Source organism: Allorhizobium sp. NPDC080224 (genome assembly GCF_050281005.1).
Taxonomy (GTDB): domain Bacteria; phylum Pseudomonadota; class Alphaproteobacteria; order Rhizobiales; family Rhizobiaceae; genus Allorhizobium.
In genome coordinates this window covers 846,286-901,807 of the sequence record NZ_JBNNWJ010000001.1, presented here as the reverse complement: position 1 = coordinate 901,807, position 55,522 = coordinate 846,286, and the positions used below count along the sequence as shown (strand labels likewise).

General features: G+C 62.5%; 58 protein-coding genes (2 of these 58 running past the window's edge). 26 read left to right on the top strand and 32 right to left on the bottom strand.

The window, feature by feature from the left end; all coding sequences use genetic code 11:
- Positions 1-591: the beginning of a response regulator gene (locus tag ACQKP1_RS04335; RefSeq protein ID WP_427274328.1), read on the bottom strand. 1,155 nt of this gene lie to the left of the window's left edge; the window shows 591 of its 1,746 coding nt (coding positions 1-591); the start codon lies at positions 589-591; the stop codon falls past the left edge of the window.
- A 279-nt stretch (positions 592-870) separates the two neighbouring features.
- On the opposite strand from ACQKP1_RS04335, the gene mutL reads away from it, so the two are divergent.
- Together mutL and ACQKP1_RS04325 are read left to right on the top strand one after the other, a co-directional pair.
- Complete coding sequence (gene mutL, locus ACQKP1_RS04330; RefSeq protein ID WP_427274327.1) at positions 871-2,721, top strand: DNA mismatch repair endonuclease MutL; 1,851 nt, start codon at positions 871-873, stop codon at positions 2,719-2,721.
- Positions 2,722-2,815: 94 nt separating this feature from the next.
- Positions 2,816-3,046 (top strand): DUF2093 domain-containing protein, encoded by a 231-nt coding sequence (locus ACQKP1_RS04325; protein ID WP_006726618.1) that lies wholly within the window; start codon positions 2,816-2,818, stop codon positions 3,044-3,046.
- 3 nt (positions 3,047-3,049) lie between these two features.
- Here ACQKP1_RS04325 and lpxK read toward each other — a convergent pair whose 3' ends face one another.
- The 6 genes from lpxK to ACQKP1_RS04295 all read right to left on the bottom strand — a co-directional run bounded on the left by lpxK (position 3,050) and on the right by ACQKP1_RS04295 (position 8,863).
- Positions 3,050-4,084, bottom strand: a complete 1,035-nt coding sequence (gene lpxK, locus ACQKP1_RS04320; RefSeq protein ID WP_427274326.1) for a tetraacyldisaccharide 4'-kinase — start codon at positions 4,082-4,084, stop codon at positions 3,050-3,052.
- A gap of 113 nt (positions 4,085-4,197) precedes the next feature.
- On the bottom strand, positions 4,198-4,905 hold the full coding sequence (locus tag ACQKP1_RS04315) for an HAD family hydrolase (RefSeq protein ID WP_427274325.1): 708 nt from the start codon (positions 4,903-4,905) through the stop codon (positions 4,198-4,200).
- Positions 4,906-4,927: 22 nt separating this feature from the next.
- Positions 4,928-6,247, bottom strand: a complete 1,320-nt coding sequence (gene waaA, locus ACQKP1_RS04310) for a lipid IV(A) 3-deoxy-D-manno-octulosonic acid transferase (protein WP_427276396.1) — start codon at positions 6,245-6,247, stop codon at positions 4,928-4,930.
- Positions 6,248-6,399: 152 nt separating this feature from the next.
- Entirely contained in the window at positions 6,400-6,636 is a 237-nt protein-coding gene (locus ACQKP1_RS04305) for a DUF4170 domain-containing protein (protein WP_006726614.1), read from the bottom strand.
- A gap of 63 nt (positions 6,637-6,699) precedes the next feature.
- Positions 6,700-7,530 carry a 3'(2'),5'-bisphosphate nucleotidase CysQ gene (locus ACQKP1_RS04300; protein ID WP_427274324.1) on the bottom strand — a complete coding sequence of 277 codons (831 nt, stop codon included), beginning with the start codon at positions 7,528-7,530 and terminating at the stop codon, positions 6,700-6,702.
- Positions 7,517-8,863, bottom strand: coding sequence for a TldD/PmbA family protein (locus tag ACQKP1_RS04295; protein WP_427274323.1), 1,347 nt, complete (start codon positions 8,861-8,863; stop codon positions 7,517-7,519). The genes ACQKP1_RS04300 and ACQKP1_RS04295 overlap by 14 nt, the downstream gene beginning before the upstream one ends.
- A 136-nt stretch (positions 8,864-8,999) precedes the next feature.
- On the opposite strand from ACQKP1_RS04295, the gene ACQKP1_RS04290 reads away from it, so the two are divergent.
- Complete coding sequence (locus ACQKP1_RS04290; RefSeq protein ID WP_427274322.1) at positions 9,000-10,808, top strand: monovalent cation:proton antiporter-2 (CPA2) family protein; 1,809 nt, start codon at positions 9,000-9,002, stop codon at positions 10,806-10,808.
- Positions 10,809-10,811: 3 nt separating this feature from the next.
- Here ACQKP1_RS04290 and ACQKP1_RS04285 read toward each other — a convergent pair whose 3' ends face one another.
- The 3 genes from ACQKP1_RS04285 to ACQKP1_RS04275 are packed head-to-tail and all read right to left on the bottom strand — an operon-like array spanning position 10,812 to position 14,210.
- Positions 10,812-11,687 carry a patatin-like phospholipase family protein gene (locus tag ACQKP1_RS04285; RefSeq protein WP_427274321.1) on the bottom strand — a complete coding sequence of 292 codons (876 nt, stop codon included), beginning with the start codon at positions 11,685-11,687 and terminating at the stop codon, positions 10,812-10,814.
- A gap of 27 nt (positions 11,688-11,714) precedes the next feature.
- A complete protein-coding gene (gene rsmD, locus ACQKP1_RS04280; RefSeq protein WP_006726609.1) occupies positions 11,715-12,275 on the bottom strand; it encodes a 16S rRNA (guanine(966)-N(2))-methyltransferase RsmD in 561 nt (186 codons plus the stop codon).
- 6 nt (positions 12,276-12,281) lie between these two features.
- Entirely contained in the window at positions 12,282-14,210 is a 1,929-nt protein-coding gene (locus ACQKP1_RS04275) for a pseudouridine synthase (RefSeq protein ID WP_427274320.1), read from the bottom strand.
- A gap of 69 nt (positions 14,211-14,279) precedes the next feature.
- On the opposite strand from ACQKP1_RS04275, the gene ACQKP1_RS04270 reads away from it, so the two are divergent.
- Together ACQKP1_RS04270 and ACQKP1_RS04265 are read left to right on the top strand one after the other, a co-directional pair.
- Positions 14,280-14,732 carry a nucleoside deaminase gene (locus ACQKP1_RS04270; protein ID WP_427274319.1) on the top strand — a complete coding sequence of 151 codons (453 nt, stop codon included), beginning with the start codon at positions 14,280-14,282 and terminating at the stop codon, positions 14,730-14,732.
- On the top strand, positions 14,732-15,052 hold the full coding sequence (locus ACQKP1_RS04265) for a hypothetical protein (RefSeq protein WP_427274318.1): 321 nt from the start codon (positions 14,732-14,734) through the stop codon (positions 15,050-15,052). The genes ACQKP1_RS04270 and ACQKP1_RS04265 overlap by 1 nt, the downstream gene beginning before the upstream one ends.
- Positions 15,053-15,059: 7 nt before the next feature.
- On the opposite strand, the gene ACQKP1_RS04260 is transcribed toward ACQKP1_RS04265, so the two are convergent.
- The 9 genes from ACQKP1_RS04260 to chrA all read right to left on the bottom strand — a co-directional run bounded on the left by ACQKP1_RS04260 (position 15,060) and on the right by chrA (position 24,178).
- Positions 15,060-15,542: an N-acetyltransferase family protein gene (locus tag ACQKP1_RS04260; protein ID WP_427274317.1), complete on the bottom strand. Its 483-nt coding sequence runs from the start codon at positions 15,540-15,542 to the stop codon at positions 15,060-15,062.
- Positions 15,543-15,610: 68 nt separating this feature from the next.
- Positions 15,611-16,243 (bottom strand): hypothetical protein, encoded by a 633-nt coding sequence (locus tag ACQKP1_RS04255; RefSeq protein ID WP_427274316.1) that lies wholly within the window; start codon positions 16,241-16,243, stop codon positions 15,611-15,613.
- 147 nt (positions 16,244-16,390) lie between these two features.
- Complete coding sequence (ileS, locus tag ACQKP1_RS04250; protein WP_427274315.1) at positions 16,391-19,297, bottom strand: isoleucine--tRNA ligase; 2,907 nt, start codon at positions 19,295-19,297, stop codon at positions 16,391-16,393.
- A 250-nt stretch (positions 19,298-19,547) separates the two neighbouring features.
- Positions 19,548-19,787, bottom strand: a complete 240-nt coding sequence (locus ACQKP1_RS04245) for a BrnA antitoxin family protein (protein ID WP_427274314.1) — start codon at positions 19,785-19,787, stop codon at positions 19,548-19,550.
- Between the two features lie 102 nt (positions 19,788-19,889).
- Positions 19,890-20,336 (bottom strand): DUF6691 family protein, encoded by a 447-nt coding sequence (locus ACQKP1_RS04240; RefSeq protein WP_203013174.1) that lies wholly within the window; start codon positions 20,334-20,336, stop codon positions 19,890-19,892.
- Entirely contained in the window at positions 20,336-20,779 is a 444-nt protein-coding gene (locus ACQKP1_RS04235; RefSeq protein WP_427274313.1) for a YeeE/YedE family protein, read from the bottom strand. The genes ACQKP1_RS04240 and ACQKP1_RS04235 overlap by 1 nt, the downstream gene beginning before the upstream one ends.
- A gap of 91 nt (positions 20,780-20,870) precedes the next feature.
- A complete protein-coding gene (locus ACQKP1_RS04230) occupies positions 20,871-21,851 on the bottom strand; it encodes a bifunctional riboflavin kinase/FAD synthetase (protein ID WP_427274312.1) in 981 nt (326 codons plus the stop codon).
- Positions 21,852-21,864: 13 nt separating this feature from the next.
- A complete protein-coding gene (locus ACQKP1_RS04225; protein WP_427274311.1) occupies positions 21,865-22,713 on the bottom strand; it encodes a TIGR01459 family HAD-type hydrolase in 849 nt (282 codons plus the stop codon).
- A gap of 109 nt (positions 22,714-22,822) precedes the next feature.
- Complete coding sequence (gene chrA, locus ACQKP1_RS04220) at positions 22,823-24,178, bottom strand: chromate efflux transporter (protein ID WP_427274310.1); 1,356 nt, start codon at positions 24,176-24,178, stop codon at positions 22,823-22,825.
- Positions 24,179-24,328: 150 nt separating this feature from the next.
- On the opposite strand from chrA, the gene groES reads away from it, so the two are divergent.
- Positions 24,329-24,625: a co-chaperone GroES gene (groES, locus tag ACQKP1_RS04215; RefSeq protein WP_006726594.1), complete on the top strand. Its 297-nt coding sequence runs from the start codon at positions 24,329-24,331 to the stop codon at positions 24,623-24,625.
- A gap of 69 nt (positions 24,626-24,694) precedes the next feature.
- On the top strand, positions 24,695-26,335 hold the full coding sequence (gene groL, locus ACQKP1_RS04210) for a chaperonin GroEL (RefSeq protein WP_427274309.1): 1,641 nt from the start codon (positions 24,695-24,697) through the stop codon (positions 26,333-26,335).
- Positions 26,336-26,558: 223 nt separating this feature from the next.
- On the opposite strand, the gene ACQKP1_RS04205 is transcribed toward groL, so the two are convergent.
- Complete coding sequence (locus ACQKP1_RS04205) at positions 26,559-27,482, bottom strand: lytic transglycosylase domain-containing protein (protein ID WP_427274308.1); 924 nt, start codon at positions 27,480-27,482, stop codon at positions 26,559-26,561.
- A gap of 696 nt (positions 27,483-28,178) precedes the next feature.
- Between ACQKP1_RS04205 and ACQKP1_RS04200 the strand changes: the two genes are divergently transcribed.
- Positions 28,179-28,619: a hypothetical protein gene (locus tag ACQKP1_RS04200; RefSeq protein ID WP_427274307.1), complete on the top strand. Its 441-nt coding sequence runs from the start codon at positions 28,179-28,181 to the stop codon at positions 28,617-28,619.
- Between the two features lie 56 nt (positions 28,620-28,675).
- On the opposite strand, the gene ACQKP1_RS04195 is transcribed toward ACQKP1_RS04200, so the two are convergent.
- Positions 28,676-29,383, bottom strand: coding sequence for a glutathione binding-like protein (locus tag ACQKP1_RS04195; protein ID WP_427274306.1), 708 nt, complete (start codon positions 29,381-29,383; stop codon positions 28,676-28,678).
- A 223-nt stretch (positions 29,384-29,606) separates the two neighbouring features.
- Between ACQKP1_RS04195 and ACQKP1_RS04190 the strand changes: the two genes are divergently transcribed.
- Positions 29,607-30,056: a DoxX family protein gene (locus tag ACQKP1_RS04190; RefSeq protein WP_203013153.1), complete on the top strand. Its 450-nt coding sequence runs from the start codon at positions 29,607-29,609 to the stop codon at positions 30,054-30,056.
- Positions 30,057-30,299: 243 nt separating this feature from the next.
- Here ACQKP1_RS04190 and hisG read toward each other — a convergent pair whose 3' ends face one another.
- From hisG to hisS, 3 genes are all read right to left on the bottom strand, one after another.
- A complete protein-coding gene (gene hisG / locus ACQKP1_RS04185; RefSeq protein WP_427274305.1) occupies positions 30,300-30,995 on the bottom strand; it encodes an ATP phosphoribosyltransferase in 696 nt (231 codons plus the stop codon).
- Positions 30,992-32,113, bottom strand: a complete 1,122-nt coding sequence (locus ACQKP1_RS04180; RefSeq protein ID WP_427274304.1) for an ATP phosphoribosyltransferase regulatory subunit — start codon at positions 32,111-32,113, stop codon at positions 30,992-30,994. The genes hisG and ACQKP1_RS04180 overlap by 4 nt, the downstream gene beginning before the upstream one ends.
- Positions 32,114-32,278: 165 nt before the next feature.
- Positions 32,279-33,892, bottom strand: coding sequence for a histidine--tRNA ligase (hisS, locus tag ACQKP1_RS04175; RefSeq protein WP_427274303.1), 1,614 nt, complete (start codon positions 33,890-33,892; stop codon positions 32,279-32,281).
- Between the two features lie 153 nt (positions 33,893-34,045).
- Between hisS and relB the strand changes: the two genes are divergently transcribed.
- From relB to ACQKP1_RS04145, 6 genes are all read left to right on the top strand, one after another.
- Positions 34,046-34,273, top strand: coding sequence for a type II toxin-antitoxin system RelB family antitoxin (relB, locus tag ACQKP1_RS04170; RefSeq protein ID WP_427274302.1), 228 nt, complete (start codon positions 34,046-34,048; stop codon positions 34,271-34,273).
- Complete coding sequence (locus tag ACQKP1_RS04165; RefSeq protein WP_427274301.1) at positions 34,257-34,526, top strand: type II toxin-antitoxin system RelE family toxin; 270 nt, start codon at positions 34,257-34,259, stop codon at positions 34,524-34,526. Before relB ends, ACQKP1_RS04165 begins: the two co-directional genes overlap by 17 nt.
- Before the next feature lie 3 nt (positions 34,527-34,529).
- Complete coding sequence (locus tag ACQKP1_RS04160) at positions 34,530-35,276, top strand: hypothetical protein (protein ID WP_427274300.1); 747 nt, start codon at positions 34,530-34,532, stop codon at positions 35,274-35,276.
- Complete coding sequence (locus tag ACQKP1_RS04155; RefSeq protein WP_427274299.1) at positions 35,273-35,725, top strand: hypothetical protein; 453 nt, start codon at positions 35,273-35,275, stop codon at positions 35,723-35,725. Before ACQKP1_RS04160 ends, ACQKP1_RS04155 begins: the two co-directional genes overlap by 4 nt.
- A 42-nt stretch (positions 35,726-35,767) precedes the next feature.
- Positions 35,768-36,175, top strand: a complete 408-nt coding sequence (gene copM / locus ACQKP1_RS04150; protein ID WP_427276395.1) for a CopM family metallochaperone — start codon at positions 35,768-35,770, stop codon at positions 36,173-36,175.
- Between the two features lie 101 nt (positions 36,176-36,276).
- Complete coding sequence (locus tag ACQKP1_RS04145) at positions 36,277-36,981, top strand: HAD family hydrolase (RefSeq protein ID WP_427274298.1); 705 nt, start codon at positions 36,277-36,279, stop codon at positions 36,979-36,981.
- Here the strand turns inward: ACQKP1_RS04145 and ACQKP1_RS04140 are convergent, their stop codons facing one another.
- Complete coding sequence (locus tag ACQKP1_RS04140; RefSeq protein WP_427274297.1) at positions 36,982-37,617, bottom strand: DNA-3-methyladenine glycosylase I; 636 nt, start codon at positions 37,615-37,617, stop codon at positions 36,982-36,984.
- 206 nt (positions 37,618-37,823) lie between these two features.
- On the opposite strand from ACQKP1_RS04140, the gene ACQKP1_RS04135 reads away from it, so the two are divergent.
- Together ACQKP1_RS04135 and ACQKP1_RS04130 are read left to right on the top strand one after the other, a co-directional pair.
- Positions 37,824-38,645, top strand: a complete 822-nt coding sequence (locus tag ACQKP1_RS04135; RefSeq protein WP_427274296.1) for a L,D-transpeptidase — start codon at positions 37,824-37,826, stop codon at positions 38,643-38,645.
- A 91-nt stretch (positions 38,646-38,736) separates the two neighbouring features.
- A complete protein-coding gene (locus ACQKP1_RS04130; RefSeq protein ID WP_203013125.1) occupies positions 38,737-39,423 on the top strand; it encodes a L,D-transpeptidase in 687 nt (228 codons plus the stop codon).
- A gap of 78 nt (positions 39,424-39,501) precedes the next feature.
- On the opposite strand, the gene ACQKP1_RS04125 is transcribed toward ACQKP1_RS04130, so the two are convergent.
- From ACQKP1_RS04125 to ACQKP1_RS04105, 5 genes are all read right to left on the bottom strand, one after another.
- A complete protein-coding gene (locus tag ACQKP1_RS04125) occupies positions 39,502-39,975 on the bottom strand; it encodes a hypothetical protein (RefSeq protein ID WP_427274295.1) in 474 nt (157 codons plus the stop codon).
- Positions 39,976-40,038: 63 nt separating this feature from the next.
- The gene (gene glcF / locus ACQKP1_RS04120) at positions 40,039-41,352 is read right to left on the bottom strand and encodes a glycolate oxidase subunit GlcF (protein ID WP_427274294.1); all 1,314 of its coding nucleotides are present in this window, start codon (positions 41,350-41,352) and stop codon (positions 40,039-40,041) included.
- A gap of 49 nt (positions 41,353-41,401) precedes the next feature.
- Complete coding sequence (locus ACQKP1_RS04115; RefSeq protein ID WP_427274293.1) at positions 41,402-41,791, bottom strand: DUF4870 family protein; 390 nt, start codon at positions 41,789-41,791, stop codon at positions 41,402-41,404.
- A complete protein-coding gene (locus ACQKP1_RS04110) occupies positions 41,788-42,996 on the bottom strand; it encodes an FAD-binding protein (protein WP_427276394.1) in 1,209 nt (402 codons plus the stop codon). Before ACQKP1_RS04110 ends, ACQKP1_RS04115 begins: the two co-directional genes overlap by 4 nt.
- Before the next feature lie 8 nt (positions 42,997-43,004).
- The gene (locus ACQKP1_RS04105) at positions 43,005-44,438 is read right to left on the bottom strand and encodes an FAD-linked oxidase C-terminal domain-containing protein (RefSeq protein WP_427274292.1); all 1,434 of its coding nucleotides are present in this window, start codon (positions 44,436-44,438) and stop codon (positions 43,005-43,007) included.
- Between the two features lie 139 nt (positions 44,439-44,577).
- Between ACQKP1_RS04105 and ACQKP1_RS04100 the strand changes: the two genes are divergently transcribed.
- Positions 44,578-45,474 (top strand): LysR family transcriptional regulator, encoded by an 897-nt coding sequence (locus tag ACQKP1_RS04100; RefSeq protein WP_427274291.1) that lies wholly within the window; start codon positions 44,578-44,580, stop codon positions 45,472-45,474.
- On the opposite strand, the gene ACQKP1_RS04095 is transcribed toward ACQKP1_RS04100, so the two are convergent.
- Complete coding sequence (locus tag ACQKP1_RS04095; RefSeq protein ID WP_427274290.1) at positions 45,471-46,889, bottom strand: DUF6880 family protein; 1,419 nt, start codon at positions 46,887-46,889, stop codon at positions 45,471-45,473. The genes ACQKP1_RS04100 and ACQKP1_RS04095 overlap by 4 nt on opposite strands.
- A 66-nt stretch (positions 46,890-46,955) precedes the next feature.
- Positions 46,956-48,227 (bottom strand): DUF3422 family protein, encoded by a 1,272-nt coding sequence (locus ACQKP1_RS04090; protein WP_427274289.1) that lies wholly within the window; start codon positions 48,225-48,227, stop codon positions 46,956-46,958.
- A gap of 165 nt (positions 48,228-48,392) precedes the next feature.
- Here ACQKP1_RS04090 and ACQKP1_RS04085 point away from each other — a divergent pair, with 165 nt between their 5' ends.
- The 8 genes from ACQKP1_RS04085 to ACQKP1_RS04050 form a co-directional block, all read left to right on the top strand.
- Positions 48,393-49,223 carry a FadR/GntR family transcriptional regulator gene (locus ACQKP1_RS04085; RefSeq protein WP_427274288.1) on the top strand — a complete coding sequence of 277 codons (831 nt, stop codon included), beginning with the start codon at positions 48,393-48,395 and terminating at the stop codon, positions 49,221-49,223.
- Entirely contained in the window at positions 49,220-49,993 is a 774-nt protein-coding gene (locus ACQKP1_RS04080) for a (Fe-S)-binding protein (protein WP_427274287.1), read from the top strand. The genes ACQKP1_RS04085 and ACQKP1_RS04080 overlap by 4 nt, the downstream gene beginning before the upstream one ends.
- A gap of 23 nt (positions 49,994-50,016) precedes the next feature.
- On the top strand, positions 50,017-51,441 hold the full coding sequence (locus ACQKP1_RS04075) for a LutB/LldF family L-lactate oxidation iron-sulfur protein (RefSeq protein WP_427274286.1): 1,425 nt from the start codon (positions 50,017-50,019) through the stop codon (positions 51,439-51,441).
- Between the two features lie 3 nt (positions 51,442-51,444).
- Positions 51,445-52,122 carry a LutC/YkgG family protein gene (locus ACQKP1_RS04070; RefSeq protein ID WP_427274285.1) on the top strand — a complete coding sequence of 226 codons (678 nt, stop codon included), beginning with the start codon at positions 51,445-51,447 and terminating at the stop codon, positions 52,120-52,122.
- 133 nt (positions 52,123-52,255) lie between these two features.
- Positions 52,256-53,593 carry a glycosyltransferase family 4 protein gene (locus ACQKP1_RS04065; protein ID WP_427274284.1) on the top strand — a complete coding sequence of 446 codons (1,338 nt, stop codon included), beginning with the start codon at positions 52,256-52,258 and terminating at the stop codon, positions 53,591-53,593.
- On the top strand, positions 53,590-54,348 hold the full coding sequence (locus ACQKP1_RS04060) for an HAD-IIB family hydrolase (protein ID WP_427274283.1): 759 nt from the start codon (positions 53,590-53,592) through the stop codon (positions 54,346-54,348). Before ACQKP1_RS04065 ends, ACQKP1_RS04060 begins: the two co-directional genes overlap by 4 nt.
- Positions 54,349-54,522: 174 nt before the next feature.
- Positions 54,523-55,032: an NUDIX hydrolase gene (locus ACQKP1_RS04055; protein WP_427274282.1), complete on the top strand. Its 510-nt coding sequence runs from the start codon at positions 54,523-54,525 to the stop codon at positions 55,030-55,032.
- A gap of 177 nt (positions 55,033-55,209) precedes the next feature.
- On the top strand, positions 55,210-55,522 hold the beginning of the coding sequence (locus ACQKP1_RS04050) for an inorganic phosphate transporter (protein WP_427274281.1). Its footprint extends 1,193 nt past the window's final position; only the first 313 of its 1,506 coding nucleotides appear in the window; it begins with the start codon at positions 55,210-55,212; its stop codon lies beyond the right edge, outside the window.

Genomic DNA, 55,522 nt, shown 5'->3' with positions numbered 1-55,522 from the left:
CGAACAGAAGACCTTGTTGACCGCCACGAGCTGGAGGTTGCGGTCCTGCACGAAAACAGGGTGGGCCAGATTGTCGAGGATTTCCTCCGTCAGCTGGACGCGCTCGATATCGGCACGCCACTGCTCTTCCCGGCGCTTCTGCTCGGTAATGTCGCTCATGACGCAGAAGCCGAAACCGGACGGCAGGCGACGCTTGGAAAAGCGGGTCCAGCGCTTGCCGTCGTCGCAGGACTGGATTTCGTAGCGTTCCTTCCAGTGGGCGGCGATCTGGCGGGTCAGCCATTCCTCGCGGCTGAGCGCCGCTTCCACCTGGCCGCTTGCTGCATGGCGCAGACCAAGGTCATAGGCGGCGCCGAGAACGTCTCTCAGGCGCGTGCCGGGCGCGAAGAAGGAGGCCGGCAGCGGCAGGAACTGGCGGGCGCTGCGGCTGGCAAAGATCAAATGATCGTTGCGATCATAGACGATGAAGGCAGAGGAGAAGGCTTCGGACACCGCATCCAGCAGGGCAGCGTCGAGCGCAGCTTCGGCCGACGGATTGTCGTGCCCCTGCCGTCTCTTATCCTGGCCGGGGGCCGGTGGAAACTCGCTCACACTGCTGCCTCTTGGAACCTCGTTGCTGAACGCAACGAGACTTTTGTGGGGCTGATGCCATGACGGAGACATGCCGAACCATGCTTCTGGCGGGAACCCACACGAGAGACACCGCGGCTGTGTCCTCATTCCGCTGCCAGCGGACCTGCGCTCAGAGACATTGCAAGTCATTGTTCAGATTAGAGACATTCCGTTAAGGCCCACTTAATGCTGGGCATCGTCCGCACGCAGTTACGATTTCGTCTTTCGTCGCCGCGCAGAATCCGCGAAAATAGCTGGATGATCATCAAGCAGCTCTCCGAGACACTCATCAACCAGATCGCCGCCGGCGAGGTCATCGAGCGACCAGCCAGTGCGGCGAAGGAATTGATCGAGAATGCGATCGACGCAGGCGCCACCCGGATCGAGGTGGCAACGGCTGGCGGCGGCAAGACGCTTTTGCGCGTCATCGACAATGGCTGCGGCATGGGGCCTGAGGATCTAGCACTTGCGATCCGACGGCACTGCACCTCGAAGCTCAACGAAACCTTGTTCGACATCCGCTCGCTCGGCTTTCGCGGCGAGGCCCTGCCCTCGATCGGCTCGGTCGCCAAGCTCACGATCACCAGCCGTCCGGTCGGCGCCGACAGCGGTGCGGAAATTGCCGTGGTCGGCGGCAAGGTCGGGGATGTTCGTCCGGCGGCTGCCAATCCCGGCACGACGGTCGAGGTGCGTGATCTGTTCTTTGCGACACCGGCGCGGCTCAAATTCATGAAGACGGAAAAGGCGGAAGCGGGTGCGATCACCGAGATCGTCAAACGCATGGCGATCGCCTTTCCGGCGATCCGCTTCGTGCTGTCAGGGACGGATCGCTCGACGCTCGAATTCCCCGGCACCGGCGACGATCATCTGGCGCGCATCGCCCAGATCCTGGGTGCCGATTTCAAGGACAATGCGATCGAGCTCGACGCCGAGCGGGAGGATGTGCGGCTCACAGGCTTTGCCGGTGTGCCGACCTTCAACCGGGGCAATTCCGCTCATCAATATGCCTTCGTCAACGGTCGCCCCGTGCAGGACAAGCAGATCCTGTCGGCCATTCGCGGCGCCTATGCCGAGACCATCCCGCAGGGACGCTATCCGGTGGCGGTGCTCTCGCTGACGCTCGATCCGGCGCTGGTCGACGTGAACGTGCATCCGGCGAAATCGGATGTGCGCTTCCGCGACCCGGCTCTGGTGCGCGGACTGATCGTCGGGGCCATCCGGCAATCGCTGCAGCGCGAGGGTGACCGGGCAGCAACGACCGGGGCCGGCGGCATGCTGCGCGCCTTTCGGCCAGGGTTCTCGCCGCAACCGGCACAGGCGTGGTCGCCAGCCAGTTCCCCGTCGCGGCCTCTCTACGGCGCGACGCCAGGCTTTGGCGGTGGGTTTGCGGCAGCTGCCGCACCGGCTGCGCGCGGTTTTGGCGAGGCGGCGCAGGCGGCCTTCGACAGCCTCTCCGTGCCGACCGCCCGCAGCGAACCGGTCGTGACCGTCCCTGCCCCTACAAACGCTTCTGTCGAGGCGATCTCGAACTATCCACTGGGAGCCGCCAGGGCGCAGGTGCATGCCAACTATATCGTCGCTCAGACGGATGACGGGCTTGTTATCGTCGACCAGCATGCCGCTCACGAGCGGCTGGTCTTCGAGCAGATGCGCAAGGCACTGACGGGGCGCCGGCTTCCCTCGCAGGGGCTTCTCATCCCCGAGATCGTCGACCTGCCGGAAGAGGACTGCGACCGGCTGATGCTACACGCGGAAAGCCTGGAACAGCTGGGACTTGCAATCGAACGCTTCGGTCCAGGCGCGATTGCCGTTCGCGAGACACCGGCGATGCTCGGCGAAATGGATGCGACGCAGCTGGTGCGCGATCTCGCCGACGAGATCGCCGAATGGGATACGGCCGACCGGCTGTCGGCGAAACTCGAATATGTCGCCGCAACCATGGCCTGCCATGGCTCGGTGCGCTCAGGCCGGCGGCTTCGGGTCGAGGAGATGAACGCGCTGCTGCGTCAGATGGAGCAGACGCCGGGCTCCGGGCAATGCAATCATGGGCGGCCGACCTATGTGGAGCTCAAGCTCTCCGATATCGAACGGCTGTTCGGACGCAGCTGAGCCGCCAGATGGTGGGTTTTAGGGTGCGCCATCTTTCAATCGCCCGGAGGGCGCTGTATTGCAGTTCCGTGACACGCGGCGCAGGAGAAAAGTGATGAACCGTTTCGAAGGCGGCGGAAACCGCGAAGCCAAGATCCGCTATCTCGATGCCGATTTCCAAATCCTGACACCGGGGACCTTCGTCACCTGCGCGATCACCGGTCGTCCGGTGCTGGTCGACGAGCTGAAATACTGGAGCGTGGCACGACAAGAGGCCTATGTGGATGCGGCAGCCTCGCTCGAAGCCGAAAAGCGTGCAGGCGCCCTGCCGAACCAGCGGCGCTGAGCCTCAGGCCTTCTTGCCGAGGCGCCTGCGTCGGCAGGCCTCGATAGCTCGGTCGATGATCAGGTCCGGCGCCTTCGGGTCGTCGAAGAGCATGTCGACATCGACGACCCTCGACTTTTCCCGAAGCTCCTCCGAACGGCCGTGACCGCCGGAAAGGCGCACGCTGTCCTTGGCCGTCGTGACGAGTTGCAGGCCCTGCTTTTCGGCCCGGGTGATCAGATCGGAAATCTCGTCCTCGGCCAGATGATGGTGATCGGGGAAATCCTGACGGTCAGCGATGACGGCGCCGAGTTCGTTTAAGGTCCGGTAAAACTTGTTGGGGTCGGCGATCCCTGCGTAAGCCAACACTGACCGACTAGAGAGCTCTGAGCCGGTGCTTGGCACGACATTGGCGACCAGCACCGGCTTGCCGCTGCGGGATGCCTTGCGAACGAACTGATCGGCGGCATCGCCCTTGCCGACCTTGAGGATTGCATCGAGGTGGCGCATCTGGATGCCGATCGGGGCACGCACAGGACCTGACGGGACGACCCAGCCATTGCCGATGCCGCGCTGGCTGTCGATGACAATCAGGGCGTAGTCGACCATGAGGCGCGCACTCTGGAAACCATCATCCATGATGATGAGATCGGCACCCTCTGCCACCAGCTTCTCTGCCCCGGAAACCCGCCGACGGGAGATGACCGTCAGCGCTTCGCGGGCAAGCAGCAAAGGCTCGTCACCGACAGCCGTCGAACGATGATGATGCGGATCGACGACGGTGGTGACATCGAGAGAGCCACCGTAACCACGGCTGAGAAAACCGGGCTTCAGGCCGCGCGCCTTCGCGGCCCGGGCGATCGCGATCGCGGTCGGCGTCTTGCCGGCACCGCCGACGGTAAAGTTGCCCACGCAGATGACCGGGACGGATAAGGCATGCCTGCGGCGGTGGCGCATGACGGCACCGGAAATGCGGCCATAGGCGAAGGAGAGCGGATAGAGGCAGATCGCCTGCCAGCCGGTCTTTGTCCACCAGAAGGGCGGTGCCTCGGATACCATTCTTGTCCCTGTCGTGACCTCAGCGCCCCGCGGACGCCTTCTCATCGGCGGAACAAGAACCATTGCAGCGCCTGATGGTCAAGCGCGAGCGTACCGAAATGGCACGGCGTGCCTCAGGCGAAAAGCGCTTCGAGCCCCGTGATGTCGCCCAAGATCATGTCGGAATGCAGGGTCAGCGTTTCTCTCGAGCCGGTTCCGGAGAGGACACCGATCTTCAGCCCGGCACCGGCATTCAGCCCCATATGTAGATCATGATTGTTGTCGCCGACGACGGCGACTTCCGACGGGGCAAGACCCGTTGTCGCGCAAAAGCCGAGCACCATGCCGGCTTCCGGCTTCTTGCCGTGGCCGCTGTCGTAGCCGGCGATGTAGTCCACGAAGGGCAGGATGCCGAACCGTTCGGCAGCAACCCGGATCGAGCGTTCGTTGTCGCTGGAGGCGATGCCGAGGCGAAGGCCCTTGCCATGCAGGCTGGCGAAAAGCGGTTGCAGCTCTGTAACCGGCACGGAAAACTCTGCGGCCTTGGCGAAGCACGCGTCGATCTTCGGCACCAGAATATCCAGAGCGAAGGGCGAGCCAGCCACGATCATGCCTTCGGCGATCTCGACCGTATTGCCGGCCGCAAACAGGCTGTCAGGCACGATGTCACCGGACACCGGATCCATGCCGCAGGCCTGAAGCAGCGCATCGGCCAGTGCCTGATCACCATCCGCCGCCATTAGCGCCACTTCCCGGTTGACCGGACCCCAGCTGGCGTCAAAATCGAGCAGCGTCCCGTCCTTGTCGAACAGGATGCCGGCAATCCGGGGTTTGTCGTTCATGGAAGAGGTCCTGAGGTGCGTGTCAGCTCTGGCCCGCGGCGCGCGGCTCGAGCTTGGCCTTGACGGAGAGAGGGCTGATATAGGGTTCGAGCCCCTTGAGGGTCGCGGTCAGAGCACCGCGCATTTCCTGCATGCTCTCGAGGCCGGCGTCGATCATCTTGGAGCGGGCGACTTCGTTGTTGAGCAGGAAATGCACGGCCTTGGCCAGCATTTCGGCATCGCGAACGATCCGGGCCGAGCCCTTGCGCACGAGGCGCTGGTAACTTTCGCGGAAATTGCTCACCTGCGGGCCCGACAGAACGGCGCAGCCGAGCATGGCAGGCTCCAGCGGGTTCTGACCGCCTTCGGCCGAAAGAGAACGGCCGACGAATGCGACCTCCGTCAGGCGCAGATAAAGCCCCATCTCGCCGATGGTATCGCCGAGGAAAACATCGGTCTCGGGCGTGATGACATCGCCGCGCGTGCGGCGCGCGACCACCAGGCCCTTTTCGACCAGCATGGCCTCGATTTCGTCGCAGCGGTCGGGATGGCGTGGCACCAGCACGGTCAGCATGCCGGTATGGGCCTTGAGCGCCCGGTGGACCATAGACGCGATCTTCTCTTCGCCCTCAAAGGTCGAGATCGCCGCCCAGGTCTTGCGGTTGCCGATCTGCTGGCGATAGCGCTCCAGCACCTGCTCATCACAGGGCGGTGCGTCGCTATCGACCTTGATATTGCCCGACACGCTGACCGGCCAGGCGGCCAGATCGCGGAAGCGTTCCGCATCGAGGTCGGACTGGGCAATCACCAGCGCGAGCTTGCCGAACAAGGTTTCGGCGATCGAGGGATGGCGCTTCCAGCGATCGAAGGACCGATCGGACATGCGGGCATTGACCAGGATCTGCGGGATATGCCGCCGATGCAGTTCGGCAAGCGTCGTCGGCCAGATCTCGGATTCGACACCGATCGCAACGTCCGGCTGCCAGTAGTCGAGGAAGCGACGAATGCAGGGGAGAAGGTCGAGCGGCACATACTGGTATAGCACCATGTCGCCGAGGCGGTTCTTTGCAACTTCCGCAGAGGTGACCGTGCCGGTGGTCAAGAGCACATGAATGTCGCGGCGGCGCAGTTCGCGCATCAGGGCGACGACGGCCGTCGTTTCGCCAACGCTCGCGGCATGGATCCAGACGAGCGGACCGGCGGGTCTAGCAAGGCTCGCATGGCCGAAGCGTTCACTGCGGCGAGCACGATCTTCCTTGCCCTTGGCGGCCCGATAGGCAAGCAGGGGACGCGACAGCGGATAGGCCGCGAGGCCCAACCAGCCGTAGGACGTCAGAGCGAGGGATGCGAGACCGTCGCTCAGTGCCATCGATCAAACCTGCTCATCTTCATCGACAATGCCGTTCTTCCCGTTCAGGAGGCGTCGCTACGCAACAAGAGAGATGCAAGAAGACTGAGTTGAAACCGTGACCATTGGAGGTCGGCAGCGACGGCGCGGTGGCCGCCGACCAGTCCTTACTTCTCGGAAGGATTGAGCAGCCGGTGCATGTGGACGATGAAGTAACGCATGTGGGCATTGTCGACCGTCTCCTGCGCCTTTGCCTTCCAGGCGACAAGCGCGCTGGCATAGTCCGGGAAAATGCCGACGATATCGAGCTTGGTCAGATCACGGAACTGCACCTGTTCAAGGTTTGACAATTCACCGCCAAAAACGAGATGGAGAAGCTGCTTGTTTTCGTTGGATTCCGTCATGTTTGCGGCCTTTTTCTCATTCCTAGTCTGTTGGGAACCATCTGCGCGATTTCGCCCCAAAGGTCAACTCCGGGGAATTCGGGAGATGTTCTTGAGCAAGGCTGGAAGTAGCTCTCTCGATGCTGCGCAGAGCACCGGATGCGTCACCTCTTGCCTGTTGTATACGAGCGCTTCGCCGTCGAGATCGGTGATCGCCCCGCCGGCACGCGCAAGGATCAGGTCGGCAGCGGCCAGGTCCCAGTCGTGGGAGCTCTTCTTCACCAGAGTAGCATCGATACGCCCGTCGGCCACCAGCGCCAGCCGGTAGGCGAGCGAGGGTATGTGATCGACACGCTCGATCCGGGGCCTGATCGCCGAACTGAAACTTGCTACCATATCCTGCGCCGAGGCGAATTTCAGGGTTCCCTCGATGCCGGCCGTCGAGACCGAAATGTCCTGCCCGTTGCGGCGCGCGGGGCCATCGATCGTTGCGGTAAACTCCTCGCCCAGGGACGGCGCGACCAGGACGCCGGCCACGGGTGTCCTCTTGTGGACGACAGCCACCGAGACGCACCAGGTATCCTTGCCTGCAAGGAAGGCCCGGGTGCCGTCGATCGGGTCGATGACGAAAAGCGTGTCGCAGGAAAGCCTTGCCGGATCGTCGTCCGTCTCCTCCGACAACCAGCCGTAATTCGGCCGAGCGTCACGGAGGATCTCTTCGAGGACGCGGTTGGCGGCATAGTCGGCTGCACTGACCGGCGAGCGACCCTCGTTCTTCCACCAGACCTCCGGCGACTGGCCGAAATGGGCCATTGCCACCCTGCCAGCCTCGCGGGCAGCTTCCGTGATCAACACAAGGTCCGCCTGCCAGTCGAATTGCGGCACGGCCTCGGGCTTTCGATCAGGTTCCTGCAAGGGTCATGCCCTCAATGGCAAGGGTCGGAGCGGCGACACCGAACTTGCGGTCGATGTCATTGGCGACCGTGACCCGCATGAACATGTCCTTCAGATTGGACGCGATCGTGATCTCGGAGACTGGATAGGTCAACTGGCCATTCTCGATCCAGAAGCCGCTTGCGCCACGGCTGTATTCGCCGGTGATCATGTCGACGCCACTGCCGATCATGTCGGTCACGTAGAGCCCCGTGCCGACGCTGCGGATCAGCTCTTCTGGCGAAATGTCTCCCGGCTCCAGGGCGAGATTGGTGGAGGACGGCGAGACCGATGTGCCGCCGCGTACGCCGCGGCCATTGGTCTTGAGGCCAAGCTCCCGGGCGGTGGACGAGGACAGGAACCAGTGCTTCAGCACACCGTCCTCGATCATCGTCAGCGGCTTGCCGGAGATCCCTTCACCATCGAAGGGGCGCGACGAGGAGCCACGGACCTTCAGCGGATCATCGGTGATGTTGAGGCCGGCCTTCAGGACCTGTTGGCCCATCTTGTCACGCAGGAAGGAGGTCTTGCGGGCAACCGAGGCACCATTGATGGCACCGGCGATCGTGCCCGCGAAGCCGCGCGCGACGCGAGGATCGAAGACGACCGTGAGGTTGGAGGCGGTCGGCACCTGACGCGGGTTCAGCCGCCGGATTGCGCGCTCGGCGGCGCGGCGGCCGATCTCCTCGGGACTGTCGAGTTCGGCGAAATAGAGGCGGCTGTCGAAATCATGGTCGCGCTCCATCTTGGTCCCCTCGCCGGCGATCACGCCAACCGAACGGGAGAAGCGTGACGCGGCATAGCTGCCGGAAAAGCCATGTGAGGTGACGAGCACGAGGCCACCCATGCCGGCCGAGGCTCCGGCGCCCAGAGAATTGCTGACGCCGCTGACCGAACGGGCCGCTTCTTCCATGGCGAGTGCGCTTTCGCGCAACTGGTCGCCAGAGACTTCCGTCTCATCAAAGAGCTGCAGGTCGGGAATATCCCGGGCGAGATCGCTCTCGTCGGCGAGACCGGCAAAGGGATCTTCGGGCGAGACTTTGGCCATCGCGACGGCGCGTTCTGCGAGCGCCTTGAGGTCGAAGCCCGGATTGGCCGACACGCTCGCCACCTGACGGCCGATGAAGACGCGCAGCGAAAAGTCGTCGCTCTCGGATGCCTCGGTCGACTCGACCTTGCCGAGCCGGACGCTGACCCCCTTGGAACGGGAGCGCACGACGACCGCATCTGCCTTGTCGGCGCCTGCCTTGACGGCGAGGTCGACGAGCTGCTCGGCGCGTTCGAGGAGGTTGGCGGAATCGATTTGATTGGGCATAGGTTGGCCTTTCCTTCCCGCTCCATTTATTGTGCCTGTGATGGGGCATCAAGGGCGGTTCGGGCTTTTCCGTTCACGAGCCCGGCATAGGTCCATTTCAGGTCAGCCCGATCGGGTAAACGAGGAGACAGAACCCTTGGCCAGCGCAACCGAAGCCCTGTTCGCCCAACCCCTGCTTCTCCTCGGAGGAGCGGTCATCGCAGCACCGCTTTTCCGCAAGCTCGGGCTTGGAACCGTGCTCGGCTATCTCGCCGCCGGCGTGGTGATCGGCCCCGTTCTGCACCTCATCGGAGGCTCCGGCGAGATCCTCGCGGTCGCCGAACTCGGCGTCGTGCTGCTGCTCTTCATCATCGGACTGGAACTGAAGCCCAGCCGCCTCTGGCACATGCGGCGCGACATTTTCGGGCTGGGTACGAGCCAGGTCGTGTTCACAGGTCTCGTGTTGACCGGCATCGTGATCGCGTCGGACCTGCTCGACTGGCGGGCCGCGTTGGTTGCCGGCTTCGGCCTCGCGCTGTCATCGACGGCCTTCGCCCTGCAATTGCTCGAAGACTATGGCGACATGAACAGCCGCTATGGCCAGCGCTCCTTCTCGATCCTCCTGTTCCAGGATCTCGCCATCGTGCCGCTTCTCGCCATGGTTTCGGTACTCGGATCGCAGGGCGGCGACGTGCAGCAGTCCCCCTTGATCGAAGTGGGGATCGCGATCGGCGCGGTGATCGGCATGATCCTCGCCGGCCGTTACCTGCTGACGCCGATGTTCCAGATCATCGCGCGGACGGGTGCGCGCGAGGTGATGATCGCGGCCGCCCTCTTCGTCGTTCTCGGATCGGCCTATCTCATGCAAGTCGCCGGCCTCTCGATGGCCATGGGCGCCTTCCTTGCCGGCGTCATGCTGGCCGAGTCGTCTTACCGCCACGAACTGGAGGCCGATATCGAGCCTTTCCGAGGATTGTTGCTCGCGCTGTTCTTCATCGCCGTCGGATTGTCGATGGAGCTGCAGGTCATCGTCGACAACCTGGCGCTGATCGCGATTGCCGTTCCCGTACTGATGGCCGTCAAGGCCCTGGTCATCTACGGGATCACCCGCATCGCCGGCTCGTCACACAATGATGCCCTCCGCATCGGCATGCTCCTGCCGCAAGGTGGCGAATTCGGCTTCGTTCTCTTTACCACCGCTGCGGCGGCAGGGCTTTTCAGCAACGCGCAATCTTCACTGCTGATTTCCATCGTCACCTTGTCCATGGCGCTCACGCCGTTGACGGCGCTGATCGGCCAACGGCTCCTGGCCCGACAGGCAGTCGATAAAGAACACATGGACGAGGACTTCGAGGGCGCCGGCTCGGACGTGCTGATGGTCGGCTTTTCCCGCTTCGGCCAGATCGCAGCGCAAATCCTGCTGGCCAGCGGGCGGGACGTCACCATTCTCGATGACAGCCCCGATCGCGTGCGACAGGCGGCAACCTTCGGCTTCCGCATCTATTTCGGTGACGGCACACGGCTCGACATGCTGAGGGCTGCCGGCATCGAGAAGGCGAAGATTGTCGCGGTCTGCACCCACAAGAAGGAGATCACCGACAAGATCGTCGATCTCATCCGCTCCGAATATCCGGACGTGCGCCTTTTTGTGCGGTCCTATGACCGAATCCACAGCCTGGAACTGCGGGCCCGAGACGTCGAATACGAGTTGCGTGAGACCTTCGAGTCCGGTCTGCTCTTCGGCCGCCGGGCACTGCAAGGTCTCGGCGCCACGGAAGACGAGGCCTATGAGATCGGCGAAGACATCCGTCGCCGCGACGAGGAACGCCTGAGGTTGCAGGCCCAGGAAGGCATTCTGGCGGGCCGGGAACTCATGCATCAGCGCCCGGTCAAGCCGGAACCGCTGATCAAGCCGAAGAAGCCGATCCAGGCCGTCGAAGACGAAGAACAGGCGCCGGCCGCCTGATCCTCACCGACGTACGAAATCCTCGATGCGGGCCGATAGGTCCCGCTTCAGGGGCTCCTTGAGACGATCGCAGAGGTCAAGGATCTGCCGCGCCTTGAAGAAATCGAGGACCTTGTAACTGTTGACCTCAGGCCGCAGATAGATGTCCGGCTGGCAGATCTTCATCTTCAGCGCAATGTGGGACTGCATCATCAGCTGCGAGGCTCCGAACAGGCTGTCGATGCGGTTCGGCACCAGGGAGCCATCACCTTCCGGGGCGCCGATTACATCAACGGCAATCATGATGTCGACCTTGCCTACCAGATGGTCATAGGGCACGGGGTTGAAGATGCCTCCATCGATCATCAGGCGGCCATCGATGGTGACGGGTGCAAAGAGCGCGGGAATGGCGGCAGAAGCCGAGAGCGCCTCATAGAGATCGCCTTCACTGCGGACCAGTTCGCACTGGCCGTAGTAGTCGGTGGCGATCACCGTAAGCGGCAGCCGGAGATCGGCAAAGCTCTCGGGGATCTCAGGCGGGAGGAAGGCCCGCAAGAGGCGCGGCAGATTGAACTGTCCCAGACGGACGCCACCAAGGGCGCGAATGCTGGCAGGCCGCAAGCCCCAGAAGCGGTTGAGCACGAGGCCCCGGTTGTCGGCAAGCTGCAGCGTATAGTCCCTGATGTCACGGCCGGACATGCCGGCGGCGTAGCCGGCGCCGAGGATTGCGCCCATGGAGGAGCCGGCGATCAATGCAGGCTTAATGCCGAGTTCGTCGAAGACTTCGAGCACCGGGATATGCGCAAAGCCGCGCGCGCCCCCTGCCCCGAGTGCCAGACCGATGGTCGGATCGGCCTTTACGGCTTCAGAGGGAATGGGCGTTTCGGCGACGAGATCCATGGGCTGAGCCTTTCTCCGCTGAGGGGATCAGGACGGCCTATAGGAAAAGAAGTACATTTTCGTGTCACCGAAGGTCCGCTCCTCGACGAAGGCGAAAACCGGATCGACAGAAACCTGAACATCGGCGCGCTCTTCGAGGATGACGAGGGCGTCCTTCGCCAGCCAGCCGCCTCGATGGGCCGAGAGCAGCGCCTTCTCACCCAGACCCTTGCCATAGGGTGGATCGGCAAAAACCAGTTCGAAGGGCTCGATGTTGTTAGCTGGGCCGAGATCGGTGGCGTCGCGCCTCAACATGCGGGCGCGGCCATGTAGACCGAACGCATCAATGTTTTCCCAGAGTAGACCGCGACCCTCGACGCTATTTTCGACGAAGAGTGCCGACTTGCATCCCCTCGACAACGCCTCGATGCCGACAGCACCTGTGCCTGCAAAGAGATCGAGGATGCGGGTGCCGTCGAGCACGCCCGGATGGGCATGCGCCAGGATGTTGAACAGGCTCTCGCGCGTCCGGTCGACGGTCGGCCTGATGTCATTCGACTTCGGCGTGGCCAGGCTGCGGCCACGAAACTCACCGCCGACGATGCGCATGACGGCTTACCTCTTGCCCTTCGGCGCACCGCCGCGGCTGCCCGAGGGCTTAGCCCCGGGACCACCGGAGCGCGGGCCGCCCGCGGGGCGTCCGCCCGGCTTGCCGCCGAAGCTCTTGCCGCCACCCGGCTTGCCACCAAATGACTTGCCAGCAGGTTTGCCAGACGGCTTGCCGCCGAAGGACTTGCCCGCCGGTCTGTCGCCAAAGGGCTTTGCACCACGCGGCTTGTCGCCGAATGGACGCTCACCACGGGGCCGGTCATCGCGGGGTCTGTCGTCGCGGGGGCGATCATCACGGGGGCGGTCGCCGCGCGAGGGCCGATCACCGAAATCGCGTTTCGGGCCACGGTCGGAAAACTCGCGGCGCGGGCCACGCTCGTCGCCGTCACGGCGCGGCGCACGCTCGGCGCGATCACCAAAATCACGCTTGGGGCCACGTTCTGCTCCCTCGCGGCGCGGGCCGCGATCCGATCCCTCACGACGCGGTGCACGATCATCACCGTCGCGGCGGGGTGGACGGGCGCCGAAGCCACCAGGCTTTGCACCACGGTCACCACCGCGGCCGCCGGGCTTCTGATCCGGGCCGTCGGCGCGGATCCAATCGCCCTCTTCGTCCCGGGCGCGGGTAATCTGAACGGTGGAGGTCGGACGATCGTCGAAGCGCTCTGCGGGCTTAGGCCCACGCGGATCGGGCTTGCGGCGGGCAGCAGCTGCTGCCGCCTTTTCGCCAAGCGGACGCGCACCAGGCGCCATCCAGACGTTGGCGGTGCGGCCCTTGGTGTTGCCGGCCGGGCGCTTCGGCTTGTCAGAGAACTTGTCGCCGGATTTGGCACCCTCGTCGCGGCGGGTGTCGAGGCGTCCGAGGACCTTCTCGCGACGGTCACCCTTGTCGGACCAATCCTTCGGCGCGCGCTTCTTTTCAGCTGAGCGTTCGTCGCGACCCCATTCGGGCTTCGCTTCGCGAGCAGGCTTCTTCCCCGATACTGCTGGGGCGTCCTCGTCGTCGACCTCGGCCCCATGGGCGTAGATCGGAGCATCGAAATTGGCCTTGGATTCCTCGATCAGGCGTGGGCCGAGCTGATCGCGCAGCATGCGGCCGCGGACCTCAAGCACCTTGCCTTCCGGCAGATCGCCGAGCTGGAACGGGCCATAGGAGATGCGGATCAGGCGGTTGACCTCGAGACCGAGCGCGCCGAGCACGTTCTTGATCTCGCGGTTCTTGCCTTCGCGCAGACCCATGGTGATCCAGACATTGTGGCCCTGCTTGCGGTCGAGCGTCGCATCGATCGCGCCGTAGAGCACGCCATCGACGGCGATGCCTTCCTTCAGCGCGTCGAGCGCCGGCTGGTCAACCTCGCCATAGGCGCGCACGCGGTAGCGGCGCAGCCAGCCGGTGGTCGGAAGTTCCAGCACGCGAGCGAGACCACCGTCATTGGTCAGAAGCAGCAGGCCCTCGGTGTTGATGTCGAGGCGGCCGATCGACATGACACGCGGCAGTTCTTCCGGCAGGTTCTCGAACACTGTCGGGCGGCCTTCCGGATCGGCATTGGTGGTCACCAGGCCGGCCGGCTTGTGATAGAGCCAGAGGCGCGTGCGCTCGATGCCGCGGATCGGCTGGCCATCGACCTCAATCGTGTCGGCAAGCGTGGCGTTGTGGACCGGGGTCTCGAGCACCTTGCCATTCACGGAAACGCGGCCTTCCATGATCATGCGCTCGATATCACGGCGCGACGCGACGCCGGCGCGGGCGAGCAGCTTGGAAATGCGTTCGGGCTTCACGGTCTCGTCGCCAGCGGGCGCAGCGGCGCGCGGCGCGCGGGCGGGCTTGTCTGCGGCGGCTACGGACGGCTTGGCGGACGGTTTTCTGGTTTGCGGCTTGCCGCTGCGGTCGGAGGACTTTGCCCCCGGACGCCTGGACTTGTCTTTGAATGTCATTTGTTGTTTGCCTGTGGTTTGGGCTGTCGTATCAGGTCGCGCGGCTCTGGTTAAGTGGAAAGTTCGTGCATGGGGAAGACAAACGGCTTCATGGAGGCGGCCTTCGAGGAGGCACATGCCGCCGGGGCGCGCGGCGAAGTTCCGATCGGCGCGGTGGTGGTGCGCGACGGCGAGATCATCGGGCGTGCCGGCAACGAGTCCCGGGCGTGCAACGACGTGACCGCTCACGCCGAAATCCTCGCCATTCGCCGCGCCGCGGCCGCCGTCGGCGACGAGCGTCTCGTCGATGCCGATCTCTATGTAACGCTCGAGCCATGCACGATGTGCGCGGCCGCGATCTCCTTCGCTCGAATTCGCCGACTTTATTATGCCGCGCAGGATATCAAGGGCGGCGGGGTCGAGAACGGCGTGCGCTTCTACCAGCAACCGACATGCCACCATGTTCCGGAGGTCTATTCCGGTATTCGGGAAAGCGAGGCCGCGGAACTGTTGCGCAGCTTCTTTCAGGAAAGAAGAGATTGATGATCTATGTCGTGCTTGCCGTGTCGATTGCGGCCATGGCTGGCATCGCGATCTGGGCCTATCGCAACGTCGCTCCGGACGCCGATCGGCTACCGATGCAGTGGTCTGTGCGCGGTGAGATCAACTGGCGGGCGCCACGCTTGATTGCCGTTGCGGTAACACCGCTGCTGATGTTGACACTGATCGTCGTGATCTTCATCTTCTCGCGCGATGATCATGCCGAGCGGAACATGGCACTCCTGTGGATCTCCTTCCTCGGGCCGGCGCTTCACGCCCTGCACATGGCGCTGGTGGCGCGGACGGCCGAGAACGAGGAGTGAGGCAAACTTACTCTGCGCCGGCGAAGTCTTTCAGCTTGTCACCGGTCAGGCGGTAGCGGATCCACTCGTTCTGCGGCTCGGCACCGACGGCGTCATAAACGCGGATGGCAGGCTCGTTCCAGTCGAGCACGCTCCATTCGAAACGACCACAGCCTTTCGCCACCGCAACCTTTGCCAAGTGCCGGAGCAGAAGCTTTCCGGCGCCTGATCCGCGGTGGTCGGGCGAAACATAGAGATCCTCAAGATAGAGGCCGTTTTTCGCCTGCCAGGTGGAATAGCTGTAGAACCAGACGGCAAACCCCGCCGGGCGTCCATCATGCTCAAGGATCACCGCGTCGGTGACCGAACCCTCGCCGAAGATCGAGGCGCGGATCGCTTCCTCCGTCGCCTCCACCTCATGGCCCGCCTTTTCATAGACGGCGAGTTCGATGATGAAGCCGAGAATGGTGGCGGCATCGTCTGGAGTTGCAGGACGGATGGTAAAGGACATGGGTCTACCTCAAGCAAAAGGGCAGGTCGTTTCCGCCCTGCCCTGAAAATCACGATATCGGAGAAGACTTACTGGAAGGGCATCCACCAGGAGCTGCCCTGACGCGCGGCCTTGGCTTCGGCCTTGCGACGCTTTTCTTTCTTGGCTTCCGGCTCGCCCAGATCGCTCAGGGCCACGTCCTGGGTCTGGCGATACTCGGTCGGCGGATCCGAAAGTAGGCGGCGCTGGTCGATATAGGCGCCCTTCTGAAGCGCGCGCGCGTCGCGGAAGGCCTGCCATTTCTGCGTCTCGGTCATCGTGCCGGCCGTGCCGTAACCGGCAAGCAGCGGCGAACGGTAACGCGGGTTGTCGGCATTCGCATCCGCCTCGGCAACGAGACGTTCGCGGGCTTCTTCCGGCGATTCAACCCATTGCGGGTTCGCTTCGCGGCTTGCTACCGACTGCTGCGGCGCGACGAGCCCTGCCGTCTGCGTACCGCCCGGTGGCAGCACGAGGTCGGGACGGGGATTGTACTTCGTGCCCTTGTTGGCGGGCTCGCGCGGCGCGATCGACACGGCCGAACCGACGTCGTCCACCAATTGCTCCATCGCCGTCTTGTCCGTGCCGTAGGTCGGGCTGCCGACGCAGCCGGACAAACCTGCCGTCACGCCGAAGAGACCAACCAGACCGAGGCCAACTCTGAACAGATATGCCGAATTCATGAATGCCTACCAGCCTCGCCGCAGTTACATCAGTCATGCCGAATGCTAGCGACCAGCCCTGCCGGTCGATTTCGGCCATTTTCAGGCAGTTTTACCGGATGACCCGCGAAAGCGCAAATCATCCGGTCACATTTCCTCAATCTGCCTTCAGCCGGCAGCTTGAGCGAGCTCGCGCAGCGCCTGTGCATCGCGGGCGGACACGTCAGGATAGTCAGGATCGGAACCCACATCCTTGGTGATCTTCCAGGAGCGGGCGCATTTCATGCCCTCTGCCAGCCTCGGCTCGACGGCGACCTTCGTGCCATCGTCCAGCCGGAAGGCTTCCGACGGCCCCTCGCCTGCCACGACCTGGATATCCGAGGTGATGCAGATCTCGGCGAAGTCGAGACCGTCGAGCGCCTTCAGGAGCTCGGCGTCGGCGACATGGACGACCGGGGCCGCTTCCAGCGAGGAGCCGATGCGCTTTTCCTTGCGCTCGATTTCGAGCGCGCCGGTGACGGCACGACGGACGGCGCGAACGCCCTTCCACTTCTCGGCAACAGCCTCGTTTGACCACTCGGCCGGAACGGTCGGGAACTGCTCGAGATGGACGGACTCGGCGTTCGGGTCACGCGACAGCCAGGCCTCTTCCGTGGTGAACGGCATCATCGGCGCAAACCAAAGGACCAGGCAGTCGAAGAGCTTGCGGATGACGAAGAGGGCCGAGCGGCGCTTCAGGCTCGACGGAGCGTCGCAATAGAGCGTGTCCTTGCGGATGTCGAAGTAGAAGGCCGAGAGTTCGACATTGGCGAAGTCCGAGAGTGCGCGGACGATGCGCTTGAAGTCGAATTCGTCGTAGCCCTTGCGGACGACCTGATCGAGCTCGGCCAGGCGATGCAGCATCAGCTTTTCAAGTTCCGGCAGATCGGCATAGGCAATCTCGTCGCCATGATCATGGGCGAGCGTGCCGAGCATCCAGCGAACCGTGTTGCGGATCTTGCGATAGGCATCGATATTGGTCTGGATGATCGTCTTGCCGAGGCGCTGGTCTTCCCAATAGTCGGTGTTCATCACCCAGAGGCGCAGGATATCGGCGCCGGATTCCTTCATCACGTCCTGCGGCGTCACCGTGTTGCCGAGCGACTTCGACATCTTGCGCCCGTCTTCCGCCATCGTGAACCCGTGGGTGACGACAGCATTGTAAGGCGCACGGCCACGGGTCGCGCAGCTTTCCAAGAGCGACGAATGGAACCAGCCGCGATGCTGGTCGGAGCCTTCGAGATAGACGTCCGCCGGCCATTTCAGGTCCGGGCGGTCTTCGAGCGTGAAGGTGTGGGTCGAGCCAGAGTCAAACCAGACGTCGAGGATGTCGGTGACCATCTGCCACTTCTCGCCATCATGCTCGCCGGCCAGGAAGCGTTCCTTGGCACCTTCAGCGAACCAGGCATCGGCACCCTCGACTTCGAAGGCTTCGAGGATGCGGGCATTGACCTTCTCATCCTGCAGAACATTGCCTTCAGCATCCGCGAAGACGCAGATCGGCACGCCCCAGGCACGCTGGCGGGAGAGGACCCAATCCGGACGCTGCTCGATCATGGCGCGCAGACGGTTCTGGCCGCCAGCCGGCACGAAGCGCGTCTGGTCGATGGCAGACAAGGCGCGGCTGCGCAGTGTCGTGCCATCGCCGATTTCCTTGTCCATGTAGACGAACCACTGCGGCGTGTTGCGGAAGATGACCGGCTTCTTGGAGCGCCAGGAATGCGGATACTCGTGCTTGATGCGGCCACGGGCAAAGAGATTGTTCGCCTTGATCAAGGCATCCATGACGCGCTTGTTGGCGTCGCCCTTCTTGCCGTTGTCGTCGAGCACACGGGCAGCACCGCCTTCGGCCGAGGGGCCAAAGCCCGGCGCGTCTTCCGTGTAGAAACCGGCATCATCGACCGGGAACGGGATCTTCACGTCGATGCCACGGGCTTCCAGTGCACGGACGTTTGCCATCCAGGCTTCAAAGTCTTCGCGACCGTGGGACGGCGCGGTGTGGACGAAACCGGTACCGGCGTCATCGGTGACGTGGTCGCCATCGAGCATGGGCACGGCGAAGGTGTAGCCAAGGTCGGCCAGCGGATGGGCGCAGGTGATGGCGCCGAGTTCGGCACCGGTCACGTCGCGGACCAGCTTGAAGGTCACCTTGGCCTTGGTGGCTGCGTCTTCGGCCAGGCGCTTGGCGAAGATCAGCTTCTCGCCCGGCTGCGGGCCGAAGTCATTGGTGGCTTCCGTGACCTCATAGAGGCCGTATTCGATCTTCGACGAATAGGAGATCGCGCGGTTGCCCGGGATGGTCCAGGGGGTGGTGGTCCAGATGACAACGGAGGCGGACTTCAGCTCGTCAGCGCCTTCGGTCACCGGGAACTTCACCCAGATCGTGTCGCTCTCGACTTCGGCATATTCCACTTCAGCTTCAGCGAGCGCCGTGCGCTCGACGACCGACCACATGATCGGCTTGGAGCCGCGATAGAGTTGGCCGGACATGGCGATCTTCAGCAGTTCGCCGGCGATGCGGGCTTCCGAGTGGAAGGCCATGGTCGTGTAGGGATTGTCGAAATCGCCCTCGATGCCGAGACGGCGAAATTCGTCCGATTGGATGTTGATCCAGCCCTGCGCGAACTCGCGGCATTCCTTGCGGAATTCGTTGACCGGGACCTCGTTCTTGTCCTTGCCCTTTTCGCGATACTTTTCCTCGATCTTCCACTCGATCGGCAGGCCGTGGCAATCCCAGCCAGGCACGTAATTGCTATCGAAGCCACGCATCTGGAAGGAACGGGTGATGACGTCCTTCAGCACCTTGTTCAGCGCATGGCCGATATGGATGTTTCCGTTGGCATAGGGCGGGCCGTCATGCAGGACGAATTTCTCGCGGCCGGCGGCGGAGGCGCGCAGCTTCTTATAGAGACCCATCTGCTTCCACTTTGCTGCCATTTCCGGCTCCTTCTGGGGAAGGCCGGCGCGCATCGGGAATTCGGTCTCGGGCAGATAAAGGGTCTTGGAGTAGTCGATCTTTTCAGGGGTATCGGTCATGGATCAGCCATCGGATGGGGCGACCTCAAGCGGTCGCGGAATTATGTCATGGATTGGCGGCAAGCGGGCGCCGAGCTTTCAGACCCAACGCCAAAAACCCGGACCTTCCCGCAGCTCTTCAAGCCACCGGGAGGGCCGGGCCAATAATTCGAATGATCCGGGCCGCCGAAAGATACGTCATGTTGCCGCGTTCTTTAGGGGTTTTTCGCGGCAAAAGGAAGGGGCAAGATGGGCTCTCGCATGACCGCTTTTACTCGCCGCCGTCTGCCTCGACGACCGCACGCAGAGCGTCGTTGATGCGGTCCTGCCAGCCGGGGCCGTCCTTCTGGAAATGGGCGAGCACTGCGCTGTCGAGCTTGATCGAGACGAGTTCCTTCACCTCAGGTGCCGCGCGGCGCTCGACCACCGGGGCTGCCGGCTTTTTCACCGGCTTGAACAGGGCCTCGGCGGCATCCTTCGGGTTCACGGGTCTGCGCGGCGTCATGGCCATGGGGTGCCTTTCGGGCTGTCTGAAGTGATTTGCTGGGCCGCACTAGGCGTCAATGTGTGCCAGGCGTCAAGCAGAGACGGTCGTGAGGATACCGGGAACAACTCAGCCCGATCGACCGGCCGCATCGGCAAAAAATTCGGCCTTGGCTAGCCTACGGGCGATGAGGATCCCGACGAGCAGGGCCACAACGAATATCGCCGCGGAGCTGTGGCCGAGGCCGAGTGCGGGGATCGAGGCGCCAGGACAGAAGCCGGCAATGCCCCAGCCGATGCCGAAGACGGCCGAGCCGCCAATCAGTTTCGCATCGATGGCGCTCGCCTTGGGCAGGCGGAAGGACTGGTCGAAGAGTGGCTTCTCGCGCATCCGGAAAAGGATCGCATAGCCGGGAGCTGCAACGGACAACGCTCCCGCCATGACGAAGGCGAGGCTCGGATCGAAACTGCCTGCAAGATCGAAGAAGTTGAGCACCTTGGCAGGGTTTGCCATGCCGGAAAGGGCGATACCGGTTCCGAAGAGGGCACCGATCAGGAAGACCAGGAGAAAGCGCATCAGATCGTGACCCCGAAGACGTGGCGGATGAGGAAGACGGTCAGGATGGCAAAGGCCATGAAGGTGGCGGTGGCTGCGATCGAGCGACGCGACAGGCGCGCCATGCCGCAGATGCCGTGGCCGGAGGTGCAGCCGGCGCCGAAGGTGACACCGATGCCGGCAATCAGGCCGCCGATCACAAGAGCGGTGGTCGAAACCGGAACCGAATACTCGACCTCATAGCCGCCGAGCGTCAGGCCGAGCGGCGCAAGAATCGCCCCGGCGAGGAAGGCGGCCTTCCATTTCCAATCGGAACCGAGCGGTGGCAGGATGCCGCCGATGATCGCGGTCATGCCGGCAATCCGGCCCCAGGTGAGCATCAGGAGGAGCGCCGAGAGGCCGATCAGCAGGCCACCGGCAAAGGACATCAGGGGGGTGAATTCGGTCAAGACAAACTCCGGCATTGCCGTTTCGAGACGGGGCATCAATCACATAGGCGCATCCATATGTGAGACGGTGCCGGGCGGCAATTCAAATCGGCGAGACCGAAGTGCTTCAGAACGCAATGGCGGCGTCGAGGGCGCCAATTGGCTTCACGCCCGAGAGCAGTGCCCTCGCCTCGTCCGCATCCTTGCGGATCTGGGCCACCAGCGGATCGAGACCGTCGAACTTCCATTCGTCGCGCAGGAAGCCGAAGAGCGAGACCGAACAGATTTCGCCGTAGAGATCGCCGGAGAAATCGAAGACGAAGGTTTCGAGCCAGGGGTCGCCATTGCTGGTGACCGTCGGGCGATAGCCGAAGCTTGCGACGCCATCACGGATGATGCCATCGGGGCGGCGGAAGCGGACGGCATAGATGCCAGGCTTGAGCGTTGCTTCCGGCGGGAGATGCATGTTGGCGGTCGGGAAGCCAAGCGTGCGGCCGAGCTGCTGGCCCTTCATGATCTCCGCCTCGACCGTATAGCGATAGCCGAGGAGACCAGCGGCCTGGGAAACGTCGCCCTCGGCGATCAGCCCCCGGATCCGGCTCGAGGAAACGACCTCCGCCCCCTCGTCGCGGAAGGCATCGACGAGGCTGACGCCGAAGCCATGGCGGCTTCCGGCTTGCATCAGATAGGCGGGACCGCCTTCCCTGCCCTTGCCGAAATGGAAATCGAAGCCGGTTACCACTTCCTTGGCGCCGAGCCAGTCGCCGAGGATCGACTGGACGAAATCCTCGGCTGAGCGCTGCGAGAACTCCCGGTCGAAGGGATATTCGATTACCGAATGGAAGCCCATGGCTTCCAGGATGCGGGCGCGCAGGGATGGTGGTGTCAGCCGGAAGACCGGCTTGTCGGGATTGAAGACGGTGCGCGGATGCGGCTCGAAGGTGAGAACGAGGGCAGGAACGCCCAACGCCTCGGCTCGCTCCAGCGCACGGCTCAAGACCGCCTGATGACCGCGATGCACGCCATCGAAATTGCCGATGGCCACCACGCCGCCGCGAAGGGCTGATGGCAGCGGCTCTTTCTTTTCGTTGCGGTGAAAGACGGTCATCGCAGGTCCCGCCTCATGCCAGCCTGTGCATCCAGTATTGCGGTGCGACCTTCTCGCGGTCGAGGAAGAGCTTGAGCCTTGCCTCGTCGGTCACGTTGTTGGTCGCATAGTCGGCGGCGTGAATGCCACCGGAGATGTAGAGGAGATCGAGACCGGCATCGACGGCGCCCTTGACGTCGGTCGGCATTCCGTCGCCGATGGCGAGCACGCGGGACTTGTCGAACTCGCCGCGGGCTTCGCGAGCAGCCGCCAGCGTCGCTTCATAAATCGGGCTGTGCGGCTTGCCGGCAATGCGGGTCTCGCCGCCGAGTGCTGTGTAGAAGGCAGCGACTGCGCCAGCACAGGGGATGATGCGGTGGCCACGCTCGACCACGAGATCCGGGTTGGCGCAGATAAACGGCACCTTGCGGGCGACGAAGGCGGTCAGCATGTCGCGATAATCTTCCGGCGTCTCGACTTCATCATCGAAGAAACCGGTGCAGACCACGCAGTCGGCTTCGTCTGCCGAGACGACCGTCACGTCGAGCCCGTCGAAGAGCGGCATGTCACGCTCGGGACCGAGCAGGAACACCTTCTTCGGGCCGGCAGCGATCAGCGTGCGGGTGACGTCACCCGAGGTGACGATGCGGTCATAGGCGGTATCCGGCACGCCGATGGCGCGCAGCTGCGGGATGACGCCGATGGCCGGACGTGGCGAGTTGGTGATCAAGACTACCGTCAGGCCCTTTTCGCGGGCTGCCGTCAGCGCTTCCCCGGCAAGCGGAAAGGCATCGATGCCATTGTGCAGCACGCCCCAGACATCGCAGAGGATGACATCATAGGAGCCGGTCACGTCGCCGAGGGTGGAAATGCTGCGGGTCATCGTCTGTCCTGACTGGTCAAAGTGTGACCGGTGACATGGCAAAGGACGGGCGGCAAGGCAAGGGGCAAGAGCGCCGGAGATCGAAATTGCTCCGGCTGCTCGCACCGCATCAGATCAGGAAACGCGCCGCGAGACCAAGCGCGCCGGCAACCAGAAGCGTCTTGCCGATGCCAAGGTGGAAGCGGAAGATCATGACGGCAGAGAGGACGGCGATGACCAATGCCTGCCAGTCAAGCGATGACCAGGTGGGATACGGCAGGGAAAGGGTGAGCGGGCCGAGCCTCGCGAGTACGACCGGCTCGACCTCCGTGAAGATCACGTGCAGCGCGAACCACACGGCCAGGTTCAGAATGACGCCGACCACAGCGGCGGTGATGGCGGAGAGGGCTGCGCTGAGAAGGCGATTACCACGCAGCCGCTCGATATAGGGAGCGCCGGCGAAGATCCAGATGAAGCTCGGGATGAAGGTGGCCCAGGCCGCGATCAGGCCGCCGAGCAGGCCGGCGACGAGCGGGTCAAGCGTGCCGCTTTCCCGGAAGCCGGCGAGGAAGCCGACATAGGAGAGCACGAGCACCAGCGGCCCCGGTGTGGTTTCGGCCAGTGCCAGACCATCGAGCATTTCGCCGGGTTTCAGCCAGGCATAGTGATCGACGGCGACCTGCGCGACATAGGCGAGCACGGCATAGGCGCCGCCGAAGGTGACGAGCGCCATCTTGGCGAAAAACGTCTGGACCTCGGGAAGTGCCGTTTCCGGCAGCAGCAGCCACAGAAGTGGCAGGGGTGCGAGCCAGACTGCGACCCAGAACAGCAGCGTTGCGATCTGACCGAGAAGCGGTGGTCTTGCACGCACCTCTTCGGTGATCTCGACGGCGGCCGAGGTCGTGCCTCGGGCGTGAACCAGGCCCGCCAGAGCTGCCGCAAGCACGACGAGCGGAAACGGCAGAGAAAAAAGAAAGAGCGCGATGAAGGCGGCAGCCGCGAGGCCGCGATGAAAACCGCTTTTCAAGGCCCGTTTGCCGATCCTGACCACAGCTTCCACGACAATCGCAAGAACCGCCGCCTTAAGGCCGAAGAACAGGCCGGTGACAAGGCTCGCCTCCTGATAGACCGCATAGAGGCCGGACAAACCAAGGATGACGGCCAGACCCGGAGCGACGAAGAGCAGACCCGCGACGATGCCGCCGCGCACGCCGTGCAGCAGCCAGCCGATATAGGTCGCAAGCTGCTGGGCTTCGGGCCCCGGAAGCAGCATGCAATAATTCAGGGCATGCAGATAACGGTCCTCGTCGATCCAGCGCTTTTCCTCGACGCAGATCTTGTGCATCAGCGCAATCTGCGCGGCGGGACCACCGAAGGACATGAGGCCGATGCGGGCGAAGGCAGAGACCAGCTCGGGAAATGCTGGCGAAACCTGGGGCCGCAGGGAAACTTCACTTGCGTGGATGTCGGTGGAATTCGCCGGCATTCACCAGTCCTTTTTTTACGCGCTCGCTTGACTCGGTCGAGCGCTGTTCTTATCTCAACCTCGCTGGCACTCACCAAGGGCGAGTGCTAACAGTATCGATGCGGACCCGCTCTGCGGCCCGCGAATGTCATTTGATCGAGGGATTAGACAATGGCAAGCACAACTTTCCGTCCGCTTCATGACCGCGTTGTAGTCAAGCGCGTCGAGTCTGAAGAAAAGACCAAGGGCGGCATCATCATTCCCGACACCGCCAAGGAAAAGCCCGCTGAAGGCGAAGTCATCGCTGTTGGCCCTGGCGCCCGCGACGAAAGCGGCAAGCAGGTCGCTCTCGACGTTAAGGTCGGCGACCGCGTCCTGTTCGGCAAGTGGTCCGGCACCGAGGTCAAGCTCGATGGCGTCGACCTGCTGATCATGAAGGAAGCCGACATCATGGGCGTCATCGGCTGATTTCAGCGCGATCACCCCTCTTCCTTTTTAACCAAGTCAACAATGGGCTAGACGCCCGGGAGTTTGAACATGGCTGCTAAAGAAATCAAGTTTGGCCGCACCGCGCGCGAAAAGATGCTGCATGGCGTCGACATCCTCGCAGACGCCGTGAAGGTAACGCTCGGCCCGAAGGGTCGTAACGTCATCATCGACAAGTCCTTCGGCGCTCCGCGCATCACCAAGGACGGCGTATCGGTTGCCAAGGAAATCGAACTGGAAGACAAGTTCGAAAACATGGGCGCCCAGATGGTCCGCGAAGTTGCTTCGAAGACCAACGACATCGCCGGCGACGGCACCACCACTGCAACCGTTCTTGCCCAGGCCATCGTTCGCGAAGGTGCCAAGGCTGTTGCTGCCGGCATGAACCCGATGGACCTGAAGCGCGGTATCGACCTCGCTGTTGCAGAAGTCGTCAAGGACCTGCAGGCCAAGGCAAAGAAGATCTCCACCTCGGCTGAAGTTGCCCAGGTCGGCACGATCTCGGCAAACGGCGACACGCAGGTCGGTAACGACATTGCCGAAGCCATGCAGAAGGTTGGCAACGAAGGCGTCATCACCGTCGAAGAAGCCAAGACCGCTGAAACCGAACTCGAAGTCGTCGAAGGCATGCAGTTCGACCGCGGCTACCTCAGCCCCTACTTCGTTACGAACCCGGAAAAGATGGTTGCCGATCTCGAAGACGCATTCATCCTCCTGCACGAAAAGAAGCTCTCGAACCTCCAGGCCATGCTGCCGGTTCTCGAAGCCGTCGTTCAGACCGGCAAGCCGCTCGTCATCATCGCTGAAGACGTTGAAGGCGAAGCCCTTGCTACGCTCGTCGTCAACAAGCTGCGTGGCGGCCTGAAGATCGCTGCCGTCAAGGCTCCGGGCTTCGGCGATCGCCGCAAGGCCATGCTGGAAGACATCGCGATCCTGACCGGTGGTACCGTGATCTCGGAAGACCTCGGCATCAAGCTCGAGTCTGTCACCCTCGACATGCTCGGCCGCGCCAAGAAGGTTTCCATCACCAAGGAAAACACCACGATCGTCGATGGTAACGGCCAGAAGTCGGACATCGAAGGCCGCGTTGCCCAGATCAAGGCGCAGATCGAAGAAACCTCTTCGGACTACGACCGCGAGAAGCTTCAGGAGCGTCTGGCCAAGCTCGCCGGTGGCGTTGCCGTCATCCGCGTTGGTGGCTCGACCGAAATCGAAGTCAAGGAGCGCAAGGACCGCATCGACGACGCGCTGAACGCAACGCGCGCTGCCGTTCAGGAAGGCATCGTTCCTGGCGGTGGTACGGCTCTGCTGCGCTCTTCCACGAAGATCACCGTCAAGGGCGTCAACGACGACCAGGAAGCCGGTATCAACATCGTTCGCCGCGCGCTGCAGGCTCTGGTTCGTCAGATCGCCACCAATGCTGGTGACGAAGCTTCGATCATCGTCGGCAAGATCCTCGACAAGAACGAAGAGAACTACGGCTACAACGCCCAGACCGGCGAATTCGGCGACATGATCGCCATGGGTATCGTCGATCCGGTCAAGGTTGTCCGCACGGCTCTGCAGAACGCAGCTTCGGTTGCTTCGCTGCTGATCACCACCGAAGCCATGATCGCCGAACTTCCGAAGAAGGAAGCTGCTGGCGGCATGCCGGGTGGCATGGGCGGCATGGGCGGCATGGACATGATGTAAGACCCACCGGGTCTTACCATCGGGTCCATTAAAGCCGCCCATCACCTAAAGTGGTTCAGCGCGTCAAGCGCGCTGAACAGGCGGCAAGGACATGATGTAGGACCTATCGGGTCTGACATCTGAGCCATCCGGTTCAGTCTTTCGGAAGGGCGGCCCTCGGGCCGCCCTTTTGTTTTGTGCGAGGATGGGATCGGGAGCCCTCGGACTTCCCTTCGTTGCAGCTCTAGTTCCTGAGAACCGTGCAATAGCCACCTGCGGCCCGGATCTCGGCGCAGAGCCTGTTCGCTTCGGCACGGGTCTCGCGGCCGATCCTTGCGGCGTAACGCGGGCTGTAGCCGAAATTGCCGCCGCGCTGGCGCACGATGAGAGCGCGCTCGGCATTGAGCGGTGCCGGCAGCCGGCTGATGGCTCGGGTGAACAGATGATCGACCACGGCTGGCCGGAAATGCGCGGCCAATTGCACGCCCCAGGGTGCCCAATCGGCCGAGCCTGCAAAGACCGGCTCCTTCATCCGGCGCTTGTCGGCGAGCACCACGCAAGCATCTTGAAAGCTGGAGGCTTCATCAAGCGCCGGCGCCACGATCTCCGGTGGCTTGTCCCGCCACATCTCAACGGTGGCACCGGTGATGGCGAAGACATAATCGCGCGTTTCGATGGGCAGGCGTTCGGTGGTGAGGTACCGGGAAAACCCGTATTCGCCTGCATTATAGGCCGCGGCAGCAAAGCCGAAATTGCCAAATCGCGTTTTCAACTCGCCAAGATAGGCAGCGGAGGCATCGAGCGCGTCCAGAACGTCAAAGCTGTTGGACAGCCCGCGCATGCGCGCCGTGCCGGGCATGAACTGGGCGATGCCTTCCGCCCCCTTCGGACTGACCGCTTCCGGCCGGAAGAGGCTCTCCCGCCAGATCAGGCGCGCGAAAAAGGCAGGCGGCACATCATGTGCCAGCGAGAAATGTTCTATCGCACCGCAGAGATCGGCGTTGAACGTGTCCCGCCTGATGCACAGCGAAGATGAGCTATAGGTTCCCTCGTAAAGACATTGCGGCTCATCGGCGGACGGCTCGGCATGCGCGCTCGACGGCGCGGATGCCGCCGCAGTCACGAGAATGATACCCGTCAGGATGAGGGCTCGCCGCGTGACATCCATCCAGACCACTCCCGTCGACCGAACTTCGGACCCTTATCTTATTCGCGTTTACCACCAGCACAACCGGTGAGACCCTCGACCCGCCTTTTCTCGTATCTCTCGTTGATAGATCCAAAGATGGCGAAGCTGTATCGGCCTGCGGGCGGTTGACAGTGGTCAGCATCGTATAACAAGTTGCGTTGCGCCGGATGTGTTCGCAACTCACATCGGCGAAAAGACCTTCGTCGAAATTCTTAATTTTATATTATTCTAATATTTAGTGCTTTCAGAATTGAGACAGTTCCTGCACCAATTCGGGACATGAACCGTTTTCACGCTGAATAAATCATGGTATCGAAACTGTTAATTCCGATGCGTGCAAGATTTTCTTCTTCAACCTTCTTGTGGGAGTCGGTTGAAAGCCTGCTCTAGCTTGCGCGCAAGGGGTACACATCGTGGCGATTGGGGGCAACTCGCAACGGTGTTTTACGCCTGCTGACCTTTCGGATCCGCCGCAAGGTCTCAGCGTCAACGTCGTGTGGTCCCGATGGACGGAAGCACGGTGTCTGCGGTTCTGGCGGACCGCTTGAAGAACCTGGTGAACGGGCATCCGCTCGCCGGCGTTTTCGGTTTCGGCCGGATGGGGTCGGCTGCGGGGTCACATACTTCGGGCCGGGGAAATTGGGGCCAGTTCTGGCTATCGACTTGGGGAACGCCTTGTTCAAAATAGCAAATGCCAATCTTGCGACCACCTTCACGGTGAGCGAACAGGATGGAAACGGCCTGCTGGGGCAGCATGCCTGCCGTTTCGGACTGTCCGAGGACTGGACCGGCGACCTGACCAACGGCCTGCTGAAGCTCGGGAACCATGCACGCAGCCTGCATGGCCTCGAAAACCATGAATGCGGCCTGCTGACCGTGATGCGCTGCTACGATCAGGCCGATCGCGGCCATATCCTGCGCCTATTCGAACAGGCGGCAACGCAGCCGTCGCGTTTCTGCTATTCGACGACCATCGTCTCGGGCGCCCAGCACCGTCAACCGGTGTTTTGCATCGGCGAGTCCTCCGGATTCGAAGGCAGCGGCGGCAACATGGTCGGGCTGTTCATCTTCCCGCGTTTCCAGCTGCCGACGACCGCATCCGTTACGCCGAGCTGAGGGGTCCCGCGGAGATGCAGGAGAAGGCGCCGCGTCCGGCACCTTCTCTCACGTCTTCAATCTCGCGCCGGAATGTTCAACCCCTTCTGGCTCGCAGGTCGGGCTTCGGCCCGCGCCCACCAGTCGAGCACTTGCGGGAAGTCGGCAAGGCCGAGATCGGTTTCACCGGCATAGAAAACCTTGAGCGCGCGCACCCAAGGCCATGTGGCGATATCGGCGATCGTATAGTCCTCGCCCGTCAACCACGGCCCCTTTTCGAGCTGAGCCTCCAGCACACCGAGCAGCCGACGGGTCTCGTCACGGTAGCGCTCGGCCGGATAGGGGTTGTTCTTCACCTTGTCGGCGGCGAACTTATAGAAGTGGCCATACTGGCCGAACATCGGCCCGACACCGCCCATCTGGAACATCAACCATTGCAGAACCGTATAACGGGCCGCACCGTCCTTGGGGAGCAGCTTGCCGGCCTTGTCGGCGAGATAGATCAGGATCGCTCCGGACTCGAAGAGCCCGATCGGCTTGCCGTCGGGACCATCGGGGTCGATCAGGGCGGGTATGCGACCATTCGGGTTCAGGGAAACGAATTCCGGGCTCTTCTGCGCGTTACTGCCGAAATCCACAAGATGCGGCTCATAGGCGAGCCCCAGCTCTTCCAGAGCGATGGAGACCTTCACGCCGTTCGGCGTCGGCAGGGAATAGAGCTGGATGATGCCGGGATCGGCGGGCGGCCATTTGGCGGTGATGGGAAAGGTCGAAAGATCTGCCATGGGGGAGGCTCCTTTGCGGTTTGACAGGGCAAAGGTAGGGAGCGCGGGCGACGACGGGAAGGGTTCGGCGGAGAACGAAACCGCCTTGAGCGTTTCATTTTTGTGAACGATCAGTCAAAGACTGTTTACCTATGCCTGCGACAAAAAAGCATGCATCAAGGCGGCACTGACTGAGGCCGCCACCGATGGGGGTTTCAGCGTCAACGCTCAACGGAGTTCCCCCATGTCCGCGACCAATAACGGCCTTCTCGTTCTCGTCCGTATCCTTCTCTCATTCATGTTCATCATGTCCGGCTTCGGCAAGCTGACCGATCCGGCCGGCACTGCCGGCATGATCTCCGGCGCAGGCCTTCCCGCCGCCGACCTTCTGGCCTATGCCGCCGGTCTCTATGAGCTGGTTGCCGGTCTCTTCATCCTCGTCGGCTTCCAGACCAAGATCACCGCCTGGACCATCGCTCTCTTCTGCGTGTTCACCGGTCTCGTCTTCCACACCGGCACCGTTGCCATCGAAGGCTGGCCGGAAGGCGCACTCGGCTGGATCAACACCCTGAACCAGATCATGGTGATGAAGAACGTCACGCTGGCTGGCGGCTATATCGCTCTCGCCATCGTCGGCGCCGGCGCCTACTCGATCGACGCCCGCCGCGGTTCGGCCCAGGCCGTCGCAGCCTGATATCCCTGCCCCACAAGGCAAAAAGAAACCCGCCGGAGCGATCCGGCGGGTTTTTTCGTGTTTCTTGCTGACTATCGTCGTGGGGTTACCCCCCTCTGCCCTGCCGGGCATCTCCCCCACACGGGGGGAGAGCGGATGGGGGCGGCGCCGCGCACTCCCTCTCCTCTCCCCACCAGTGGGGGAGATGTCACGAAGTGACAGAGGGGGGCAACACACGCACAAAGGTTGCTGGCGAACAGCTCCCTAAAGCGCGCCGCGGACCGCCTCGATGATGCGGTTGATCATCGCATTCCCCTCGTGCTCCGGCTTCCTCGCCCGCACAAGGCAGGCTTCGGAGCGCAGGATAACGCCATCCGACAGAACCTTGAGATGATTGGCGCGCAGCGTCGAGCCGGTCGAGGTGATATCGACGATGATGTCGGCCTGGCCGGCAGCGGGGGCGCCTTCGGTGGCGCCCAGGCTCTCGACGATGCGATAGAGCTGGATGCCGTGTTGGCGCGAAAAGTGCTGTTGCGTCAGGCGCCAATATTTGGTCGCGATCGCAAGCCGCCGGCCATGGCGGGTGCGGAATTCGGCGGCGACATCGCCGAGGTCGGCCATGGTGTCGACATCGTACCAGACTTCGGGCACGGCGACGACGACATCGGCATGGCCGAAGCCGAGGCGGGCTGCGATCTCGACGCGGGCGTCGGCTTCGGCAAGCCCTTCGCGGATCAGGTCTTCGCCGGTGACGCCGAAATCGACCGTGCCATTGCCGATCTCGCGCGAGATTTCGGAGGCGGAGAGATAGGCGATCTCGACATCGTCGAAACCTTCGACACGGCCGCGATAGGAGCGGTCATTGCCGACGGCGACGATCTTCATGCCGGCACGTTCGAAGATCGCGGAAGCATCGTCCTTCATGCGGCCCTTGGAGGGCAGACCGATGGTGATGGTCATGACGCGCTCCTCTCGGTTTCGATGCGATCCAGCCAGAGCGAGAAGCCGACGGCCGGAATATGCGTCTCGGCGCCAAGCAGGGTGAGCAGCCGGTCGAAGCGGCCACCACCGGCAAGCACCGCGGGTTTCCCCTTCACCGCCACCTCGAAGACGAGGCCGGTGTAATAATCGAGCGGACGACCGAAAGCGGCGCGGTAGGTGATCCGGTCGAGATCGACGCCGGTGCTGGCAAGCGCTGCGACGCGCTCGTCGAAACGGGTGAGCGCTTGCCCGAGCTTGAGGCCCGCGGCATCGGCAAAGCCGGCAAGGGCTGCCGACGCATCGGCGAGCGGCAGTTCGAGCGAGAGGAATTCGCGCAGCAGAAGAAGGGCCGCACCATCGAGGCGCGTCTCCGAGAGCGCCAGCTTTTCCTTCAGACGGCGGGCGATCTCGGCGGGCGTGCGGCTGGCATTGGTGAGATAGCCGGTTTCCTGCATGGTTTGATCGATATGGGCGATCAGGGCCTCCTGGTCACCCTTGGCGAGAAGTGCGGAGACTTGCGGATCGAGACCCGGCACCGGCGTCGGCGTGGCGAGCGTGCGCAGGAGCTGGTCGATCTGGGCGGAATTGCCGAAAGCCTGGATCAGGCGCTTCTGCCAGCCGGCCGGCAGGCCGAGTGCCTTGACCACGGCTTCGAACACCGCCTGGTCGCCAATCGTGACGGAAAGCGGCTTGGTTGGCAACAGGCGCGTGAGGATCGCAACGCTATCGGCAATCGCCCGGGCATCCGAGGCGGCGATCGCGATGTCACCGAGATCCTCGATGCCGGCCTGGTAGAATTCCTGCGGGCCTTCGCGGCGCTGGCGGAAGACTTCGCCGAGATAGGCATAGCGCTTCGGCGTGCCGGTCGCGGTTTCGATGTGGCGCAGGCAGACGGGGATGGTGAATTCCGGACGCAGGCACAAGCTTTCGCCGCGCTCGTTCTCGGTCAGGAAAATGCGCCGGCGCAGGTCTTCACCCGCCATGTCGAGGAAGGGAGCGGCCGGCTGGATCACGGGTGTATCGACGCGCGTCGTGCCGCGTGATGTGAATTCCTGCAGGATGGTACCGGCGAAATCCGGCATGTCGGTCAGGGGCATGAAAGAACTCCGCAGAGGGTGCTGCACCCCCCTCTGTCACTTCGTGACATCTCCCCCACAAAGGGGGAGAGTGGTGGCTGAGCAAGAGGCCGGCCCCAACCCGCTCTCCCCCCTTGTGGGGGAGATGCCCGGCAGGGCAGAGGGGGGTAACCACCCATCATCACGTCAGACACCCTTCGCCCGACGACGATCTTCCGCCTGGGCGGCCAGGATCTCCTTGACCTTCGCCACTAGCTCAGCCTCGGCCACGACTTCCTGGGCCACGCGGGCCTCGCGCCATTCGGCATTGTCGGTGATCTCGCCGGAGAGGCGCTTGCCCTCGATCAGGTCCTTGATCTGCACGACGCCCTGCGCGCGCTCATCGCCGCCCTGGATGATGGCAATGGGGGCGTTGCGGCGGTCGGCATATTTCAGCTGGTTGCCGAACTTCTTCCAGTTGCCCTGGTACATTTCGGCGCGGATGCCTTCGGCCCGCAGTTGTTGCGTGAAGCGCTGGTAGCGACCCATGCTCTCGACATCGCCATCCATGACGGTGACAAGGACCGGGCCAAGCACGTCGTCCTGACCAAGCTTGCCGAGGTTCTTCAAGGCCGTCATCAGGCGCGAGACGCCGATGGAGAAGCCCGTGGCCGGCACCGGCTGGCCCATGAAGCGCGAGACGAGGCCATCATAACGACCGCCGCCGCCGACCGAACCGAAGACGACCTTTTCGCCCTTCTCATTGGTGACGTCAAAGGTGAGTTCGGCTTCGTAGACGGGGCCGGTGTAGTATTCGAGGCCGCGGACGACGGAGGGGTCGATCTTGATGCGGGAGCGATCATAGCCAGCGGCTTCTACGAGTTCAGCGATCATTCTGAGCTCTTCAATGCCTTCCCTCGCGAGATTCGCATGCCCGAAGTGCACCATCAGACCGTCAACTACGCCCTTGTTGCTTTCAACGAAGTGACTTACGCGGCCATCAGGAATGCTCTTATATTCAAGCGAAGAGGGTTCAGCGCCACTAACGGGTTCCAACTCAGTGAATTGGTTGAGCAGCACGTAGACCATCAGTCTACTAATCTGTTGGTCATCCAGTCCCGCACCCTTCGTGAAGTCACCGCTCTCATCCTTGCGGCCTTCTCCGAGCAGCAGCCTAACGCCTTCAGTTCCAAACTTGTCGAGCTTGTCGATCGCACGCAGCACGCCCAGACGCCGTCCCGCATTCTCCTCGCCGCCAAGACCGATGGCCTCCATCACGCCGTCGAGAACCTTGCGGTTGTTGACCCGGATCACATAGTCGCCGCGCTTGATGCCGAGGGCTTCCAGCGTGTCGGCCATCATCATGCACATTTCGGCATCGGACTGGACGCCCGGCGCGCCGACGGTGTCGGCATCGAACTGCATGAACTGGCGGAAGCGTCCAGGACCCGGCTTCTCGTTGCGGAAGACATAGCCTGCACGATAGGTGCGGAACGGCAGCTGGATTTCCTGAAAATTCTCCGCGACATGGCGGGCCATGGGCGCGGTCAGGTCGTAGCGCAGCGACATCCACTGGTCGTCATCGTCCTGCAGCGAGAAGACGCCTTCGTTCGGGCGGTCCGAATCCGGCAGGAACTTGCCGAGTGCATCGGTGTATTCGAAGAGCGGGGTCTCGATCGGGTCGAAACCATAGCGCTCATAGACCTCGCGGATGGTCTCCATCATCTGGTTGGCAGCACGGATGTCGGCAGCCTCGCGATCGACGAAGCCGCGCGGCAGGCGGGCCTTCAGCTTCTGGGGCTTCTTGTTCTTATCGCTCATGATGACAACCGGAATTTCGTTTCAAAAAGGTGCCGGTGTCTTAGAGGATCAAGGATTTGGCGGCAAGGGCGAAGGCGGGTGGGCGCGAGGGCGGATGCTGGAAAATGGGCGCTTTCACTGGTATGCTGAGGCTTCGAAACAGGGATCGCTCCGATGAACAAGCGCGTCACGCTCGAGATGCCGGAAGAAATGCACCAGTTGATCGTCGAATACGCCTCGGAAGCCGGCGCGGAGCCGGATGATTATCTGCGCCAGATGATTCAGCGCGAACTTGAAAATCTCCAGGATCTCGCCGCTGCCGACGAGGCCGTGAAGCGTATCAGGAGCGGCGAAGACAAGGTTGTCAGTTCCGAGGAGTTCTGGCGTGGCCTGGACGATTGAGTATCGTCAGCCCGTTCGGAAAACGGTCGAGAAACTCGATCCTGTCATTCGCCGCCGTATAAAACGGTTTCTGGAAGAGCGGCTTGCCAAACACGATAATCCCAGAAGCCTTGGAGACCCGCTCCATGGGAGCAAACTCGGTGCCTATTGGCGCTACACAGTTGGCGACTACCGCATCATCTGCGATATCCAAGACGGAAAACTCATCGTGCTTGTGGTCGAGATCGGCCATCGCAGTTCCGTCTATCGGTAAGACATGATCCTCGAAGCCCTGAACTATGCCGCGACGTGGCCTTTAACCTCGACAGCGCATCGCCCGTTGATCCGTTCCTCCGTCAATCTCTGGGCGCGTGCCAATCGCTGTCGTGCGGCATGGGTCGAGCATGAACGCCGGACGAAGGCGGCCATTCTCGGGGCTGCTAAAGGATGCCGGCAGCGGCGGACGGTGGTGGTGCTCGGTTCCGGGCTGTTGCGCGATGTGCCGGTCATTGAGCTGTCGCGCTTGTTCGACACGGTGGTGCTGGTGGATCTCGTGCATCTGGCAAGCGTAAGAAGCTGGCTCACGGTCAAGCGGCTGAAGAATGTCCGGCTGATCGAGCGGGATCTTTCCGGGCTGGATGCGCTGCTTGCCCGCCAGCCTTTGGAGCCGCTCGCGTTTCTCCGACAGGTGCCCTATCTCGATCTTGTCGTCTCTGCCAATCTCTTGTCGCAGATCGGGATCGGCATGAGCCGGCGTCTCGAAGGTCATGCCGAGGAAGAAGCGCTGATCCGTCAGGCGATCGCCGCGCATGTCGAGGGACTGGCACAGGTTTCGGCCGAGACCTGCCTCGTGACAGATGTCAGCTGTACCGTCATCGACCGCTCCGGAGCTGCGCAGGAGACTATAGACCTGATGCACGGCGTCGATACGGGCGCAGCTCGGGAGCGTTGGGACTGGCCGGTGGTTCCCTTCGGCGAGGAAAGCCGCGACTATCAGATCGTGCATCACGTGATTGCGCATTGAGCGGCGGCACTGTCGGCCTTGCATTCGCCTCGATCCAGCATCATCTTCATCGCATGCAAGTGCTCGCCCGCCTCCTGCTGCTGATCGCAGCTTTCGCCTATGGCACCATGCCGATGACCGGCATGTCGGTGATGGCGATGCCCATGGCACATGCGATGGACGCCAGCGATCCGCATGGGACGTTTTCCGCACCCACGATCCAAGCCATGGTCGATGTCGATTGTCCTCATTCGGTCAGCCGCATGACGGTTGTCGATACTGACGATGCGACTGAGCCCAGCTCCAAGCCGATGAAGGTAAGCTGGCATTGCGCGGCCTGTTTGACCCTGCCGGCCCTTCCCGTCGTTGCCGATAGCGGAAAGCCGGCGCGCGCCGCCGAAGCGGTCACCCTTGCGCCAAGGCTCGTGTCACAGCTGATGGCGCCGCAGACGCCCCCTCCCCGCGCCTGATCCGATGACACCGCGCGGCCTTTGGCTTCGCGCATTTTCCTCATCAGATCAGCACAGGAGACTTCAATGCTGAAGACTATTCTCGTTGCGGCGTCGCTTGCGACCGCGCTCTCCGTCCCTACCGTTTTCGCTCAGGACCACGGTTCGCATCAGGGGCATGACATGTCCTCAATGAACCATGGCATGATGGATGACAGCCCCTCATCCAAAGCATTCCGGGAGGCTAATGACCGCATGCACAAGGACATGGCCGTGCCGCTCACCGGCAATGCCGATGTCGATTTCGTGCAGGGCATGATCCCGCATCACCAGGGTGCCATCGACATGGCCAAGATCGTGCTCGAACACGGCAAGGATCCCGAGATCCGCAAGCTCGCCGAAGAGGTGATCGCCGCCCAGGAAGGCGAGATCGCCATGATGAAGGACTGGCTTGCCAAGAACGGCCAGTAAGCTCTCATACCCATATAGAAACTGTGATGGCGCCTTTGGGCGCCATTGCTTTGCCCGAGAGAGGGAATAGTCTGCCCCTCCTGATCGAAAAAGGAGGCGTCATGTCCAACCGCCCTGTCTCCGTGATCGGCTTTGATGCCGACGACACGCTCTGGCAGAACGAGCAGTATTACAAGCTGACCGAAGGCCATTTCCGCAGCCTGCTTGCCGATTATGCCGAAGGTGAGCATGTGTCCGACCGTCTGCTGGAGGCGGAAAAGCGCAATCTCGCCCATTACGGCTTCGGCATCAAAGGTTTCACGCTCTCGATGATCGAGACGGCGCTGGAGGTCACGGAGGGCCGTGCGCCCTCTTCCGTGATCAGCGAAATCCTGGCGATCGGACGCGATCTCTTGAGCCATCCCGTCGAATGCCTGCCGCATGCCCGCGATGCGCTGGAGGCTTTGGCCGGCAAATACTTCCTCGTGCTGATCACCAAAGGCGATCTCTTCGACCAGGAGCGCAAGCTGGCGCAGTCCGGCCTCGGCGACTATTTCGATGCGGTCGAGATCGTCTCGGACAAGACGGCCACCACCTATCGGCGGGTCTTCGGCAAACATGGCGAGGGGCCGGAGCGATCCATGATGATCGGCAATTCGCTGAAATCCGACATCGTGCCGGCTATTGCGACCGGGGCCTGGGGGGTGTTCGTGCCGCATGAGCTGACCTGGGTGCTGGAGCATGTCGAAAAACCCGAGGAGGCGCCGCGCTTCCGCGAGATCCCGGATCTCGGGCATGTGCCTGAGCTTGTCGCCAACCTCGCCTGATCAGGGGCGGACGAGCCGGGTCCGTAATTCCTCGGTCGGCACGCGACGGCAACAGCCTTCGATATGGTCGTTGACCAGACCCATGGCCTGCATGAAGGCATAGACCGTGGTCGGGCCAACGAAGGTCCAGCCGCGTTTCTTCAGATCCTTCGACAGGCGGATTGAGGTGGGCGACGTGGGGTTCGCCTTGAGGGTGGCATAATCCATGCGCTTCGGACGTTCCGAGGCGTCGGGTTCGTAACTCCAGAAGTAACGAGATAGCGAGCCGAATTCCGCCGTGAGGTCGATCGCGCGGCGGGCGTTGTTGATCGTCGAGACGATCTTGCCGCGATGGCGGATGATGCCGGCGTCCGCCAGGCATCGGGCAATATCCTCGTCGCCGAAGCGGGCGACCGCGTGGAAGTCGAAGCCGGCGAAGGCAGCGCGGAAGTTGTCGCGTTTTCTCAGGATCGTCAGCCAGGAGAGGCCGGACTGGAAACCTTCGAGGCAGATCTTCTCGAAGAGCCTGATATCGTCGGTGACCGGGCGGCCCCACTCTTCATCATGGTAGCGGCGATAGTCGTCGAGGCCGCCATGCCAGAAGCAGCGGTCGAGACCGTCCTCTCCCCGGATGAGGCCTTCGGCTGTCGTCTCCATGCGATTCTCCCCCAATGCGGAAACGCGTTTACCATTTGTTCACGACTTTTCCAAACCGGCTGCTAACCCTTCCGAAAGGTTTACGGGCTCGATCGCATTTTCATGAAGGCCTCTTTACCAATTGGCGGCCTCCGCTCTGGCACGATCTGCTGGAATTGGCGGCATGTCTTGCCGCCGCATCCGGTCCCTAGTTCGCGAGTTGTCCGATGTCGAAGACTTCCCTGTTTCTGGCCCTGCTGACAAGCCTGTCGATTGCCCTGCCCGTTCAAGCCAGTGATCGCTACAAGAGCCGCCCGCCCGTCATGGTGAGCCCCGACCTGCAGGCGTCCTGGGTGCTGCAGCTGGGTGGCGTGCCCGCGCAAACGCGGAGTTCTGTGACGCCGCAGCGCCAACGTCAGATCGTTCCGGCGGGTCGCCAGCGGGTCGTCGTTCAGCCGCAGCAGGTGCTTCGCCAGCAGCCGGTGCAGCAGCAGCGGCGTCTTGTGCAGCAGCGCCGCGTACTTCTCCCGCAGCAGCAGCCGGCAGAGCAACAGGTCGCAATGCGGCCGGACAAGCCGGTGCGCACGCAGATCGAGCCGAAATTCCTGCCGCAGATGGTCGAGTACCAGACCAAGCACAAGCCGGGCACGATCGTCATCGATACGCGCGAGCGCTTCCTCTATCTCGTCATGGCCGACGGCATGGCCAAGCGCTACGGTGTCGGTGTTGGCAAGCCGGGCTTCGAATGGGCCGGCACGCACAAGGTGACGTCCAAGCGCGAATGGCCAGATTGGCGCCCGCCTCAGGAGATGATCGCCCGCGAGGCAGCCAAGGGGCACTTCCTGCCCGCACATATGCCCGGCGGCCCGGAAAATCCCCTCGGCGCGCGCGCGCTCTATCTCGGCTCGACGCTTTACCGCATCCACGGAACGAATGCGCCGTGGTCGATCGGCAATGGCGTGTCCTCCGGCTGCATTCGCATGCGCAACGAGGACGTGACCGATCTCTATGAGCGGGTGAAGGTCGGCACCAAGGTCATTGTGATCTGAGGCACAGACAATATCACAAAACATCGATTAGCGCTTGCTTTGAGAGGCGAAGCCGCTAGGCTCTAAGCCCTGCAAATCAGGGGGATTGCCTATGTTCAACACGACTTTCCGCAAGGCGGCGGTGGCGGTGATCGCGCTCACCATCGCCTTGCCGGCGCCCGCCAGTGCCATCAGCCTCAATCGCATCCAGACGACGAGTGACGTCACACTCGTTGCGCAGCAGCGCAAGGAAGTGCCGGAGAAGTTCAAGCGCAAGGTCGTGCGCCTGACGACGGACGAGAAGCCGGGCACGATCATCATCGATACGAACAACAAGTTTCTCTACTATGTCGAAGGCAAGAACCGCGCGACCCGCTACGGCGTCGGCGTGGGTCGTGAAGGCTTCGGCTGGTCTGGCGTGGTGAAGATCGGCCGCAAGGCGGAATGGCCCGAATGGCGTCCGCCGGCAGAGATGCGCCGCCGCGAAGCCGCCAAGGGCCATATCCTGCCGGTCGTGCAGGAAGGCGGACCGGACAATCCGCTCGGTGCGCGCGCCATGTATCTTTACAAGGGCGGCCGCGACACGATCTTCCGCATCCACGGCACGAACCAGCCCTGGACGATCGGTCTCAACATGTCGTCGGGCTGCATCCGGATGATGAACAAGGATGTCGAGCATCTCTACGAGCGCGCCGCGATTGGCAGCAAGGTGATCGTCATCGGCCCCGGCAACCGCCAGGGTGACGTCTCCTTCGACGACAAGGGTGTCGATATCCTGCGCACGATCTTCGGCGGCTGAGCCCAAACACCGCTCATGAAATGCAGACGGCCGCATCGCCAAGATGCGGCCGTTGTCGTTTCGGTTCGTGTCACTCGGTCAACGCTTGATGTCGCAGAAAATATCACCCTCGTGGGAGAGGATCTGCTCGCCGCCGACGGCGCTGCCCATCTTCAGCTTGACGACTTTCAGGTCGTAGCGCCCCGTAAACCGCTTTGTGGTACTCGAATTACGGTCGGTGATCATCGCCACAGACACGCGATAGAGCGGCTCCCTTTCCGGGGCAAAGGCATGGATGCTGAAGCGCAGGTCGCGCTCATCGATCCAGTATTGGCGCAGCATATCGGATCGGATCTGGAAGCGGCGAAAACCGGATGGTGCGGCCTTGTCTTTGACCCCGGCCATGCCACGGAAATGCACCAGCTTTTCCTGATCCTTGCTGCTGAAGCCGCTTTCCAGCGACATGTCTATGACACTGTCGGAAGTGGCGCAGTAAATCCGCTCGATCGCTGCCGCCGGGGTCACGGTCGGACACAGCAACAGCAATGCGATAACAATCGTCTTTCTCGCCATGATGGCCTCTCCCGGGCTGCTCCATCCCGGGACAATCATTACAGCTATCGCTTAACAATTCGCTCAAACCGCCGCGCGGCGATCGAGCGCTTTCGGACGCGGACCGCCATAGGCCCAGTTCAGCAACTCGACCGTATGGACAACGGGAATGCCCGTCGCCGAGCCGATCTGGGTCATGCAGCCGATGTTGCCGGCAGAGATGATGTCAGGTTTCGTCGACTCGATGTTCTTCACCTTGCGGGCCTTCAGCTTGGCGGAAATCTCCGGCTGCATGATGTTGTAGGTGCCGGCTGAACCGCAGCAGAGATGGCCTTCCGGCGGGTCCTTGACGGTGAAGCCGGCCGATTTCAGAAGGAGTTTTGGTGCCATCGTCACCTTCTGACCGTGCTGCAGCGAACAGGCGGAATGATAGGCAACCGTCAGCCCCTTCGTCTCCGCGATCGGCAGATCGAGAGTGGAGAGATACTCGGTGACGTCCTTGGCGAGTGCCGAAACGCGCGCTGCCTTTTCAGCATAGGCCGGATCGAGGCGCAGCATGTGGCCATAGTCCTTGATCGTCGTGCCGCAGCCCGACGTCGTGACAATGATCGCGTCGAGACCACCCGCTTCAATCGCACGGGTCCAGACATCGACATTGCGGCGAGCGCTGTCGAGCGCCTGTTCTTCGCGACCCATATGGTGGACGAGCGCGCCACAGCAGCCCTCGCCCCGGGGTACGATAACTTCGACACCGAGGCGGGTCAGCAGCGAGATCGCCGCTTCGTTGATGCCGGGATCAAGAACGGGCTGGGCGCAGCCGGTGAGGATCGCCACACGCCCACGACGGGTGGCTGAGGCCGCATGGATGGCGGGCTTGGCGAAGTCCGAGGGTGGAGCGACCTTGGAAGGCGCGAGCCTCAACATGGCGGCCATGGGCTTGAGTGACTTCACCTGATCGAAAAGGCCGGCGAAGGGGCGACCGAGAGCGGCGAGTCTGAGCGCCAAACGGAAGCGGCCCGGATAAGGCAGGACCATCGCCAGCATGTTGCGGGTCAGCCGGTTCATCAGCGGGCGGCGATAGGTCTTTTCGATATGGATGCGGGCATGATCGACCAGATGCATGTAGTCGACGCCTGAGGGACAGGTCGTCGTACAGGCGAGACAGGAGAGGCAGCGGTCAATATGGGTGACGATCTGGTCATCCGCCGGACGGCCGTTTTCCAGCATGTCCTTGATCAGGTAGATGCGGCCGCGCGGGCTGTCGAGCTCGTTGCCAAGCGTCACATAGGTCGGACAGGTGGCGGTACAGAAGCCGCAATGCACGCATTTGCGCAGAATGCTCTCGGCTTCCGCGACATGCGGATCGGCGAGCTGCTCGGCGGTGAAATTGGTCTGCACGCTGTTCCTCCCCCGGAGCGGCCGGCATGGCCGCGCCCATGGCTTAAATTCAAATCCACCAGCTGGTGGGACGGGCGATCGGCTCGCCGGCCGAGGCCTTTTGCAGGCCGATGACGCAACGGACGACAAACAAAACCATGGCCAAAAATCCAAAGGCGATTGCCACCACCACAAAAAGCCGCACTAGGATAAACGCGGATAAAAGCAGATATAACAAAGTGAGCCATACGGTCCGGATTGCATAGGTGTAATGAGTGTCGAGCCAGGGCGCACCCTTGCCGCGGTTCACATAGGCCATGATCAGCCCGACAATGCCGGTCAGGCCGATGACAAAGCTGACGAGGTATAGGACATAGACAACCTGCACGTTCAGGCGGCCAGGCGAGAACCAGCCCTCGCCTCCCGAGGTCGCGGGCGGTTGGTATTGTGGATCAGTCATGGCAAAACTCCTTGCATCATCAGACCGGGATTGAAGATCCGGTGTGGATCGAGTTTTGCCCTGACTCGGTCTGAAAGCAAAGCGACGGCCGGCGATTGCGGTTCAAAGGCAGCGAGTTCGGCGCGCACCAGCGGTGCGGCCCTGGCAAGCGTCGCGTGACCGCCGCCAAGGGTGCGGATGCCTTGGCGCAAGACCTCGGCCTCCGGATCGGCCTCCATGCGCATCCAGACGAGACCGCCCTGCCAGTCGTAATAGGCATCGATACCGGCGCGCAGCCGCAAACCGGCGACGAGCTTCCAGGCCTGCGACGGGGCCATGGACAGGCGCCAGAGCGGCCGGGCCGTGCCATCGGCATAGGGCAGGACATCGCGGATTTCGGCCCAGAGCGATTTCGTCTCGCCAGCGTCGAGACGGCTGACAGGGCCCAAGCCTGCCATGGCGGCCATCAGTTTTTCAGCACGGACAGCAACAGAGGCTGCGAGGCCTTCGAGGCGCATGACCGTGGCCGCGCCCTCGGGAAGCTTGCCGCCGATGAAACGACCGCGGACACTTTCCGGTAGGTGGGCTGCACCGGAGACTTCGACGGAGAGCGACAGGGCTGCAGCGAGGAGCTTCATCGCCTGCTCGTCTTCCAGGCCCGAGACGACAATGGTGGTCGCCGTCTTCGGCACCGGCAGAACTTTGAAGGTGACTTCGGTGAGGAACCCGAGCGTGCCGTGGGATCCGGCGAGCAGCTTCACGAGATCGAGGCCGGTGACGTTCTTCATCACCTTACCACCGGCCTTCACGATCTCACCTGCCCCGTTGACGAAGCGGACACCGAGCAGGTGGTCACGGGCCGCACCTGCCGTGAAACGACGGGGACCGGAGCTGTTGACGGCAAAGAGGCCACCGATCGTGGGCGTGCCTGAAGTCCCCATGGCGCCGCGATGGTCCATGGGTTCGAAGGCCATGCCTTGGCCGTTCGCTGCAAGGGCCGCCTCGATCTCAGCAACGGGCGTGCCGGCACGGGCTGTGATGACCATTTCGGCGGGGTTGTATTCGACGATGCCGGTGAGACCGGCCGACGACAGAGTGGTTTCCGCGGTGACGGAATTGCCGAAGCCCGCACGGGTGCCGCCGCCGCGGATGTGAAGCGGGGTTTTGCGGTCGGCGTGATCGCGGATGATCTCGGCGGCTTCGGTTTCGGTCGAGGGCGTCAGCATGCTTGCCATCATCCCCTCCCCTCCAACGGAAAGACTTTCGAGGGGTTGAGAATCCAGTCCGCATCGAAAGCCGAGCGCACGGCCATCTGCTGGTCGAGGTCGACCTGGGTGAACTGGTGCAGCATCAGGTCGCGTTTCTCGATACCCACTCCATGTTCGCCGGTCAGGCATCCCCCCGCATCGACGCAGAGCTTGAGGATCTCCATGCCGGCGGCTTCGGCTTTCGCGGCATCTTCCGGGTCGTTGATGTTGTAGAGGATCAGCGGGTGCATGTTGCCGTCACCAGCATGGAAGACGTTGGCGACACGCAACCCGTAGCGGTCGATGATCTCGGAGGTCTTGCGCAACACGTAAGCGAGCTGGCTGAGCGGCACGGTTCCGTCCATGCAGATATAGTCGGCGATGCGGCCGGTGGCACCGAAGGCAGATTTACGGCCTTTCCAGATGAGGGCCGCTTCCGTCGCCGACTGGCTTTCGCGCACCGTCTTCACGCCATGGCGCTTGGCGATCTCGACGATCGCGGCGAGCATTGCCTCCATCTCGGCTTCGGAGCCCTCGACCTCGACGATCAGCAGAGCCTCGACATCGAGCGGATAGCCGGCCTTGGCGAAGGCCTCGCAGATCTCGATCGCGGGCTTGTCCATGAACTCGATGGCGACCGGAATGATGCCGGCGCCAATGACGTCGGCAACGCAGGAGCCGGCTGCTTCCGCGCTGTCGAAGCCGAAGAGCACGGGGCGTGCGCCTTCGGGCTTGGCGAGCAGACGAACGGTCGCTTCGGTGACCACGCCGAGCTGGCCCTCCGAGCCGCAGACGAGGCCGAGCAGGTCATAACCTTCGGCATCGAGATGCTTGCCGCCGAGATCGACCACCGTGCCATCGACGAGGACCATCTTGACCCCAAGGAGGTTGTTGGTGGTGACACCGTATTTCAGGCAGTGGGCGCCGCCGGAATTCATGGCGATATTACCGCCGATCGTGCAGGCGAGCTGAGAGCTCGGATCGGGGGCGTAGAAATAGCCGTCGGCGTTGACCGCATCGGAGATGGCAAGATTGGTGACGCCGGCCTGCACGGTAGCCGTGCGGTTCTGATAATCGATGTCAAGGATGCGCGTCATGGCGGACAGGCCGAGGACCACGGCGTCCTCCTGCGGGATTGCGCCGCCCGACAACGATGTGCCGGCGCCGCGCGGGACGACAGGGATGCCATAGCGGTGGCAGTATTTCATAACGGCCGCGACCTGGGCTGTCGTCTCAGGCAGGACGACGGCTAGCGGACGGCGGCGATAGGCGATGAAGCCGTCCGTCTCGAAGGGGACGAGCGCGTTTCGCTCCTCGACAAGGCGGCCTGGCGGCACCAGTTCCTTCAGATCGGCAAGGATCTCGGCGCGGCGCGAAAGCACCTCCGGTCTCGGCGACAAAAAGGCGATGGCCTCGCTCATGACGGTTTCCTCCCCATGTGCCCCCGATCCTAGCCGGATGGGCCGCGCCGCTCAACTGGTCTATTTTTCTTACCACTAGGACTTTCGCAGGGCAAATGCTATGCACTTATGACCAAATCGGAAAAAGTAAGATCCACTCATGACCAATCTCGGTGATCTCGAAGTCTTCGTCCGGGTGATCGCGGCGGGCAGCATGTCTACGGCGGCGCGCGACCTCGGGCTGTCACCTGCTGTCGTCTCCAAGCGCATCAAGCGGCTGGAGGACAAGCTCGGCACGCGGCTGCTGCAACGCACGACGCGGCAGATCTCGCTGACGGAAGCCGGCCAGGGATTTCACGAGCGGGTGCTGACGGTGCTGGGCGGGCTGGAAGAGGCGGAGGCTTTCGCGTCAGGACGTTCTTCGGAGGTCAACGGCACGCTGAAGATCTCGGCGTCGACCTCCTTCGGTCGCATGCATGTCGCGCCGTACCTGAAACCCTTCATGGAGGCGCATCCGGATCTGGCGATACATCTGGTGCTGTCGGACGAATTCACCGACATCGTCGGCGGTGGCTTCGATCTCGCGATCCGTATTGCGGAGCTGAACGATTCCTCGCTGGTCGCTCGGCGGCTTGCGCCCGTACGCCGCGTGCTTTGCGCAGCACCAAGCTATGTTGCCGAACACGGAACGCCTGAAACACTCGACGACCTGAAAAAGCATCGCTGCCTGCCAGCGCATAACCATGAATCCTGGCGCCTGGAAGGTCCGACCGGTCCGATCACCCTGCGCCCCGAGGGGATGCTGATCACCAATTCCAGCGAAGTGATCCGTGAAGCCGTGATCGCGGGCCTCGGGATCGCGCTTCGCTCCACCTGGGATGTGGGCGCGGAACTGAAGAGTGGCAAGCTGGTACAGGTGCTGCCGCAATATGAAAGCTCGCGCAATGTGGCTCTGTCGGCCGTCTATCCGAGCCGCCAGTTTTTGCCCGCGAAAGTACGGCTGTTCATCGATTATCTGGCGGAGCTTTATGGGCCGGTGCCTTATTGGGAACGTTAGGGCTGCCCGGAAAGCCCGCCCGGTACCGAGCTCCAGAAACCATACTTCTTCGAGTGAATGCGCCTGAGTTCTGCGAGGAAGGCGGCATGGGTCGTTAGACCGTGACCTTCGGGCAGGTTCGGCATGAGGCGCGCGAGTTCACCGACGTAACGCCCGGCATGCGGATAGGCCATGCCGATGCCGCGCCGCAGGATATCCTCGACCAGCACACGGTAAAGTACGACGGCGGCCAGTGGCTCTTTCGCTGCGAGCGCTTCGGCGGCCGGGGCGAGGTCGTCGTAGTGGCGGCCTTCCCAGTCATGGCTGTGGCGTAGGACGTGGGCTGCGGCGAGATCAAGGCGCGGCCAGGCGAGGAAGAAATCCAGTGCTAGATAGATGTCCTCATGCTCTTTCGCCAGCGCCAAGGCACGGTCGAGCTCGTCGAATTCGGCGAAGTCGTCGAGCTTCGACAGGTAGAGCTTGAGGACGGATGGATCGAGAGTTTCAGAAAACTCGCGCCAGCGCAGTTCCTGCGCGTCTTCGCGGCGCTTCAGCTTGTCGAGGATCTCGGCTTCCAGAAGGCGGCGTTCATGGGCGCCATAATCAGGACCGACGGAGGCGAGCACGCCATTGACCGGGATCAGGCGGACGCCGCGCGGGCGCTCGCGGACCCATTCCAGCGCATCTTCATGGCGGCCAGCCTGATGCAACATGTCGGCGACAGCCAGCGTATCGCGCCGGTTGTCGGGCTTTTGTCGTTCGAGCTTCAGGAAGTCGTCGATGTCGCCCTGGTGCAAAGCGAGCGACTGGAGAAGGTCGAGCGCGCCGAGCTTCAGGGGCTCGGAGGGCAGAACTTCGGCCAGAACCGTTCGCCATGCCTTGGCGGCCGGGCCTGAGACTACGCCGGTCAGCGCGCGAAGGAAACCGGTGTGCTCGCCGTAGCGATCCCGCAACCGCAAGCGTTCCAGATGTGGCACCAGAAGCGGCTGCTCTTCGGCATCAACCGTCTTGATCAGTTCGAGAGCCACGAGCTCCGTATCCTCGAAGACCTTCCAGAGGCGGGCATTGTCGGTCGCCATGCGGGCTGAAACCGGGAAGCGCAGGCCGAGGAAACGCAGGATTCGCTCGGCGGCGGCCTGGGGATCGGCAGCGCCGAGTTCGGAGAGGATATTGCGGGCAAGCGCTGCGAATTCACCGGCGAGATCACGGGCGCGGGCCCGGTTGATGCGCGTCGTTGCCTGGTCGATCGCGTCGAGGCGCTTGTCGATCAGTCGCGCCATCTCGTCCGGACCTGTCTCGCCGGCGAGCGCCGTTTGCAGTCTTGCCTTCAACGCCTTGTTGGCGGCAGCCTCCTCCAGAAGTATATCGACCAGTTTCTCGAGCCCAAGGCCTGACAGCCCCTTCTTGTCGAGTTTCGCCTTGGTCTGCTTCGCCATACTGCCTGTTACCCGCCACTGTGTGCGATCTTATATCGATCCGCAGGGCGCGTCAGCAAGACCTGATCAGCCCTGCCGTTCGTGGCTTCTGCGGATCCGTCGAACAACCCACCAGACGCCAAGCACGGAGAGCGGCACCGAAATGCCGGTGATGATGGCCGTGTCGAAGGGCAGGAGGTCGTGCGGGATCGCCTTGGCGGCGTAACCGACGAGACCGACGACATAATAGGAGATAGCGGCGACCGAGAGGCCTTCGACCGTCTGCTGCAGGCGAAGCTGCATTTCGGCACGGCTGTTCATGGCGGTCAGCAGGTCGGAGTTCTGACGCTCCAGCTCGACATCGATCCAGGAGCGAACGAGCGCAGTCGCACGGGAAAGTTTTCGCGACAGGTTGGCCTGGCGCTCCTCGACGGACTGGCAGGTGCGCATGGCGGGCGCCAGCCGCCGTTCGAGGAAGGAGCCCAGCGTCTCGTGACCGGGCACCGGCGTTTCATCCAGCGTCTTGATGCGCTCGCGCACGATGCCGTCATAGGCGCGACTTGCGCCGAAACGGTAGAGGCTCAAGGCGGCATTGGCTTCGAGTTCGGCGGCAAGGCGTGTGAGCTCGGAGAGCATCTCGTCGGATTCGTCGCGGGCATGGGCCTTCATCCGCTGGGTAACAGCAGTCAACCCGTCCTCGATGCGACGGATCTCCGGCGACAGTGTTTGGGCGAGCGGCAGGCCGAGCATGGCCATGGTACGGTAGGTTTCGATGTCGAGCAGGCGCTGGACCACGGCGCCGCGGCCGGCTTCCGTCATGCCTCTGTCAATGACGAGGATCTGGGTGAGGCCATGGCCATCCTGGCGGAAGTCGGTGAGCACGGCGGCCTGGCCGTTCTTCAACTCGCTATAGCAGAGGCTTGCGGGATCGAAGGCGGCGCGGGCTTCGGCGATTTCGGAACCATCAGGGCGAAGTTCGAGGCGGATGCCCGAGATCAGCGGACCAGGCGCGATGAAGCCGTCGCCGAAGGGATGGATCGGCACGTCGCCACCGAAGCTTTCCGGCAGCGGCCCGTCCCAGAACCAGGTCGAAAACTCGGTATGGCGTTCCCAGCGCAAGGTGCCCTGCCCCCAGGCGAGCGAATGATAGCGTCCGTTTTTCTCCGGCGGGGCGACGCCGCGGGCGCGGGACAGTTCTGAAATGGCCGCGTGATGCACGGCCGAACCGCCATCCATCATGAAGGCAAGCTGAAAGATCACGCGGCCGGATTTGACCAGCGCGTAGGGTCGCGCATGGATTTCTCCGAGCGCCAGCGCCCGCTCCGGCGCCATTGGAAATGCAAAATCACCCTTTGCCACGCCGACCGTCTCCCTTGCCCGTTCCTCAAGCTAGCAGTGCGCTCGTCTCCGCGCAAAGGTGCAAACGTCACAGACCCGCATTCGACAAAGTGCTCACGCATCGACTGGACAAGAAAGTTGACCACTTGTCGTTTCGCTTGCTATGAAACGGCATTGGAGAGGGTGATGACCGAGAGCGACCAGACACTGTTTTCCGGCGTGAGCCACAGCCGCACCGCCGACGAGGTGGTGCAGCAGATCGAGCTGTTGATCCTCGACGGTGTGCTGCGGGATGGCGACAGGCTGCCGGGCGAGCGGGAACTGGCGCAGTCGCTGGAAGTATCGCGGCCGATCCTGCGCGATGCGCTGAAGGAGCTGGAGACCCGGGGGCTGCTGATCAGCCTTCATGGCGGCGGCACCTTCGTCGCCGATATCATCGGACAGGTGTTTTCAAAGCCGATCACCGACCTCATCTCCCGCCATGCTCGCGCCACACGCGATTATCTCGAATATCGCCGCGAACTAGAAGGCCTCACGGCGGAGCTTGCGGCGCAACGCGCGACGGACACCGACAAGGCACTCTTGTCCCGGATCATCGAGGACATGCGGAACGCCCATGGGACACAGGAGCCGGAAGACGAGCTCGCGGCCGACGTCGAATTCCACAATGCCGTCGGTGAGGCGGCACACAACATCATCCTCCTGCACACCATGCGGGCCTGCTACCGGCTTTTGTCTGAGGGCATCTTCTTCAATCGTAAGGCTGTCTTCTCGCTGCCCAATGCGCGCGAACAGCTTCTGGACCAGCACGTGGCGATCCATGACGCGATCCTCACCGGCGATCCGGAAGCGGCCAAGGCCGCAGCCCAGGCGCATATCGATTTCGTCATGCGTGCGGCCGATGAAAGTGCGCGCGCCGGCGAATGGGGTCGCGTCGCAAAACTCAGGCTGATCCGCCGCGACGGCGGTCGCACGGGCCGTGCAGCCAGCCACTCGAAGACGGAGACAAAAGCGTGAGCCAAGTCCAAACCCGGCCGAAGGTCGGCCTCTTCGCCACCTGTCTTGTCGACCTCTTCCGGCCGAGCGTCGGCTTTTCGGCGGCCAAGCTGATTGAAGACGCCGGCTGCGATGTGCATGTGCCGATCGCCCAGACCTGTTGCGGCCAGCCGGCCTATAATTCCGGCGACACCAAGGATACGCGTGATCTGGCAAAGCAGGTGATCGAGCAATTCGAAGGCTTCGACTATGTCGTTGCCCCCTCCGGGTCCTGCGGGGCCATGCTGAAGATGCATTATCCGGAGCTCTTCAAGGGTGACTCGCTCTGGGAAGAGCGCTGTCGGCGCTTCTCGGACAAGGTGTTCGAGCTCGTTTCCTTTCTCACCGACGTCAGAGGGATGACCGAAGTCGAGGTCCGGCTCGACAGAACCGTCACCTATCACGACAGCTGTTCTGGCCTCAGGGAGCTTGGCATTTCGAAGCAACCGCGCGCGCTTCTGTCGAGCGTCGAGGGGCTGGAGCTCAAGGAGATGGCCGGACCGGATGTCTGCTGCGGTTTCGGCGGCACCTTCTGCGTCAAATATCCCGATATTTCCGGCAAGATCGTTTCGAAGAAAACGGCGATGATTTCAGAGACCGGCGCCGAACTGCTGCTCGCCGGCGACATGGGCTGCCTGATGAACATGGCCGGCAAGCTGAAGCGCGAGGGCTCGACCATCGAGGTTCGGCACGTCGCGGAAGTGCTGGCCGGGATGACCGACAGCCGGCCGATTGCCGGCAGCGGCAAATAGACGACACGAGGGAGGAGGAAGGCATGCAATTCACCGCCCCGCAGTTCAAGGACAATGCAGCCCGAGCGCTGGCCGATGGCCAGTTGCAGAAGGCGCTCACCAATGTCGAAAAGGGTTTCATCGCCAAGCGTGCCGCGGCCGCCGCCGCCCTTCCAGAGTTTGACGCCCTGCGCGACAAGGGCCGGGAGATCAAGAACCACACGCTTGCCCACCTCGATCTCTATCTCGAAGCCTATGAGCGCAAGGTGACGGCATCAGGCGGGCATGTGCATTGGGCCGAGAGCGCCGAGGATGCGCGCCGGCTGGTGCTCGACATCTGCCAGCGGGTCGGGGCAAAGACCGTGACCAAGGGCAAGTCGATGATCACCGAGGAGATCAATCTCAACGACTTCCTCTTCGAGCATGCGATCGAGCCGGTCGAGACCGATCTCGGCGAATACATCATCCAGCTTCGCGGCGAGCATCCGAGCCATATCATCGCGCCGGCGGTGCATCTCAACAAGGAACAGGTGGAGGAGGACTTCCGCCGGGTGCATACGCATCTGGACCCGAAGCGCGACCTGACGGCGCCGGAGACGCTGCTGTCGGAAGCCCGCCAGGTGCTACGCAAGCGCTATTTCCAGGCGGATGTGGGGATCACCGGCGCCAACTTCTTGATCGCCGAGACCGGCACCTCCGTGATCGTCACCAACGAGGGGAATGGCGACCTGACGCAATCGCTGCCGAAGGTGCATATCGTCGTCGCCTCGATCGAAAAGCTGGTGCCGACGCTCGAAGACTGCTCACAGATCCTCAGGCTGCTCGCCCGCTCGGCGACCGGCCAGGACATCTCCGTCTATACAACCTTCTCGACAGGGCCGCGCCGGGCTGAAGACCCTGATGGGCCGGAGGAATATCACGTCATCCTGCTCGACAACGGCCGTACCGCCATGCTCGGCAGCGAGTTCCAGGACATGCTGCGCTGCATCCGCTGCGGCGCCTGCATGAACCACTGTCCCGTCTATCATGCTGTCGGTGGCCATGCTTATGGCTCGGTCTATCCGGGGCCGATGGGCGCTGTCCTCACACCGTCTCTCTTTGGCGTCGACATTTCAGGCCATCTGCCGAATGCCTCGACCTTTTGCGGGCGCTGCGAGAGTGTCTGTCCCATGCATATCCCGCTGCCGAAAATGATGCGGCATTGGCGCGAGCGCGAGTTCGAGAAGCATCTCAATCCGGCGACGGCGCGCTACGGGCTCGGTGTCTGGGCCTTCTTTGCCAAGCGACCGAAGCTCTACCGCATGGCGACCTCGATCGGCGCGCGAATGCTGAACCTCATCGGCGGTAGTCGTGGACGGATCGCGTCCCTGCCCTTTGCCTCGGGCTGGACCGATATCCGCGATCTGCCGGCGCCAGAGGGGCAGACCTTTGCCCAGCAATGGGCCGCACGCCAGAAGCAGGGAGCCTGACCGATGGACAGCCGCCAAGCCATTCTTTCCCGCATCCGCACCTCGCTGAAGGTTGACGCTGGCGATACGGAGCGCGCTGCCGTCGTGGCAAAACGGCTTGCCGAGCGCCCACCAGGGATCATTCCGAAAAGGGGCCAGCTGCCGCCTGCAGAGCGTCTGGCTCTCTTCATCGCGATGGCCGAGAAATACAACGCGACGACGGAGCGTCTTTCCACCCTCGAGGCGCTGCCGCAGTCTGTTGCCGAGTATCTGAAGCAGCGCAACCTGCCCGCTGCAATACGGATCGGCGCGGATGCGCGCCTGACATCACTCCCGTGGCATAGTGCTGGCGCTCTGGATATCCGTCACAGCGCATCCGACGGCAATGATCTGGTCGCAGTGAGCCACGCCTTTGGCGGGATCGCCGAGACAGGGACGCTTTGCGTTCTCTCAGGACCCGACAACCCGGTGACGCTCAACTTCCTGCCCGACCATCACATCGTCGTCGTCGAGGCCGCCGCGATTGTCGGAGACATGGAAAGCGTCTGGGCCAATCTGCGAAAGGCTGACGAAGAGACCATGCCGCGGACGGTCAACATGATCACCGGCCCGTCCCGTTCCGCCGACATTGAACAGACGCTGCTCCTGGGTGCCCACGGTCCGCGGGCACTCCATATCATCATCGTCGGGACGCCGGCGTGAGCGCTTGCGAAAGTGCCCGGACGCAAAAGTTCCGGGCCATCGCGAAAATTTCATCCAAAAAATGAAACAATTCCTGCCACAACGCGTTATCATTCCCGCTTCTTAAGAACGAAATTTTCAGAAGGTGGGGATTATGGCACTTCAAACGGATCCGCATGAGACGCCGCGCATCGCGCTCGTCTCAACGCATGGCTATGTCGCAGCCCAGCCGCCACTCGGAGCCGCCGATACCGGTGGCCAGGTGGTCTATGTTCTCGAACTTGCAAAGAAACTCGCCCAGCTCGGCCACAAGGTCGATATCTTTACCCGCCGCTTCGAAGACCAGCCGGAGATCGACGCGGTGGACGATAATGTGCGCGTCGTGCGGATTCCCTGTGGCGGGCCTGACTTCATTCCCAAGGAATATCTGCACCGGCATCTGACCGAATGGAACGAGAAGGCGCTGCGCTGGATCAAGCGCGAGGGGCTGACCTATCTCTTCATCAATAGTCACTACTGGGATGCAGGCGTTGCCGGGCAGCGCCTGTCCGAAGCGCTGCGTGTGCCGCATATCCACACGCCGCATTCGCTCGGCATGTGGAAGAAGCGTCAGATGGAGACCGACTATCCGGAACGCGCCGACCGGTTCGAAGAAGAATTCAACTTCAAGGAACGCATTCAGCACGAGCTGATCGTCTATCGCAGCTGCCAGCTGGTGATCGCCACGACCCCCATCCAGCTGGACATGCTGACCGAGGATTACGGACTGGCACGCAATCACGTGCACATGATCCCGCCGGGCTATGACGACAATCGCTTCTACCCGGTGTCGGAATCCTCGCGGCAGATGGTGCGCCAGCGCTTTGGGTTCGAAGGCAAAACGGTTCTGGCGCTCGGCCGGCTTGCGACCAACAAGGGCTACGACCTCCTGATCGACGGTTTTGCCGTCATGGCGGAGCGGGTGCCGGAAGCGCGGTTGCGGCTGGCGCTTGGTGGTGAAAGCCTCGATGCGCAGGAAGAGACTATCCTTGCCCAACTCAAGCAGCAGGTGGCCGATCTCGGCATCTCAGACAAGGTCGAATTCTCTGGCTTCATTCCCGATGACGACCTGCCCGACATGTACCGGGCCGCCGATCTCTTCGTGCTCTCCAGTCGCTACGAGCCCTTCGGCATGACCGCGATCGAGGCGATGGCCAGCGGCACGCCAACGATCGTCACCATTCACGGTGGCCTGTTCCGCGCCGTCAGCTATGGTCGCCATGCCCTATTTGCGGATCCCTTCGACAAATACGATCTCGGCATCACCATGATGAAGCCCTTCAAGCATCCGAGGCTTTACGGGCGATTGTCGCGCATGGGCGCGCACAAGGCGCGCAGTCTTTTCACCTGGACCGGGATCGCTCAGCAACTCGTGGCTCTTGTGGAAGGCCGTCCGGTGGCGCAAGCTCTTGAAGAAAGCGACTGGGCAGAACCATGGAACGACGGGGATTGAAACCGATCCGGCTCTTTTCGTCCGATCTCGACGGGACGCTCGCGGGGGACCGCGATGCGTCGGTCGAGTTTGCGCAGCTGTGGCGGTCCTTGCCGGACGGCGAGCGACCGCTGTTGGTCTACAACAGTGGCCGCCTGATCGAAGACATCATGGAATTCACGTGGGAACAGGGTTTGCCGCAAGCCGACTTTCTGATCGGCGGCGTCGGCACCATGATGCATTCTTATGATCATCCCCATATGTCCGATCAGTACACCGCGCTGATCGCCGACGGCTTTGATGTCGACCTTATCGAGGCGGAGCTCGTGATGATGGAGCGGCTGACCCGGCAACCGGCACAGTATCAGCATGACTATAAGTCGAGCTGGTATCTGCATGATGCGACGGCGGACGACATTCTGGAACTGGAGCAGATGCTCGCCAGTTCGGGCCATCGGACACGGGTCGTCTATTCCAGCGCCCGCGATCTCGACGTTCTGCCTGATGTCGCCGACAAGGGAAAGGCGCTCGCATGGCTCTGCGGCGAGCTTGAGATCGGCCTGGACGAGGTGGTGGTTGCAGGCGATACCGGCAATGACAGGGCGATGTTCGAGCTCGACGGCGTGCGCGGCATCATGCCCGGCAATGCGCTTCCCGAACTCGTCAGCCTCGCGCAGGCAAGGCCCGGCATGATTGCCACTCAAGGGACTGCTGCCCGAGGCGTCATCGACGGGCTGAAGGAATTCGGCGTGTTTACGACGCCGAAAGACAACTAGATGTCGGCAAATGCGACTTTCGAGTACCGAATGTCGCATTGAATTGAACACATGGCGCCTACACCTGATAGGCAGCGATAACCATCGTGTGAAAAGCGTATCATCCGCACAAGATTGGCCGCGAAAGCGCGGTATTTTGGCGTATTCTGATAGACGAATCGAGGTGCAAGTTCATTGGGTATCATTGGCCGTATCACATCAGACCTCAGGCTCATGCTGCAGCGTCCGCCGCGGCAGCAATTTGCTGCGATCTGTCACCGGACGCGCAAGAAGACCGGTGAGCTCGAGGTTTTGCTGATCACAAGCCGGGATACCGGGCGCTGGGTCATTCCGAAGGGCTGGCACATGCCGGGCAAGCAGCCCCATGCCATCGCCGAGCGGGAGGCCTTTGAAGAGGCCGGCATCAAGGGCAAGGCGGGTATCGAGCCAGTCGGATACTACACCTACATGAAGAAGATGCGTGGCGGGCACAAAGTCCCGACCCGCGTTCAGGTCCATGCGCTCGACGTGAAAGGCTTCGTCAAGGAGTTTCCCGAGAAAGGCGTTCGTCGTCTCGAATGGGTCAGCTGCGCGGAAGCAGCCACCCGCGTCGAGGAGCCGGAACTCAAGTCACTGTTCCTGGAATTCCCGAAGCTGACACAAATGCCCGCGCCAAACCTAGAAAAGGCTGCAAAACGGGCCTGAAAGCGACTGTCACAAAACTGTCATATTGCAGCGCGGCCGCTTTGTCGCTAGGGGCTTCTGCGACCCGATGAGATCTGCCGTGGCGCGCCTATCGCGTACGGATCAAGCGTCATCATCCGCCGCTACAACAAGAGAACGAGGAAACCGGACAGGGACCCTCTTCCGGAGACACCCGCCATGGGCAAGCAAAAGCCGAAACTTGTGAAGCCGACCCTCGACAAGGATCTCGACAAGATCGCCCATGTCGAGGAAGCGGCGCAGCACGTGTCCAGAGGTTTTGCGCCACTCGGCATTGCGCTGATCTTCATGGTGCTCGCCACCGTGTTTGCCGGAGCGCTTGCCATGGACCGGCCGGGCGCCTGGATCATCGTCGCTGCAGCCGCGATCGGCGCTTATATGGCGATGAACATCGGCGCGAATGACGTTACCAACAATGTCGGCCCCGCGGTCGGATCTCGTGCGATGACCATGGGGGTCGCGCTCGCCATCG

What these genes read in the sequence shown, in the direction of transcription:
- ACQKP1_RS04195 (WP_427274306.1), bottom strand. Translation starts at nt 29,383, where the DNA reads ATGGCAGATCTTTCGACCTTTCCCATCACCGCCAAATGGCCGCCCGCC.
- ACQKP1_RS04190 (WP_203013153.1), top strand. Translation starts at nt 29,607, where the DNA reads ATGTCCGCGACCAATAACGGCCTTCTCGTTCTCGTCCGTATCCTTCTC.
- lpxK (WP_427274326.1), bottom strand. Translation starts at nt 4,084, where the DNA reads ATGGTATCCGAGGCACCGCCCTTCTGGTGGACAAAGACCGGCTGGCAG.
- chrA (WP_427274310.1), bottom strand. Translation starts at nt 24,178, where the DNA reads ATGCCGGCGAATTCCACCGACATCCACGCAAGTGAAGTTTCCCTGCGG.
- ACQKP1_RS04180 (WP_427274304.1), bottom strand. Translation starts at nt 32,113, where the DNA reads ATGCCCCTGACCGACATGCCGGATTTCGCCGGTACCATCCTGCAGGAA.
- ACQKP1_RS04145 (WP_427274298.1), top strand. Translation starts at nt 36,277, where the DNA reads ATGTCCAACCGCCCTGTCTCCGTGATCGGCTTTGATGCCGACGACACG.
- ACQKP1_RS04070 (WP_427274285.1), top strand. Translation starts at nt 51,445, where the DNA reads ATGGACAGCCGCCAAGCCATTCTTTCCCGCATCCGCACCTCGCTGAAG.
- ACQKP1_RS04105 (WP_427274292.1), bottom strand. Translation starts at nt 44,438, where the DNA reads ATGAGCGAGGCCATCGCCTTTTTGTCGCCGAGACCGGAGGTGCTTTCG.
- ACQKP1_RS04240 (WP_203013174.1), bottom strand. Translation starts at nt 20,336, where the DNA reads ATGCGCTTTCTCCTGGTCTTCCTGATCGGTGCCCTCTTCGGAACCGGT.
- groL (WP_427274309.1), top strand. Translation starts at nt 24,695, where the DNA reads ATGGCTGCTAAAGAAATCAAGTTTGGCCGCACCGCGCGCGAAAAGATG.
- ACQKP1_RS04110 (WP_427276394.1), bottom strand. Translation starts at nt 42,996, where the DNA reads ATGCTGACGCCCTCGACCGAAACCGAAGCCGCCGAGATCATCCGCGAT.
- ACQKP1_RS04245 (WP_427274314.1), bottom strand. Translation starts at nt 19,787, where the DNA reads ATGGCCATGACGCCGCGCAGACCCGTGAACCCGAAGGATGCCGCCGAG.
- ACQKP1_RS04135 (WP_427274296.1), top strand. Translation starts at nt 37,824, where the DNA reads ATGTCGAAGACTTCCCTGTTTCTGGCCCTGCTGACAAGCCTGTCGATT.
- ACQKP1_RS04285 (WP_427274321.1), bottom strand. Translation starts at nt 11,687, where the DNA reads ATGGATCTCGTCGCCGAAACGCCCATTCCCTCTGAAGCCGTAAAGGCC.
- ACQKP1_RS04255 (WP_427274316.1), bottom strand. Translation starts at nt 16,243, where the DNA reads ATGAATTCGGCATATCTGTTCAGAGTTGGCCTCGGTCTGGTTGGTCTC.
- ACQKP1_RS04295 (WP_427274323.1), bottom strand. Translation starts at nt 8,863, where the DNA reads ATGCCCAATCAAATCGATTCCGCCAACCTCCTCGAACGCGCCGAGCAG.
- ACQKP1_RS04235 (WP_427274313.1), bottom strand. Translation starts at nt 20,779, where the DNA reads ATGCCGGAGTTTGTCTTGACCGAATTCACCCCCCTGATGTCCTTTGCC.
- ACQKP1_RS04265 (WP_427274318.1), top strand. Translation starts at nt 14,732, where the DNA reads ATGATCTATGTCGTGCTTGCCGTGTCGATTGCGGCCATGGCTGGCATC.
- ACQKP1_RS04270 (WP_427274319.1), top strand. Translation starts at nt 14,280, where the DNA reads ATGGGGAAGACAAACGGCTTCATGGAGGCGGCCTTCGAGGAGGCACAT.
- ACQKP1_RS04205 (WP_427274308.1), bottom strand. Translation starts at nt 27,482, where the DNA reads ATGGATGTCACGCGGCGAGCCCTCATCCTGACGGGTATCATTCTCGTG.
- ACQKP1_RS04125 (WP_427274295.1), bottom strand. Translation starts at nt 39,975, where the DNA reads ATGGCGAGAAAGACGATTGTTATCGCATTGCTGTTGCTGTGTCCGACC.
- ACQKP1_RS04305 (WP_006726614.1), bottom strand. Translation starts at nt 6,636, where the DNA reads ATGACGGAATCCAACGAAAACAAGCAGCTTCTCCATCTCGTTTTTGGC.
- ACQKP1_RS04260 (WP_427274317.1), bottom strand. Translation starts at nt 15,542, where the DNA reads ATGTCCTTTACCATCCGTCCTGCAACTCCAGACGATGCCGCCACCATT.
- ACQKP1_RS04075 (WP_427274286.1), top strand. Translation starts at nt 50,017, where the DNA reads ATGCAATTCACCGCCCCGCAGTTCAAGGACAATGCAGCCCGAGCGCTG.
- ACQKP1_RS04140 (WP_427274297.1), bottom strand. Translation starts at nt 37,617, where the DNA reads ATGGAGACGACAGCCGAAGGCCTCATCCGGGGAGAGGACGGTCTCGAC.
- ACQKP1_RS04085 (WP_427274288.1), top strand. Translation starts at nt 48,393, where the DNA reads ATGACCGAGAGCGACCAGACACTGTTTTCCGGCGTGAGCCACAGCCGC.
- rsmD (WP_006726609.1), bottom strand. Translation starts at nt 12,275, where the DNA reads ATGCGCATCGTCGGCGGTGAGTTTCGTGGCCGCAGCCTGGCCACGCCG.
- ACQKP1_RS04160 (WP_427274300.1), top strand. Translation starts at nt 34,530, where the DNA reads ATGATCCTCGAAGCCCTGAACTATGCCGCGACGTGGCCTTTAACCTCG.
- ACQKP1_RS04315 (WP_427274325.1), bottom strand. Translation starts at nt 4,905, where the DNA reads ATGAACGACAAACCCCGGATTGCCGGCATCCTGTTCGACAAGGACGGG.
- ACQKP1_RS04100 (WP_427274291.1), top strand. Translation starts at nt 44,578, where the DNA reads ATGACCAATCTCGGTGATCTCGAAGTCTTCGTCCGGGTGATCGCGGCG.
- hisG (WP_427274305.1), bottom strand. Translation starts at nt 30,995, where the DNA reads ATGACCATCACCATCGGTCTGCCCTCCAAGGGCCGCATGAAGGACGAT.
- ACQKP1_RS04130 (WP_203013125.1), top strand. Translation starts at nt 38,737, where the DNA reads ATGTTCAACACGACTTTCCGCAAGGCGGCGGTGGCGGTGATCGCGCTC.
- ACQKP1_RS04065 (WP_427274284.1), top strand. Translation starts at nt 52,256, where the DNA reads ATGGCACTTCAAACGGATCCGCATGAGACGCCGCGCATCGCGCTCGTC.
- ileS (WP_427274315.1), bottom strand. Translation starts at nt 19,297, where the DNA reads ATGACCGATACCCCTGAAAAGATCGACTACTCCAAGACCCTTTATCTG.
- hisS (WP_427274303.1), bottom strand. Translation starts at nt 33,892, where the DNA reads ATGAGCGATAAGAACAAGAAGCCCCAGAAGCTGAAGGCCCGCCTGCCG.
- groES (WP_006726594.1), top strand. Translation starts at nt 24,329, where the DNA reads ATGGCAAGCACAACTTTCCGTCCGCTTCATGACCGCGTTGTAGTCAAG.
- mutL (WP_427274327.1), top strand. Translation starts at nt 871, where the DNA reads ATGATCATCAAGCAGCTCTCCGAGACACTCATCAACCAGATCGCCGCC.
- ACQKP1_RS04230 (WP_427274312.1), bottom strand. Translation starts at nt 21,851, where the DNA reads ATGACCGTCTTTCACCGCAACGAAAAGAAAGAGCCGCTGCCATCAGCC.
- ACQKP1_RS04225 (WP_427274311.1), bottom strand. Translation starts at nt 22,713, where the DNA reads ATGACCCGCAGCATTTCCACCCTCGGCGACGTGACCGGCTCCTATGAT.
- ACQKP1_RS04115 (WP_427274293.1), bottom strand. Translation starts at nt 41,791, where the DNA reads ATGACTGATCCACAATACCAACCGCCCGCGACCTCGGGAGGCGAGGGC.
- relB (WP_427274302.1), top strand. Translation starts at nt 34,046, where the DNA reads ATGAACAAGCGCGTCACGCTCGAGATGCCGGAAGAAATGCACCAGTTG.
- ACQKP1_RS04095 (WP_427274290.1), bottom strand. Translation starts at nt 46,889, where the DNA reads ATGGCGAAGCAGACCAAGGCGAAACTCGACAAGAAGGGGCTGTCAGGC.
- ACQKP1_RS04325 (WP_006726618.1), top strand. Translation starts at nt 2,816, where the DNA reads ATGAACCGTTTCGAAGGCGGCGGAAACCGCGAAGCCAAGATCCGCTAT.
- ACQKP1_RS04275 (WP_427274320.1), bottom strand. Translation starts at nt 14,210, where the DNA reads ATGACATTCAAAGACAAGTCCAGGCGTCCGGGGGCAAAGTCCTCCGAC.